We start from the raw sequence: 55657 nt of genomic DNA, 5'->3' as shown, positions 1-55657 counted from the left end.
GGTGGAAAGTACTGCCAGGCGATGGTGTGAAAGACGAGGTGCAGGCAGTCAGGCTGACCTGAGGCCAGGCGTGCTTCCAGCCAGTCCACGGCGTCGCCTCGGTCGATCGTTGCCTCCTGCAGCGCCATGGCAGTTCGGGTGCGGACCAGGCGTTCCGGCTGGTCGGGCCAGAGATAGGCGATGAGGCGCAGGTCATCCTCAGATTGTCCGACCCGAAGGGGCGTCAGATCCACGCCACGGCGGTCCGTAATCCGTGGCCGGGCCTTGGGCGGCAAGGGACCTTGCCAGTCTGGCGTGAGTTGCACGCCGGCATCCTGCGGGCCCCAGCGTTGTCCGGCGATATCCAAGGTGAAACGGTCGAACATCAGGTTCAACCCTGCAGACGCCCCGAGCTCCGAAAGCTGCAGGGGCAGGCCGAAACGCGCGTCGAGCCAGTGGGCGGCGGCGATCAACACGGCGCTGCGCCGGACTTCGTTCGTCTGTGGCGGTCGTTCCGTCCATTCGCAGAGGAAATCATCGTGCTTTCGTAGGGCGTCCAGGACGGCTGCGCAGAGTTGAGCATCGTCGACCTGGTTGGGCGGATAGGCGGCTGCCAGTCGCGCATCCTTGCCCATCAGAACCAGGGCCTGAAGCCCGCCTGCCACGCGCAGGGGCAGTGTGAGGCACCAGCGGGGCCCAGATCGCCGTCCCAGCGTGCAAAGCGTCCAGCCAGCGCCGTGTCGTTCGGCCAGTTTTCGGCAAGCAGCATCATCAGCCGCCCCATGAAGGGCGATCCGAACTTCCGGCAGGCTTCGGCCTGCTTCAGGAAGGCCGTGGGCAGGTCGGACGTGATCTTCGTACAAGAAGGCTTTTGCACCACGAGTCCATGGAAGTGGTTTCGGCGGAACAAGGCAAGGGTGTCTCCGGCTCCTACCGGGCGAAGTCCCTATGCGAAAGACAGTTCTGTTTCGCCGTACCTGGATTGTGCTTCTTCAAGTGCCGAACGTCACGTGACCCTGGTCGTCGATCGGCCAGATTGGGTTCCAGGCAATCTCCCAGGCGTGCTCGTCCGGATCGGTGACATAGCCTCGAAACCCGCCATGAGGTGGCGCGTCAGCCGGGCGAATCATCCGGCCGCCAGCCTCGACCAGCCACTCCACGAGCGGTGTGACTTCCTCCTTGGCGGTAACGTTGTGGGCCAGTGAGAATGCGCCCGGTTACCTCAGACCAGTCCGGTTCATATCAGCCTCCAGTGCGTCTTTCCGAAAGGTGCCGAGGATGAACCCGTTCATCTGATAGAAGATGATTTCGGGCTTCTCAAAAACCGGCGTCCAGCAGAACCCCTCGGTATAGAAGAGGCAAGAGATTTGGGTATCGGCGACACCCAGGGTGATGACGGAAATCTGCTGTTGCATACCAAGACCTTATTGTTTGCCGGTGCACCATTGCTCCGGCTTAGAAGGTCATGGGACTCACAGCAAAACGCGAAAGTCAGGACCCGCTGTTGCAGGGATCGGGCAACCCTAGTGCACCAATCTCTCCTTTTTAGACGCCCGTTTCCTGGCAATGCGGACACATCGCTTCAAGATTCCACGTGAGTCTAGATAGCGCGATTGACTCCCACTAAAGGTGCTGTTTTTCCCTTTCGTTTCCTTCCAAATGTCGACAGCGACGTCACGAGGAATGCGCCGCACACTAGCTAAGGTTTCAGGGGGGAATCGGATGGACGTCAAAAAGACAGCCCAGCCTGTCCGGGTTGGTATTGCGCAGTGATGTCCTTGACGCCTGCGTTATGTGGAAACTAGGCTCAAAAACAGAAAGAAAGCATTATTTTTCTAGGTTAATGGAAGACGCACTTAGCCACCACTCCGAAGCTATTATGGTGAATATTGAGGCCGTATCTCGAAGCTTCAAGCTTCCGCGCGCCGGCGAGATCCGGGCGCTGGACGAGGTGTCGGCGACAGTCATGCAAGGGGAAGTCGTCGTTATTATCGGGGCCTCGGGGTCCGGCAAGAGCACACTGCTGCGCACGGTCAATGCCCTTGAACGCGTCGATGAAGGTCGGATTACGGTCAATGGCATCGAGGTGACCAATCCGCAAAGCAATCTGAATCGATTGCGCGCCAACGTCGGAATGGTCTTCCAGCATTTCAATCTGTTTGCGCACAAGACGGCCCTCGAGAATATCGTGCTGCCGCAAACGGTCGTGCTGAAGCGCTCGCGGGACGAGGCGATCTCCAGGGCAAGGGAGTTGTTGTCCCGGGTCGGAATCCCGGAAAAAGCGGATGCCCCTTCAGGAGATCTGTCCGGAGGACAGCAGCAACGCGTCGCAATCGCCCGCGCGCTCGCGATGAATCCGAAGGTCATGCTGTTCGATGAGGCCACCTCGGCGCTCGATCCCGAGACTGTCGGGGGAATTCTGGCGCTCATGCGAGAACTTGCCGATGAAGGAATGACAATGATGGTGGTGACCCACGAAATGAAGTTCGCGGAGGACGTGGGCAGCCGGATCATATTCATGGACCAGGGCAAGATTGTCGAGGAAGGAGCCCCGACAATGTTCTTCAAGGCTCCGAACAACGAAAGAACAAGGGAGTTCTTGAACCAAATCCTCTAACGCAAAGGAGAAGGGGAGAAATGACTACCTTGATGAGACTGTTACGAGCATTGCCGGCCATGGCATTCCTTGTCGTGTTCGGCACCGCCGCTACAGCCAGTGCGACCACGATGGAAGACATCATGGAACGCGGCACCTTGCGTGTCGCGGTCCAGACGCAAGGTCCACCCATCAGCTTCGTCGATGCCAATGGGGAGCGTGCGGGCCTTGCCGTCGAGATCGTTCGCAACATGGCCGAGGACATGGGTGTCGAGCTCGAGCTGCAGGATTACAGCTGGCAGGGCCTGATTCCCGCGCTGTTGTCAGGAAAGGCGGACCTGATTGCGGCTGACATGACGCCGACACCCAAGCGCGCCACGCAGCTGCTGTTCACCGAGCCGATCTTCTTCACGGAGATTATTGCGTTCGCGAATGAGGACAAGGGCTACTCGCACTGGGAAGATCTCAAGCAGGAAGGCGCCACGATCGGCGCCCCGGAGGCGAGCACCTATGCAGCGGCCGCGGACATCAAGCTGCCGGACCTGACCATGAAGGAGTATCAGGGTGGCACCGCGGCCACCGCCCAGGCCGTGTCCTCGGGGCGTGTCGATGCGGGCATCAGCGACAGCGGCACCATCAAGGCATTCCTGGAGGACTACCCAGAATTCGAGGTGCTCGAGGGGACCCTGCGCAAGGAGCCGCTGAGCTTTGCGACGCGGCCGGATTCGGTCCACTTGCTGATGTTCATGGACAACTACATCCGCTTCACCGAGCATTCCGGCCAACTGGGTGAGCTTCTCGATTACTGGTGGAACTCCCAGGATTGGGAGGAGGATCACTGATCCGGGCTTGCCATCCCTCAGGATCGAGGTCACGCAAGTCATGATGCGGGATGGCCTGCGATAACCAGCAGGCCATCCGTGACATTGGCGGGAGTGCGTTCGCGCGAGCGCGCTCCCGCTTCTGTAAGGCCGACCATCGATGGAATATATCGCCCAATTCTATAACCTGCGCGTGGTGCTGAACTATGCCGATACCTTCCTGCAGGGTATCTGGGCGACGCTTTGGCTCAGCGCGGTCTGTCTTGTCCTTTCGATTGCCCTCGGGGTCCTGCTTGCCGGTTTGCGCATGTCGAAGACGGGCCTGCTGTGGCGGCCAGCGGCTGCGTATATACAGTTCATACGCGCCACCCCCCTGCTGGTGCAGATCTACCTGGTCTACTACGGCCTGCCGGAGCTGTTCGGCAATGTCGGGATCCTGACGGAGACCGTCTCGGGCATCATTGCGCTTACGCTTCACACGACGCCCTACATGGCCGAGATCATCAGGTCGGGCATCCAGTCCGTTGACCCAGGCCAGCACGAGGCCGCCACTGCCCTGGGTCTGAAACGCCATCAGCGCATGGTGCTGATCATCCTGCCGCAGGCCTTCGCCAACGTGATTCCCACACTGCTCGGACAAACCGCAGTATTGATCAAGGACACCTCACTACTGAGCCTGATCGCGGTCTTCGAGCTCATGCGAGCCGGCCTTACCGTGATGCACGAGAACGTCATGCCGAACGAGGGCCTGCTGACCGTCGCTGTCTGCTATCTGCTCATATACGCAGGCATGCTCGTTCTATCCAATGTCGTGCAGCGGCGCTTGCACGGCGGCCGGTATCAGCCGGCGTAAGGGGAGAGCAGGATGTTTCAGGACCAGATACAGATGATTCAGAGCATCACGCCCTTCCTGCTCGAGGGGCTGTGGCTGACCTTCCGGATCACCATCATCGGTATTGTCGTCGGTTCGCTAATCGGCCTGGTGCTGGGGACCTTCCGCAGTCTGCGCATCCCGGGGTTGACGGCGTTGATCGGGCTGTACATTCACCTGTTCCGCGGCTCTCCCTTCCTGGTGCAGCTCTATATCTTCTATTATTTGTTGCCCGAGCTCGGTGTGGCCTGGCTACAGTTCGATTCCATGCAGGCGGCGGTGATCACCCTGTGCCTTTATACCGGCAGCTACGTTACCGAGATCGTCAACAGTGCGATCGCCGCGCTGCCGAAAGGCCAGGACGAGGCGGCACGGGCGGTCGGCATGACCAAGGCACAGTCCCTCTGGTACGTCGTGCTGCCCCAGGCGCTGCGCATGATCATTCCCCCCATGAGTGGGGTCTTCGTGATCATCATCAAGAGCACGGCCATCCTGTCCGTCGTGGGACTATCGGAACTGACTCGGCAGGGCCAAATTGCCTCCTTGCGCTTTCCGGGCGATCTGATGCTGATCTATGTCTGTGTTGCCGCTCTGTACTTCGTCTATTGCTATCCGGTCCTGAAGTTCGCGGATTGGGCCGAGAAGCGGATCGGTGGCGTGACCCTGAAGATGCGCTAATTCCGCAAGGGGAAGATTAATGCCGGTGGAAACCGCTCTCTCGGGCCTACCGCGCTATCGGCTGGTGCCCGGGCCCACGCCGCTGGAACGGCTCGACCGGCTGGCCGCCCACGTCGGACACCACGGCCTCTATGCGAAACGTGACGACTGCATGGCGCTGGGGATGGGCGGCAACAAGCTGCGCAGTCTGGAATTCTGGCTCGGCGAAGCCCTGGTCCGGCAGGCCGATACGCTGCTGGTGGCCGGCAGGAGGACATCCAACCAATGCCGCTTAACGGCTGCGGCGGCCGCGAAATGCGGCCTGCGGTGCATCGTGCTCCACAACGACGACCCGCCGGAAAGAGCGGAAGGGAATCTGCTGCTGTCCCGCCTCTACGGCGCCGAAACCAGGTTCCTGGGACCGATGGAAGAGGACGAACGCAGCCGCCGTCTGGCCGAGCTCGCGGAGCAGATGGAGGCCTCGGGATATCGATGCTATATCGTCGGTGATCCGGTCGTCGGCGCGCTCGGCTACGTGGCCTGTGCCGCGGAGCTGATCGTGCAGGCCGGAGAGCAGGAAGCGGCGCTGGAGAACGTGATCCTGCCGGGATCCATGGGGCCGACTGAGGCCGGATTCCTGTTCGGCTGTGCCCTCGCGGGCGCGCCCTTCCGCGTGCACCTGGTGAGCGTGGAGTACGGGATCGACAGGCTGGCCTATCTGGTGGAGGACCTGTTCTCGTGTCTCTGCGCGCACACCGGCGTGACACCTTCCGTGAAGCCGGCCTCCTTCGTGCGATATCACGAGCGCTATCTCGGCGCGGGCTATGACATTCCCACGCCAGAGGCGGTAGCCGCCCTGCAAACCGTGGCCGCCCTCGAGGGCATGCTGCTGGAGGCGACGTACACGGCCAAGACCTTCGCCGGCGCCCTCGACCTGATCGAACGCGGCGAGATCGCGTCGGACTCTCCCACCTGCCTGATCCATACGGGCGGGGTGCCGAGCTTCTTTACCCAGGCCGGGGACCTTGGACTGGATAGGCTCTGAGAGGACGCCCGGCCGTGATCAGGGAAGGAGGTTTCCGGTGTCTCCGAGATGTTGGGTTGCCGTGCAATCATGGGCTCTTTCTCGGAAGGTCCGCTTCGGGAAGATCCTCGGAGTGCCAGGCACGCTCCAGGCGGGCCGTGTGCTGAACCAGCAGGTCGAGAAAGGCGCGAACGGCCGGAACGCTGCTGCGCCGGGGCGGAAGGGAGGCATAGAGTTCCACCTCCGGTCCCGTGTAGTCGGACAAGGCGCGGACCAGAGTGCCATCGCGCACGAGCGGATCGGCATATAATCGGGGCAGGAGCGCCACCCCCGTTCCGGCACTGAGCAGGCTCAGGGCAACGGAGGGATCGCTGAGCACGATCAGGGGTTCGCGCGTCATGCGAATCTCATGGCCTTTTCGGTTCCTGAGCACCCAATCCCGAGCCACGTCGTCCACATTGGTGACGATTCGTCCCAAGGCCTCCACGTCCTCCGGACACTCGAGGGCACCATCGCGAGTTTGCGCGCGAAGGGTATACAATGCCAAGGGGGAACCGATGATGCGCCGCGAGACCAGATAGGGCTCGCTCGGACGGCCGATACGGATGACGACGTCAAGCTGTTCGGCGACGGGATCCGGGCCGCGACTGGTGATCTTCAACTCGGTCCTGACTTTCGGATGGTTCCTGGCCAGGCGGGCAATCACCGGCGCCAGGAGCGTCTGTCCGGACAGGGCGCTGACGGCAATCCTCAAAGGACCTTGAGGTTCCTCCTTGCTGACCCGCAGGGCTTCATCGGCATCCAGCATCAGGGAGACGGCCGCTTCGGCCGTGGGCAGCAGGCTGGTTCCAAGCGGAGTCAGGCGCAGGCCCCTGTTCACACGGTCGAACAAGGGGGCGCCCGCCGCCTGCTCGAGCCTGTGCAACGCGCGCGAGAGACTCGCCTTGGGAATCCCGAACCTGCGTGATGCGGAACTGAGACCCTCCGTACTGGCGATGAGGCCAAAGAGGCGCAGGTCATTCAGGTCGAAGTCATTCATTGGATTGTTCCGTTTCTGGAACGATTTGTTCGCTATCGATCGGTTCACGATAGGGATACTTACCCTCATTCTCGGCCTCGGTCATGCACGAGAACGAGAGTGGGAAATGCCTGAAACGATAAAACTCTTCACGAAGCCCGCCTGCCCCTTTTGCGCGGCAGCCAAGATAACACTCGAGGAAAGGGGGCATCGCTTTGCGGAATGCGATATCACCAGCGCCCGGCGAACGGCGGCGCTCAGCGTCTACCTGACCGGTGTCGCCACGGTGCCCCAGATTCTTGTTGGCGATCTTCACATCAATGGCTCGGAGGATCTTCAGGCACTCGCGGAGGCCGGACGGCTCGACCGGCTGATTGCCTGCGCGGAGGAGCAGCCGGATACGGAAAGGCTGTCGGACGCGGAACTGGAGGCCGGGACAGAGGACCTGCCCCTGAGCAGGATCATTCCGGAAAGCGACGGCACCAGAAGCGATGATCCCGAGCAATGGCCCATTCTGCACTTCTACAAGAGTTTCTTCGGGTTCTGGCCGAACTGCTTCCGCTTCATGCATCACTGGCCCGAGGCCTACAAGCTGTTCGTCTATGCCCACAACCTCGGCGCCATCCGTTTCGGGCGGGAGGTTCTTGGGGAACGGATGATGATGGCCACAGGCTTTGCCACCTCCGATGCGCATGGCTGCAACTACTGCCGGATCCATATGACAGCGGCCGGGGGCGAGACCTCGCTTGGCCTTCCGGCACTCATGCAGCAGGTACGGAGTGGAAAGGCGGGGGACAATGCGGAAATGGGAGTCTACGAACTCGCGCTGACAGAACTGGCCGCGGAGGCAGCACGCAACGCTGTCCCAACCCTTCTCCTGGAGGAAATTCGCTCCCTGGCTTCGCAGGCGCGTGAGTCCGCTACGAATCCAGAGGACGCCGTCATGGCCACGGCGATGGTGACCTCGGCCTTCGGTTTCCTGAACGTCTTCAATGACCTGACAGGCGTGGACGTGGAGCGGGAATGGGCCGGGCAGGCGCAGTCACGGGCCGGTATCGAGCCTGGACGCCATGCCGTCAGCACGCACTCCGCCTATGGCAATCTGGATCACCCCTTGTCCGAAGGCGGTCCCAGCCTCGAGGACATGCTTGCCGCCTGTGACGGCGTTGTCGCCAAGGCCGGTGGTGTCGAGCGCTATGCCATGCAGGAACTCGGCCTTCTGCCATCATGGATGAAAGCCTGGCCGGAAGACCTGCGTGCTCGGCACGCGCTTTTCTATGCCGAGATGATGCAGCCCCGGGCGCATTCTTCCATTCCGTCCGAGCTCAAGCATCTGATGGCGCGGGTCTCGGCCATTGCCAAGGGCCACGAATATCTTGCGGCGGTGGAAGGCTGGATGGCCTGTCAGGTGGCCGGACAGACGCAGCAGGCCGTGGAGCGGGTGCGGCATTGTTTCGAGGCCGCAAAACAGCGGAAAGTCGGTGAAGACTGCTTCACCGAACAGGAGGGTGCCGCCCTGACCCTGGCCTGGCTGTCCGCACAATCGCCCCTGACAACGCCGCGCCGTTTCATTGAACCGGCGATCCAGGCCTATACCGCGCGCGAACTGGTCCAGCTGATCACGGTCTGCTCGGTTGCGGGCCTCGTTCAACGCTTCGCGGCGATCACGAAGCCGGTCATGGAGCCTGAGGTCAGCGCCTATCTTCAAGAGCACGCTCTGGAGTCGGATACGCTGTGCCTGCGCTATCCGGATCCTGCGCTAACGCGTGGCAGGGCCTCGCGGTCCGAGGTCGACGGAGCCAGATGAGCATGGCCACGATCATCACGGCCCTGGCAACGTCCTGTTTTGCGTTCGCCTGCGGGATCTTCCTGACGCTTTCCTATATCGAGAAAGCTGTCTGGTGCCTCATGAGAGATCCCCTGAGCGCGTGCGTGGACGATGGCGAAGCCCGCCTTGTTCATGCGCAGTTGAAGCGGGTGATTCGCCTGCTACCGCCGACGATGAAGACCACGATGGCGTCGGGAACACTCCTGCTGCTGCTTCAAGTCTGGCAATTGGACTTCGCCTGGCCCACTCTGTTGGTGCTGGTGTTCCTTTTGCTGGGCCTGGGATATCTGCTTAGCCAATTGTCCGGGCGCATCGCCGCCGTGGAGCGCGCAGACTCCGAAGGAGATATCGAGGTGGTGCGTCGCGGTCTGGGGCAGCTTGCAACCTTGCACCACATGGGCCTCTTCCTGGCTCTGGGGGTCGTGGTGTTGCAGGTGGTGGTACTCATCTTGAAGGGGTGATGTCCGCTCCGGCGGTGTCCGGACGAATCATTCTCCGCCGCGCGCAGTTCATAGGAGCTTATAGCCTGACTTCAAGCATCGGCGTGGGGAGTGCCGGGTAGACGCAAGTCAGTGATAGCCTGCGGCTACTCTGAGCAAATCATCCTTGCGTTGCGGTGTTGCGAGCTTATATCCATCAGCGAAGAGAGGACGACCTCCCCCAACCGGGATATGCGTTCGGGACGGCCCGAGGACATAAGAGGGGAGGACCATGCGGACCACCCGTGATCGCATCCGCCATGCGCTCAGCTTTGAAATTATCGGCCTGCTGATCGTCACGCCGCTGGGCGCCTGGACGTTCGGGATGCCCCTGCATGACATCGGCATGGTCAGCCTGGTGAGCGCCACGCTCGCCACGGCCTGGAACTACATCTACAACCTGCTGTTCGACCACGCGATGCTCCGTCTTATTGGCAGGGTGCAGAAAACCTTGCCGGTGCGAATCGTCCATGCCGTGCTCTTCGAGTTTGGCCTGCTGCTGGTCCTGATGCCCTTTATCGCGATCTATCTCGGGGTCTCGCTGGTGCAGGCATTCTACATGGATGCCGCCTTTGCCCTCTTTTACATGATCTACGCCTTCGTCTTTAACTGGGTCTATGACTGGATCTGGCCCGTGCCAACCGCTGAGGGGGCTTCAGTTCGTCATCAGTCCCGAAGAGGGCTTGGGGTTCACGAGACGCCCAGGATTAAGAACAGTGAGTTTGAATAGGCTCCAGTCCTTCCGATGTTCGCTACAGCCTTTCGGCAAGGCTGGATTTGTGCTGCGATACCTGAACGCGAACTGAGGGGGAAACCATGGCGCCGCAGTTGATCTTTTTAGGTGGTGTCGGAACCGTTACCGGATCCAAGTATCTCCTCGAAGTCGGAGGCCTGCGTGTCCTGGTGGATTGCGGCCTGTTCCAGGGGTTCAAGCAGCTGCGCCTGCGCAACTGGGCGCCTTTCCCGGTCGAGCCGGGAAGCATCGATGTGGTGGTGCTCACGCACGCGCATCTGGACCATTCGGGCTACCTGCCCCTGCTGGTGAAGAAGGGTTTTTCAGGTCCCGTGCTGACCACGGAAGCAACCCGGGACCTCTGCCGATTGTTGCTGCCCGACAGTGGCTACCTGCAGGAAAAGGATGCCGACTACGCCAATCGCCATGGCTTTTCCAAGCACCATCCGGCACTGCCGCTCTATACCGCGGAAGATGCCTTGGCGTCCCTGACCTATTTCTCCCCCGTGGCTTTCCGGCGGTGGCACAGGATTTCCGAGCGCGTGTCCATCCGTTTCCAGCCGGCGGGGCATATCCTGGGTGCGGCGATCGTCGAGGTGCGCTGCGACGGGCAGACTATAGTCTTTTCCGGGGACCTGGGCCGGCCGGGAAGCGCCACCATGGTGGATCCCACGATCATGGAGCAGGCCGAGTACCTGTTGGTGGAATCCACCTATGGCAACCGGCGTCACGACGGCGCGGACCCCGAGGATGTCCTGGAGGATATCATAAACCGAACGGCGGCGCGCGGCGGAACGCTCGTGGTTCCCGCATTTGCCGTCGGTCGCGCGCAATCCCTTCTCTATCACCTGGAACGTCTCAAGGCGGCCAAGCGGATCGTGGATCTGCCGGTGTTCCTGGACAGCCCCATGGCGATCAATGCCACCGAGATCTTCTGCAGCGAGGTGGGCGAACACAGACTGACGCTGAAGGAGCGGCGCCGAGCCTGCAATGTCGCCCAGTATGTGCGGGAGGTGGAGGACTCGAAGGCCCTGGATCAGGATTCGATGCCGAAGATCATCATTTCGGCCAGCGGCATGGCGACCGGCGGCCGTGTGCTGCATCACCTGAAGCACTATGCGCCGGACCCCAAGAACACCATTCTCTTCACCGGGTTCCAGGCAGGCGGGACGCGGGGGGCATCCATGCTGGAAGGCGCGGAAAGCGTCAAGATTCACGGCGGTTATGTTCCCGTCCGCGCCGAGGTGGTCAATCTGCAGATGCTGTCGGCCCATGCGGATGCCGACCAGATCATGGATTGGCTGGGGCATTTCCAAAAACCCCCGAAGACGACATTCATAACTCATGGCGAACCGGCGGCCGCCGATGCACTGCGTCATCGCATCGAGGAAGAGCTTGGCTGGCGTTGCCTGGTGCCGGAGTATCGCGATCAGGTCGATCTGATCTGAGACGACGAATAGGGAGTGGCAGAATATGAGCGCGCTCGGGAAACAAAAGAACAAGAGGTTTGGTAGGCGGCAGGTGCTTCAGGCCGGTGCGGGACTTGCCGGAGTCGCCTTACTGCCCTTGACCAGAACCAAGGCCATGATGGCAGCAGCCGATTCCGGTATGCGCAAACGCGCAATTCCGGGCAGCGAAGAGGAGCTACCCGTCATGGGTTTGGGGTCGTCGGGGTCCTTTGAAGGCCAGGATCCCGCCAAGCTGGATGCCCTGGCCGAGGTCATGGAAGAGTTCGTGGAGCTGGGTGGCACGCTTCTGGATACCTCGCCCAGCTATGGCAACGCCGAAGCCAATATCGGCCGTATCGCACGGGATCTAGGCGTACGCGACAGGCTGTTCATGGCCACCAAGGTGCGCAGCCAGGGCGAGCAGGACGGCATCGAGCAGATGGCGCGTTCGGCCGAGCTGCTGGGTGAGCCCATCGACCTGATGCAGATCCATAACTTCATCGGGTTGGAAACTCAGTGGAGGACCCTCAAATCCATGCGCGAGGAAGGTCGCGTCCGCTACATCGGCCTCACGCATTTCCGCACCAGCGCCTTCGAGCAGCTGGAGCAGGAAATGAGGAACAAGGACATGGACTTCGTCCAGTTCAATTACTCACTCATGACCCCGGAGGCCGAAGAGCGCCTGCTGCCGCTGGCCGCGGATCGCGGCATTGCCGTCATCGTCAACCGGGCCTTCAACGATGGCCGCTTCTTCGGTCTGGTGAAAGGCCAGCCGCTGCCGGACTATGCGGCTGAATTCGATTGCGAGTCCTGGGCCCAGTTCGCGCTGAAGTACGTCCTGAGTCACCCGGCCGTCACGGTGGTCATCCCGGCCACGAGCAAGCCCGAACACCTGATGGACAACATGCAGGCCGGTTTCGGTGCCCTGCCGGACGAGGCCATGCGCGAGCGTATGCGGGAGACCATGGCCTCGCTCTAGGAGACCAGCTGGGCGCATCGTCCCAGGCTGCTCCAACTACGGGATGCTCAGAAGAGTTCCAGTTCGTCCAGGCAGGCACTCAGTTCTTCTCGATCCGCGCCCTGAAGGGACAAGAGGGGTTCAGGCAGGCAGGGGTGGGCAACGCGTCCGCGCAGTTCCGCAGCGGTGGCCATCACCCGCAAGCTGCCATGACGCTTGTAAAGCTTCCAGATTGGCTCCAGCTGCGCGCTCAAGCGTGTGGCCTCAGCTGTCTGGCCAGCCTGTGCTGCCCGTGTAATGGCCAGGGCGGCTTCGGGAAAAAGCCCTCCAATGACCGAGTACCAGGCTTCGCAGCCTGCATTCAGTCCTGTCGCCGCCACGGCGTCGCCGCTGATGCCCAGCGAAACATCTGCGGGGATGACCCTGCGCAATTGCTCGATCCGTTGCCGCGCTGTCTCCGGATCCTCTGGCACGGGCGGGATTTTTATGGACGCGACCTTGGGCAGCTGTGCAATCCGGACATGCAGGGCCTCACTAAACGCGAAGTGCGTGGTTGCTGGATTGTCGTACAGACACAGGGGCACCGAGAGGTTGCCTGATACAGTCTCATAGAGGCGGAAGACCTCTTCGTCGGAAAGCTTTTGGTAGGACATGGGCGGCAGGAGAACACCACTTGCGCCAGCCTTCTGTGCATCTTCGGCCAGGAAAAGGACATCGCGTGTTCGCAGGGCGCCAATGCCAACCATCACCGGTATGCCGCCTGCTAGCTGAACAGAAAGCTCTGCGATTCGTGCGCGTTCTGAGCGCGTGAGATAGGCATAGTTTCCGGTCGAGCCCAGGCTGCCTATGGAATCGACGCCGGCGGACACAAGACGTTCCATGAGTCCGGCAAAGGTGGTTTCGTCCACCCTGCTTTCATTCATGGGGGTCAAGGGAAAGGCACTGAGGCCGGAAAACATGGAAATCTGCTCCTGATGAAAGAGGGGTCTGCCCAAGCTTGTTGGCAGCATCATGATCCACTGCGCAAGACGCGAGTAGGGCTCCTGCGCCTATAGGCCTCGGTTCTGACCGGAGGTTACTGGAACCCGACCGTCCTCACCCCAGCCGGATCTTCCGCACGTACTCCGGCGTTGCGACACCTTCCTTCAGTTGGCTGTCCGGTTCAGGCTGGCCGATTTCGCGGGTAATGGGCACGACACCGGCCCAGATGTCCAGTTCGTAGTCCTCGTCATCGTCGATAGGGCCGCCTTCGCGGATCTTGCAGGCGACCTCCTCCAGCTTGAGGGAGAGCAGGCTGGTGGCCTTGAGCTCCTGCCCGGTGACCGGGCGCAGGTCGGCCCAGCGGCCGGGCGTGATGCGCTCGACGAAGCTTTCCAGAACTGCGCTCTTCTCGGCCTCGTCCTCGACCGGCTCGGCGGTGCCGTAGGCCATGACCGAGCGGTAGTTGAAGGAGCTGTGGAAGCCGGAGCGGGCGAAGACAACGCCGTCCAGGAAGCTAACCGTGAAACAGACCGGCACGCCCTTCTTCAACTGCTTCAGCATGCGGCTGGCCGAGGAACCGTGCCAGTAGACCCGGTCGCCCAGGCGCACATAGGCGGTGGGCGTGACATAGGGCTGGCCGTCGACGACATAACCCACATGACATTCCAGGCCGGCGTCGAGCACACGATAAACCTGTTCGCGCTCGGTGACGGCGCGCTTGTTCGCCCGGCGCAGGCGCGTGCGGTCGGTGACTTCGAAGGACTCTGTCGGGGGTGAACCGCCTTGGTTTTCGGACATGAATGAACTCGTCTGATGCGGATTAGGAATGATGAGGCGATCATGTTGCTGGAATGGCTTTTTAAAAAGGTCCATAATCAGAAATTCCATAGAGCCATTTTCAAGGTGAACCCAAGCGATGTCGCGAAAGGCGTCTCGGGCCAGTCTGATCGCCCTGTCCCTGGAGCGTGGGCCGAACGCAGTTCCGCTTCATCTTCAGATCTATGCGCAATTACGACAGGCGGTCCTGGAGGGGCGTTTGGCGGCGGACACACGCCTGCCCTCCAGCCGCCTGCTGGCCGAGGAATCCGGCTGTTCTCGCAATACGGTCCTGAACGCCTATGAGCAGTTGGCCGCGGAGGGCTATATCGTAGGGCGCGTGGGGGCCGGCTCCTACATCAGCCGGGTGCTGCCCGAGGACCTGCAGCCCCAGGACAGTAAACAAGAACAGGACAGCAGGCAGGCAGGCGCCGCTTCATCGCAGCAGGAAGGCCTGGAACCGGAAGGGCCGTTTCTGGCGCGCCGGGCGCGCCGTATCCTGGAAGGCAGCCGACAGCAGCGCCCCACGGGCCTGCCGGCCTTTGCACCCTTTTCCGTGGGGGCGCCGGATGGACGGCATTTCCCCTTCGATGTCTGGGGGCGCCTGGCTGGGCGTTTCTGGCGTGCCCCCGATCCCCTGTTGCTGAAGCAGGGGGATCCGGCGGGCCTACCCGAACTGCGCCAGGCCATCACGGATTATCTGGGCGGAGTGCGTTCGCTGAAGGTGGATCCCGAGCAGATCTTCATCACCAGCGGCTCGCAGCAGGCCCTGACTTGGGCCTGCCGCCTGCTGCTGGATCCAGGCGACCGTGTGTGGGTCGAGGATCCGGGTTACAGCGGCTTCCGTGCGCCGCTGCTGGCTGCCGGAGCCGAAACCACTCCGGTTTCGGTGGACGGTGAGGGCGTCTGCGTGGACGAAGCCCTGGCCGGGCCCCAGGCCCGTCTGGCCGTCGTGGCGCCGGCGCGCCAGTTCCCGACAGGCGCCACCCTGTCGCTGGCGCGCCGTCTGGAACTGCTGCGCTGGGCGCGCGCGACAGATGGCTGGGTCATCGAAGACGATTACGACAGCGAGTACCGCTATGCGGGCCGCCCCCTGGCGCCGCTGCAAAGTCTGGGCGAGGGGGCGGGGCGGGTGCTCTACATCGGCAGCTTTTCGAAGGTGCTCTTCTCGGGTATACGCCTGGGTTATCTGGTGGTGCCGCCGGAGTTGGCAGAGCCCCTGCGCCGCTTGCGAAGGGCCATCGAAGACCATCCGCCCCTGGCGATGCAGCCTGTGTTGGCCGCCTTCATGCGCGAAGGGCACTTCGCGGCTCATGTGCGGCGCATGCGCCTGATCTATGCCAGGCGTCAGGACTGCCTGCGACAGCTCTGTGCGGACCATTTGCCCGGGGACTCTCGACTGGAAGGGCTGGAGGCCGGTTTGCACCTGGTGGCCCGCTTGCCTGAAAATCGGGCGCTGCGAGACCAGGCCGTGGCCGCGCGCGCCCGCGCACAGGGGCTGATGGTCCAGGCGTTGAGCAGCTACTGCCTGACGTCGGAAAGGCAGGCCGGGCAACAGGGGTTGCTGCTGGGTTTTGCTGCCACGGCGCGTTCGGAAATGCCCTGGGCCGTGCGGGCGCTGGCGAGTGCCCTGCGGGAGACCAATTCAGGCAACGGCGGTCAGGCAATCCACCAATCGGGATGATCCTGGCGCAAGCGGGCCGCCGCCCGATCCCGGGCCGGGGTGCTGCGATAGAGGGCAAAACAGCTGGCGCCGCTGCCGCTCATGCGGGCCAGGGCGCAGTCGCGCGTTTCTTTCAGGGCCGCCAAAGCCTGCGCAATCTCGGGCGCCAGGGCACAGGCCGGGCCTTCCAGGTCATTGCGGCGTTTGCGCAGTACGTCGAACAGGAACTCCGGGTCCGTGTCGATCCGTGGCATGTCCTGCCCCTGCGACCAGGGCTGGGCCAGCCGGCGGAAAATGGCGCCGGTTGACACAGGCACACCGGGATTGACCAACAGGAGGTGCAACGGAGGCAAGAAAGGAACCGGGAGCAGTTGCTCGCCGATCCCCTGCATGTGGATGGATCGGCCTTCCAGGCAGACAGGGACATCGGCCCCCAGATCCAGGGCCAGGGCCTGTCGCCTATCCGGGGGTAGGTGTTTGCCCTGGATCCTTTCCAGCAGGCGCAGGGTTGCCGCTGCATCGGCCGAACCGCCGCCCAGACCGGCGGCCAGGGGCAGGTTCTTGGTCAGTTTCAAATGGAATGCTGGCGTTTGGCCCGTTGCGGCACAGAAGGCGTCCACGGCCCGGGTCACCAGGTTGTCCTCCTCCTGCTGCTGCAAGGCGGCGGCAAAGGGGCCGGCAAGATCTAAAGAGAAGGCCTCGGCCGGACGGATCTCCAACCAATCTCCCACCTCGGCGAAAACCACAAGGCTGTCCAACAGGTGATATCCATCGTCGCGCCGTCCGGTTATCTCCAGCCAGAGATTGACCTTGGCCGGTGCGAATTCATGCAGTTCTTGCGCGGGCTGCAGAAGCGGCCCTGGGGCAGGAGTCTCCGTCATTCTGTGCGGGGCACTCAGATGGGCTGGCCTTCCTCGCGTTCCTCGTCCTCGGACAGGCCCTCTTCCAGCTTGCGTTCGATCTTCGGGATCTCGTCTTCCTCGGGCTCGAGGCTGAGCGCGCGACTCCACTGGATACGGGCTTCACGCTCGCGCCCAGTCTGCCAATAGGCGTCGCCCAGGTGGTCGTTGATGACGGAGTCCTGCGGGCGCAGTTCCACCGCCTTCTCAAGCTGCTCCACAGCCTCCTCGAAACGGCCCAGCCGGTAATAGACCCAGCCCAGGGAATCCACGATATGCCCGTCTTCGGGCTGCATTTCCACGGCCTTGAGCAGCATCTCTTCGGCCTGCTCGTAATTGCGCTTCTGCTCGACCCAGGAATAGGCGAGGTAATTCATGACATAGGGCTGCTCGGGCTGCAGCTCCAGGGCCTTCAGGAAGTCGGCCTCAGCCTGGTCCCAGCGGTCCGTGCGCTCGAAGGCGATGCCACGGAAGTAATAGAGGGTCCATTGCCGCGGCTGGGGGTTGTCCAGGCGTTCGATGGTCCTGTTGTAAGCCTCGGCGGATTCCTCGAAACGTTCCTCCATGCGATAGAAGTTGCCCATGCGATAGTGCGGCTCGAAGCGCTCCGGGCGCATGTCCGCCAGGGCCTCAAGTTCGGCCAGGGCTTCGTCCATGCGATCGAGGTTGTAGAGCTCCTCTGCGATGCGCAGCCGTGTCGACCAGGAAAAGGGCGAATCCTCAGGCATGGCGCTGTAGACGTCGATGGCTGCTCGAGAGCGTCCGGCCTGTTGAAGCATTTCGCCGATCAGCACACGCGTGAGGGTCAGGTTCGGCTCGCTGGCCAGGGCGAAGTGGGCATGGATGATGGCATACTGGACCAGGTTCTCCTGTCCCAGGATGCTGGCGATATCGAAGAGTGCCTGGGCATAGCCCTGCCGGGGCTCTTCCACCAGTGCAGCCGGGGAGCCGTCCTCGTCCAGGCGCCGCAGCATGTCGGCAATGACCAGGCTTTCCGGATCGAGCGCCCGCTGCTCCTCGTAGAGTTCCCGGGCCTGCTCGCGCGCACCATGTCGCTCCAGATAATTCCCAACGACCCGGATGATGCGCAGGGAAAGTTCATTCGATCCTTGCAATAGGGTGTCGATGGAATCCTCTGCGGCGTCCGTGTCACCGAACCAATCGTTCAGCAGCAGCCTGTGCAACTCGACCAGCGGCAGGAGGGCGCCGTCCTGCTCCAGCGTCTCCAGTTGCTCCAGGGCTCCCTGCTTGTCGTCCTGGGCGGCCTTTACCCAAGCCAGCAGGAAGGGATTGGAGACGCTGTTGATTCCCTGGGCTGGTTGTTTGGCGATATGGGTTTCCGCGCGTTCGGCATCACCATCGATCATGGCCTTCGTGGCCTGGGCCAGCTGGCCAATCGGCTGGATGATCCCACGCTCTTCCATGCGTTGCGCCAATTCGACAGCTCTGTCGAAACGGCCTTCGGTGGCCTGCAGGATGAAGGTGTGGACCAGAAGGTTCTCGTTATCGGGCTCCTGGGACAGGACGTTCTGCATGAAGTCGGCGGCACTGGTCAGATCCTGTTCACCTTCTGCAACCAGGGCGGCCAGGTACTGGCCGTATTTCGACCCGCCCCGCAGCAGACTGAGCCCGCTTCCGGTCGCCCCTTGGCTGGAGGCCGAGGCGATAAGGCGGCTGCCATCAGGCGGTGGTTCGGCAGCGCCGGCCTTGCCGACGCTTTCTTCAAAGCCCGAGGCCAGGAATGCAAGGGGCAGGACGGCGAGCAGGATGGTGCGGAAGCGTGCAATCATGAAGACAACCTAATGCATGACGGAGCCCGAGGGAATCGGGTTTGAGGCACTGGCAGCCCCTCAGGGAATCTATGTCAGAACTGCAATGGTCTCAATGTCCCCGAAAGTGCATGACGGTCGGAAGCTGTCGGGGTGTGGGTGACACCAGTGCAAGGCGCACCGGAATGCTGGCCCCGGCAGGGTCATCTGCCCTAAAAGAGAAGAATGGGCAGGGGCGACATGAACAAGCGCGCAGATCAGGACAGCAAGCCGGCCGGAAAGGGCCGCGGCCACTGGCTGGAGGTCTTCCTGGCTTTCCTGCGACTCGGCCTCACCTCCTTCGGCGGGCCGGTGGCGCACCTGGGCTATTTCCGCGAGGAGTTCGTCACACGGCGCGGCTGGTTCACCGAGAAGAGCTATGCCGACCTGGTGGCGCTGTGCCAGTTCCTGCCGGGACCGGCCAGCAGCCAGGTTGGCCTCAGCATCGGCCTGGCACGCGCGGGCTTGCCGGGGGCGCTGGCGGCCTGGACGGCTTTCACCCTGCCTTCGGCCCTGCTGCTGACCGTCTTTGGCTACGGTGTTCTGGCGCTCGGCAGCGACATGAACGGGGACTACCTGCGCGGCCTGAAGGCCGCCGCCGTGGCGGTGGTGGCCCATGCCGTCTGGGGCATGGGGCGCAGCCTCTGCCCGGATCGGGAGCGCCTGAGCCTGGCCGTTGCGGGGGCCGTCCTGCTGGTGGTCTGGCCGCATCCCCTGGGCCAGGTCGGCGTAATTCTGGCCGGAGGGGTGATTGGCTGGCTGTTCCTGAAGAGCGAAGAAGAGCGCGACCACACGCCGCTCGATATCACCGTGCCGCGCAGCCTGGCGATAACGGCCCTGGCGGTCTTCTTCCTGCTGTTGGCGAGCCTGCCGCTGCTGGCCGGGTTCTTCCCTGTGCAGGCCCTGGCGCTGTTCGACAGCTTCTATCGCTCCGGCGCACTGGTGTTCGGCGGCGGCCACGTCGTCCTGCCGCTGCTGCAGGCCGAGGTGGTGCCCCCGGGCTGGGTCGGCGAGGACAGCTTCCTCGCCGGTTACGGTGCCGCCCAGGCCGTGCCGGGACCCCTGTTCACCTTCGCCGCCTACCTGGGCACGGTAATGGGACCGGTGCCGAACGGAGTGATCGGGGCGGCCATCTGCCTGGTGGCGATCTTCCTGCCCTCGTTCCTTCTGGTGATCGGGGCCCTGCCGTTCTGGGAGCGACTGCGGCATTTCCAGCCCATGCGCCGCGCCCTGCTGGGGGTCAATGCGGCGGTGGTCGGCCTGTTGCTGGCCGCACTCTACCATCCGGTCTGGACCAGCGGCGTGCGGGCGCCGGGCGACTTTGCCCTGGTGCTGCTGGCCTTCACACTGTTGGCCATCTGGCGCTTGCCGGCCTGGCTGGTCGTGGTGATAACGGCTGCGGCCGGCGTCGGAGTCAGCTTGCTGACCTAGAGCTGTTCACATGTTCGGATAGTTGGGCCCGCCGCCACCTTCGGGTGTGGTCCAGACGATGTTCTGCTTCGGGTCCTTGATATCGCAGGTCTTGCAGTGCACGCAGTTCTGCGCGTTGATCACGAAGCGCGGGTTCGAGCCGTCGTCATCGCGCACCACCTCATAGACGCCGGCCGGGCAGTAGCGCTGCGCCGGTTCGTCATAAAGCGGCAGGTTGTGCTCGATGGGAATCGACTCGTCCTTCAGCTTTAGATGGACCGGCTGGTCCTCCTCATGGTTGGTGTTGGAGATGAAGACGCTGGACAGGCGGTCGAAGGTGATCTCGTTGTCCGGCTTTGGGTAATCGATCTTCGGCATCTGGTCGGCCGCTTTCAGCGTCTCGTGATCCTGGTGCTTGTGATGCAGTGTCCAGGGGAGGCGACCGCCGAAGAGCTTCAGGTCGAGGCCGCCGTAGAGCATGCCCAGCGTCATGCCCCAGCGTGCCGTGGCCGGCCGCAGGTTGCGGGCCTTGTGAAGCTCGTCATGGACCCAGGAGTTACGATAGGCTTCTTCGTAGTTGTCCAGCGTGCCGTAGCCTTCGTCGCCACCGGCCATGCGCTCATGAATCGATTCGGCCGCCATCATGCCGGTTTTCATGGCGGTGTGGCTGCCCTTGATCTTGGGCACATTGAGGAAACCGGCCGTGCAGCCGATGAGCGCGCCGCCCGGAAAGGCCAGCTTGGGCACCGACTGGAAACCGCCCTCGTTGAGTGCGCGGGCACCATAGGAGATGCGCTTGCCGCCCTTCAGCATGGGTTTGATGGCCGGGTGCAGCTTGAAACGCTGGAACTCGTGGAAGGGCGAGAGGTGCGGATTCTGGTAGTCCAGCCCCACCACGTAGCCGACATAGGCCTGGTTGTTCTCGAGATGGTAGATGAAGGAGCCGCCCCAGGTCTTGTCGTCCATGGGCCAGCCCGAGGAATGTAGAACGAAACCTTCCTTGTGCTGGGCTGGGTCCAGCTCCCAGAGCTCCTTGAGGCCGATGCCGTAGGTCTGGGGATCGCTGCCTTCGCGCAGCTTGAAACGCGCCTCGAGGTCCTTGGTCAGCGAACCGCGACAGCCTTCGGCGAACAGCGTGTACTTGGCGCGCAGTTCCATGCCCGGCATGTAGCCGTCCTTCTGGCTGCCGTCGCGGGCCACGCCCATGTCGTTGGTGGCTACGCCGGCAACGGCGCCCTCGTCGTTGTAGAGCACTTCGGCCGCAGCGAAGCCGGGATAGATCTCGGCGCCCAGGGCCTCGGCCTGCTCGGCCATCCAGCGGCAGACGTTGCCGAGCGAGACGATGTAGTTCCCGTGATTCTGGGTCTGGGGTGGCAGCAGAGAGATCGGGACGGAATGGCTCTTGCTCTCGGTCAGGAAGAGGAACTTCTCTTCACTGACCGGCGTGTTGAGCGGGGCGTCCTTGTCCTTCCAGTCGGGGATCAGTTCGTTGAGTGCGCGCGGTTCCAGCACGGCGCCGGAAAGGATGTGCGCGCCAACCTCGGAGCCCTTCTCAAGAACGCAGACCGAGATGTCGTTGCCGCTTTCGGCAGCCATCTGGCGCAGGCGAATGGCCGCGGCCAGCCCGGAAGGTCCGGCGCCGACAATGACGACATCGTAGTCCATGTATTCGCGTTCCATCGATCTCTTTCTCCCTTGTTGGATCCTCGGCCCCGTCAGCCCGGTTGGGTCCGTTCATTCGCCCAGGAAACCTACTAGCGCTCCAAGGCGAAGCTGTCACGACGACCGGTTCTTATCCCGGTCCGCCTTCCGGTTGGTCTTTTCATCATCGTCCAGTGGCGGTGATTGCCGTTCCTTCCCGAGGGAAGGGCTGCTAATTTCAGACCATGACGTCTGCAATGTCCAACAGAGAAGCGCGGGCCGCCCTGGAGTGGCTGATCGAGATGGGGGCCGATGAGGCCCTGGAAGAAACGTCTCGCGACCGTTTTCGTGCGCCGGAAGCCCGCGCGGAACAGGCGTCCGTGCCCGCAGCTTCGTCTCAGGCGCAGAACTCCATGACACCGGCACCGCCCACTGCCCGTGACGGGCACAGGGCACAGGGCATGAGCGCGCCCGGGATGTCTGACGCTCAGCCACCGGTCTGGCATCCTGGCGAGCAGGGGCCGCTGCAGCCGGCCGAGGCCGTGTTGCAGAACGCACGCGATGCCGCTGCAGCGGCGAATGACCTGGAAAGTCTGCACGAAGCAATTCGGACTTTCGAAGGCTGTGAGTTGAAGAGGTCGGCCAGCAACACCGTGATCTATCGCGGCAGCAAGTCCGCGAAGGTCATGCTGATCGGCGAGGCACCGGGACGGGACGAGGACATTCAGGGGCAACCCTTCGTGGGCGCAGCAGGCCGCATGCTCGATACCATGCTGGAAAGCGCCGGAATCGCCATCGAGGAAGTCTATATCACCAACATTCTCTTCTGGCGCCCGCCGGGCAACCGGACCCCGGATACGCGCGAGATCGGCCTGTGCCTGCCCTTCGTGGAGCGCCAGATCGAGTTGATCCGGCCAGAACTGCTGCTGATGATCGGCAATGTCTCGGTCAAGACCCTGCTGGGCACGACCCAGGGGATCACCCGCCTGCGTGGCAAGTGGTTCGCCTACCAGCATGAAGGTTTGTCGGCACCCATCCCGGCCATTGCCAGCCTGCATCCAGCCTACCTTCTGCGCCAGCCCGCGCAGAAACGCCATGCCTGGCGCGACATGTTGGCATTTCGTGCCGTCCTGCGGGGCGAGACGAAGCCCGAAATCGGCTGAAACCGGCTGTTTTCAAGACCTGGGGCATGCTGTTCACGGCCTGTGGATAACTAAGAGTCTTCTATGGCTGGAAGATTCCGGAAAAGTCAATAAAATGCGCTTGGGGCATTGAAAAGGATAACGGGCGGAAGGAAGATTCGTGCTGACAGAAATCACATGGCGCAGGTCCTGCGCCATAGTGGTGGTGGTTCTGTTTGCTGTCCTGTCCGGACAAACCGTCTTTGACAACGGGGCTGCGGCACAGACCACGCCGGCCATCATCCATGACACGAAAACGGCTGCCTTGCCACAGATCGGCCCGCCGCAACGCGGCGGCTTGCCGAAGGTTCTGTCGGCCCCTGATGAGCGCCGTTATCGAGAAATCTTCACGCTTCAGGAAGCCGGGCGCTGGTCCGCGGCCGATGCCGTGATTGCCCGTCTGGGGGATGACCGTCTGATGGGGCATGTACTGTACCAGCGCTACATGCACCCCACCGACTATCGCTCGAGTTACAGCGAACTGTCCGACTGGTTGGCGGACTATGCCGATCATCCCGGTGCAAAGCGTGTTCACAAACTGGCCATGCAACGCCGCCCTTCCAGCCAGGTCGCGCCACCAGAACCGAAAACTGCGGGTCGCTTGAGCCTGGAAATGGACAGTGAGCCAGAGCCGGAGCTACAGGTAAGTGATGACCGCAGCGCGGCTGTTCGCGAGCAGGCCCGCAGCCTGTTGGCCCAGATTCGCAGCAATGTCCTGAATACACGCCTGACGGTCAGCGAGGAAAGGCTGGCCAAGGCGGATACACAGAGGATTCTGAGCCGTGCCGAGATGGCACAGGCGTTGGGCACTGTGGCGCACGGATGGTATTTCCAGGGGGATCTGGGCAAGGCCCTGGAATTGGCGGAGAAGGCCACGGAGAAAGCCTGGAAGCATGCGCCGCGCGCCCACTGGATCGCAGGTCTCTCCGCCTGGCGGCAGGGGCGTCCGGATCGGGCGCGCGGCCATTTCGTCGCCCTGGCCTCTTCGGCCTCCGCTGCGGACAACCAACGGGCGGCCGGTGCCTATTGGGCGGCCCGCGCTGCGCTGAAACAGGAACGCCCGCAGGAGATGAGCCGGTGGTTGCGCGCAGCGTTGAAGTATCCGCGCACCTTCTATGGGTTGATGGCCCATTATGCCCTGGGCTTACGGCCCAGCTTCGATTTTGCGCGCTATGCGCCAGCTTCGGATGTCCTTGAATCCCTGATGGCGCAGCCGCGCATCGCCCGTGCCGTGGCGCTGTCCCAGGCCGGACAGGCGGAGCTGGCCCGCAAGGAATTTGCCCTGCTGGAAGGCAACCTGAGCGGTGAGGAGATAGAGGGTGTGCTCTATCTGGCCGACCGCACGGGCGTTCCTTCGTTGGCTTACCGCTTGGCGGGGGTCATGGTCGGCGAACTGGATTCGGATGACAGGATGGGCTCGCTGGACGTCGGGCTCTATCCCATTCCGCCCTGGGAGCCGCACGGCGGTTTCCAGCTCGATCGCGCCCTGCTCTATGCCTTCATGCGTCAGGAATCGAATTTCCAGACACATGTCAGAAGCGGCTTGGGCGCGCGCGGCCTGATGCAGATAATGCCCGCGACGGCGCGCTATCTGGCCCAGAAGCGGGAGAGTCTGAAACCGATCAGCGGACAGCCGCTGGACAAGCCCGACATCAACCTGGCCTATGCCCAGCAGTACCTGCTCTATCTGATGGAATATCCGCAGGTCGGTGAGGACCTGATCCGCCTGATGGTTTCCTATAATGCCGGGCCTGGTAACCTGCAGAAGTGGGAGGAGCAACTGGCCGATGCCAAGGGAACAATCCTGGAGGATCCGCTGCTGTTCCTGGAAAGCCTGCCGTCCTTCGAGACGCGGCAATTTGTCCGGTCTGTGCTGACCAATCTGTGGATTTACAGGAAGCGCCTGGGTCAAATACCGTCTTCCCTGGAGGATATGGCCAGTGGCGACTGGCCGCGCTACGCCTCCCATGACTGAAAGGCCCCTCGCAGGGGGCGTGGTGGCGAAGGATCAGGCCGCATGGCACCCATTGACGAAAGCCTGCCGTTTCTCTCGGTGAACATAGCCATCCTGACGGTCTCCGACAGTCGTTCGCGGGCTGAGGACAAGTCCGGAGACCGCCTGGAGGAGATGATCCGACGTGATGGCCATCATGTCGTACGGCGCGAGATCTGCCGGGATGAGGTGGACGCGATCACGGCGTTTCTGAACGGCTGTATCGCGACGCCCGAAGTGGATGTGGTGATCTCCACCGGCGGTACGGGCGTCACCGGCCGGGATGTCACGCCCGAGGCCTTTCGGGGCGTTCTTGAAAAGGAGATCGAGGGATTCGGCGAATTGTTCCGCTGGATCAGCTACCAGAAGATCGGAACCTCGACTCTGCAGTCACGGGCGCTGGGCGGTGTGGCCAATGGCACCTATCTCTTCGCCCTGCCAGGCTCTCCGGGCGCTTGTCGCGATGGCTGGGAAGAGGTGCTCCGTCCCCAGCTGGACAGCCGGCATCGCCCCTGCAACCTTGTGGAATTGATGCCTCGCCTGCGCGAACAGTTGGCCTGAAGCCCAGCGCGTCTCAGCCCTCATGTCGCCAGCGCTCCAGGTCGCTGGCCTCGTCGACGTCGTACAGCCTGTCGACCAGGGCGCAGCTTCCCGGCAGGCGTTGCCGCACGATCTCGAAAGCCTGTGCCGTTCCCCAGGGTACTCCTGTGAAGTCTGGTGCCTTGCGTCTGTTCACTCTTGTGCCGATCAGCCAGAAGCCGCCATCTTCGGCCGGTCCCAAGACCCAGTCGCAGCGGTGCACTGCCCTGAGGGCACGCAGGATGTGACGGGGGCGAACGGCGGCAATATCGGCGCCGATGACCAGGCAGGGTCCGGGAATCGTTTTCCGATGAGGGGGAAAGAGTTCCCCCAGGATCCGCTGGCCCAGGTCTCCCGCCTGTTGGCGGTGGCGGGGAAAATGCCGGGCCGGAGGGATCGGCGCATGGGCTGAATGTGGGGTGAGCGCCAGCTCCAGCCGCCAGCGTGGGTCGTTCCCGAGCTTTCGGACCAGCCGATCCAGGTTCCGTCTTTGAAACTGCCAGGCGGCCAATTCCCCGCATTGAGCGGCCAGACGCCGCTTTCCCGTTCCGAAAAGGGGCTGTCGCGCCATGATGACCAGGCGAGCGGGCGATCTCATCGGTATCCTCGCGCCAGGCGTTCCGGAGACGCCCCCAGCAGGAAGAGGGCAAGCCGGCAGAGATTGAGGCTGGGGCGTTTCCACCAGCCCTGCTGCTCGTACTTCTCGGCGGAAGTCGTCACCTCCAGGTCCAGAGGCTTCAGGTGCTTGCGTCCAAGCCGCCGGACAAGGTCCACATCCTCCATGAGAGGGATGTCGCGATAGCCGCCCAGCCTGTTATAGGCAGAGCTGTGTATGAGCAGGCCCTGGTCGCCATAGGGCAGTCCCAGCGTTTCGGTGCGCCAGTTGGCCAGGCGCTCCACGCGCCGGGCCGCGGATTTTGAACTGGCGAAATGCAGTCGTCCGTAACCCGCCCTCTCCCGATTTTTCTCATCTGCCAGGAAGGTCTGGAGGGGCGTTGGCCAGTCGGCTGGCAATTGGCAATCCGCGTGCAGGAAGAACAGCCACTCGCCGACGGCTGCCTGTGCGCCCCTGTGCAGCTGTCCGCCCCGCCCGGGTGGTCCCTCCATAAGGCGGCAGTTCCAAGTGTGCGCCAATTGAAGCGTTTCATCGCTCGAGCCGCCATCGGAGACAATGATTTCCACTTCCTGCTCACGCGCAGTCACGCGCTGCGCCAGCAGGCTGTCCAGACAGGCCGCCAGCTGTTTGCCTGCATTGTATGTGGGAATTATGACCGAAAGGCTGGGCACGTTGCAGTTGGGACTCAGGGGAAGCTGCAGCGTTCGTGCGTGACCTCGACATAGCCGCGCTGCTGCGCCTGAACCGTAAAGCGGTGTTCGCGGTTAGATTCCACCACAGAGAAATGCAGCGGCAGTTCGCCCTCGAACTGGGACTCCTCTCCTCCGATAACCGTTGCCGTTACGCTCAGGGGCTGTTCCGGATCGAACCAGGCCTCGGGGTTGCCATCTTCGTTCACGGCCGAGTCCCCCATGGCCGTGAGGGTGACGGCGCCGTCGCCAAAGCTGGCGCTGTTGTTTCCCTCGTTGGCAAATATCGGTGTGCTGACCAGGAAGCGCCGGCTTCCGGTGGGGCCGCTGCAATCGCGGTCACGGCTGACGGATTCGAGGACGAAAGCCAGCCGCTCGATATCCACGCCCTCCTCGATCCTTGTCCGAGCGAGGTCCAGGAGTTGCGCCATTTCACCTTGCGGAACGTCCTCCTCGTAGCGCTGCTCCAATTGCCTGGCACGTTCCTGGGCGGCCTGCTGCTGGTTCTCCAGGCGTCCGTTCTCGCTCTGTAGCGTACGCACCTGCGCTCGACTGGCGTCCAGTTGCTGGCGCAGCGCATCGCTTTCGCCCTGGCCGATCTGCAAGCCCATGCCATAGGCCATCCATCCGACAGCGCCGAGGAATCCCAGGAAGATGAACAGCTTGATCACTGTCCAGCGCCGCTGTTTGCGGCGGCGTTCATAGGGATCGCGAAAACCCAGGGACATGCTTCAGGTGGCTCCAGTGCAGTGCTGCGGCGGACTTCTCAAGGTTGAGGGGTATATAATCGGGCCCAAACGTCGCCCTGTCCATCGCGTGCAGGTATCGACGGCCGAGCCTGGAATGCTGTTCACCCCTACCGCCGGCATGATACGAAGACAGAACTGTTTGCCAAGCGTGCAGCATCAAGTCAGTCAACAAAACCTGCTATCAGGACGGGCTTCCTTGTTCTGCCTGGCAGGCGCGCTACACTTGCGGCTCAAGGTGAGAGAAATTGAAGTTGCCGGGCTGCAGGCTTCCTGCTGGCCTGCGCAGCCAGCAGGTCATGCGAGGTGATGTCTTGTCTCTGATTCCGGTTTCCATCCTGACGGGCTTCCTGGGCAGCGGGAAGACCACCCTGTTGCGTCATCTGCTGTCCTGTCCGGAACTGTCGGATACGGCCGTGATCGTCAACGAGTTCGGTGAGGTCGGCCTGGACCATGTTCTGGTGGCTGACAGCGAAGAGAAGATCGTCGAGCTCAACAGCGGCTGTCTCTGCTGTACCGTGCGTTGGGATCTGGTCACGACGCTGGATGACCTGTTCACCAAGCGCGAGAACGGCGAGGTGGCAGCTTTCTCGCGCGTGGTCATCGAAACCACGGGGCTGGCAGATCCGGCACCGGTCCTGCACACCCTCATGAACGATCCGAAATTGGCCGCGCGCTTCCGACTGGACGGTGTGATCACCGTGATTGACGGCGTAAACGGTCTTGCGACCCTTGACCGGCATGAGGAGGCCGTAAAGCAGGCCGCCGTCGCCGACCGCCTGGTCATTACAAAGTGCGACCTTCCGGAGGCGGCGTGTGCCGCACTGGAAGCAAGGTTGACCAGCCTCAATCCCGGGGCGCAACGGCAACGCGCCATCATGGGAGAAATCGCGCCTGATGATCTGTTCGGTGCCGGTTTCTATGCCCTGGAGGCGCGCGGCGAGGATGTGCGCCGCTGGCTGCAGGAAGAGGCCTATCGCACGGCTCATGACCATGGGCATGGCGATCATGAGCATGGCGGTCATGGGCCTGGTGGTCATGGGCACGATGTAAATCGCCACGATGATCGCATTCGGGCTTTCTCCATAGTGCGTGAAGAACCGGTATCGGGGGCGGGCTTTTCGCTCTTCCTGGAACTTCTGATGGCCAATCGAGGCCCTGATGTCCTGCGCGTGAAGGGGATCGTGAACATCGAGGAGAAGCCCGAGAAGCCGGCCGTGATTCACGGGGTGCAGCATCTCTTTCACCCGGTGGTCTGGATGGAGGCCTGGCCGGATGAGGACCGCTCGACGCGATTGGTCTTCATCACGCGCGACGTATCGCAGCAATGGATCGAGAAACTTCTGGATTCCCTGACTGGTCCACGCGAAGCCTCCGAGCAGGCGGGGGCCAGCCAAACAGCAGACAAGGCAGGACAATGACGGATGAATGCACGGCTCGTGTCGGCGAGGACGTTATCGAAAAGGTCATTGCTGTCCTGAAGTTCGACGAGTCAGGCCTGATCCCAGCCATTGCGCAACAGCATGACAGTGGCGAAGTCCTGATGCTTGCCTGGATGAATGCACAGGCGGTTGCCGAGACACTACGCCGGGGGCGGGCCTGCTACTGGTCGCGTTCAAGGCAGGCGCTTTGGCGCAAGGGGGAAAGTTCCGGACATGCCCAGCGTCTTGTCGAGTTTCGCTATGACTGTGACCAAGATGCCGTTCTGCTTCTGGTCGAGCAGACGGGGCCAGCTTGTCACACGAATCGTCCGAACTGCTTTTTCCATGCTGTACGCGACGGCGCCGTTCAGATGATTTCGGAGCCCGTGGGTACGGAAACTTGACCCTGGGGAGACTTGACTGGTGGCTGTGGATACAGCCCTGTTTTTAATTGGCGCCGGCTTAGCCTTCTGACACCCGGGCCACGGCCCGGCAGAGGCGTGCCAGGGCTTCACGACAATTCGCATCGGAAATCGACGAGAAGTTTCTTGCCATGTCCAGTCCCAGCCGCTGCTGGGTCAGGGGGCGCGGTGCCTGCTCGGCGGAGATGTCCGCAATAAAGTAGGCAACCTCGATCTCCAGCGCTTCGGCAAGGTCGACCAAGCGTGCAACCGATATGCGGTTGGTGCCGCGCTCATACTTGTGGATCTGCTGATAGGTCAGCCCGACGCGCTGCGCGAGCTGCTGCTGTGTATAGCCCAGTTCCGTCCGGCGTTGACGAATGCGTGTTCCGACGGACTGTTCGATATTGCGGTTACGGATATTCATGATTCTCAGACAGTTAACGCAGAAGTTGCTTTTCAGGTTGTATACCACGTGTGGACAATGCCGTTTTTGTATTCGTGAAAGCAACCAAAAGTTAAAACAAAAAATGCATAGCTGATACGTGATTATGACTGAGCGCTTTTGTCACAGCTGATCTTAGCTTTTTGGAAAAGCTTGCATTTGAGTGAAAATGAAAGAGAAAACAAGGTTTATACGCGTAATGCGGGCAAAAATCACAGGTAGAACCAAGGCGCCTCCTGCCCTGTTATCAAGATGGAAAGATGCGGCCGTGACTTTTTTCGGGCGCAAAAGGGACGATATGGTCACAGGAACCTTAGTGCCCTGATAAGAATGTATAATTTATGTTCTCTCCTTGAGGGTACCTGCCTTTTGGTCATGCAAATGGCTCGACGGCTTGCCTCCATCTACAGAGAATGCAGTTAAACTATGTATCAAGTTGTCCTGATGTTCCCTGTGTTTGTCAGGAGACTTGGCGATCAAAGAGTCCGGCGAAACTTCATGATTTATTAAGACGTGGAATCGATGCTGACCTTTCTCCTTACGCACAGTGGCTCGCAAGAAGGCGAGGATTGGCGGTCAACAAAAGCTTGTACCAGGTAGGGGTAGAAAGCGGTGACGCCGGAAGAACAAAGCGCTTCGCAATGGCAGGACTGGCACCGTGCGGTCGAGACCGCGGGTGACCTGGTCTATCGATTCGACCTTTCCAGCGGCACGCTGGAATGGTTGGGCAACCCTGAATCCTGCCTGGGTCTTGCCCAAGAAGAGGTTCCCGCCACCCTGTCCGCCTTTCTCGAGAGATTACCGCAGGAAGACCGTCTGCGGCGGCAGATGATTCTGGACGATCACCTTCTGGGCCAGGGAGACTATGATTGCGAATACCGTTTCCGGGATGGCCAGGGGGGCTATCATTGGCTGCATGACCGAGGGGCCATGTGGAAGGATGGGGGTGAAGGACACGGTATCCTGACCGGCGTGATGCGCCGTGTGACCGAACGCAAACGCCAGGAGGCACGCCTGGAACGCCTGGCCTGCCAGGATGATCTGACTGCCCTGCCCAATCGCCTGTCCTTGAGTGAGATGCTTCAGGAAGACCTCTCGAACCAAACCGAGGGTGCTTTCCTGGTTCTGGGCCTTGATTCCATGGCGCGTATCAATTCCGTCTATGGCTATCAGGCCGGTGATGCCGTCCTGGTCGAGGCCGCGCGGCGTATCCAGAAAACCTTGCACGCCGATGATTGCCTTGGGCGCATTGGCGGAGATCGTTTCGGCCTGATCCTGAGGGCAACGCCCGAAGATCAGGTGCGCCGTGTTGCACTGGCCCTGCGGGACTGTGTGCGCGAGGCGCCCGTGTCGATCCCCAACGGCGAACTGCACCTCTCGGCGTCCATAGGCGGCGTGCTGTTCGCCGATCGCGAGGGGCATGCCCTGGACCTGATGGCCAAGGCGGAAAGCGCGTTGTTCGATGCCAAGAGGTCAGGGCGCGATTGCATCTCCTTCTATTCCATCTCCGAGGAGCATCGCCAACAGGTGCGTGCCTGCATGGAAGTCGGCAATGCCGTCAAGAATGCGCTGACGGATGGTCGTCTTTGCCTGGCCTATCAGCCCGTGGTCGATGCCAATACCCATGCCGTGCGTTTCCATGAATGCCTGGCACGGCTGCAGGATACCGAGGGCAACCTGATTCCCGCGGCTCAGTTCATTCCCGCCGTGGAGCAGTTGGGCCTCATGCGCCTGTTGGACCTGCACGTGCTGAACCTGGTCCTCTCCGACCTGGAGCGCCATCCCACCATCACGCTGGCGCTCAACATCTCGGGACTGACTGCAGGCGATCACGATTGGCTGCGCACCCTGGTCCAGCGCCTGAGTGGCCGGCCGCAGGTGGCGCGGCGCCTGATCGTCGAGATCACTGAGACAGCAGCCCTGCTGGATGTGGAGGAGACGGCCCATTTCGTGGCCCAAGTGCGCGACCTGGGCTGCCGTGTGGCCCTGGACGACTTCGGGGCCGGATTCAGTACCTTCAATCACCTGAAGGCTCTGACCGTCGATCTGGTGAAGATCGACCGCTCCTTCATCCGAAATATCTCCCGTTCGCCGGAAAATCAGCTGTTCCTGCGCAACCTGCTGAGCCTGGCGCGCGCCTTCAAGCTGGAAACCCTGGCTGAAGGGGCCGAGCAGGCCGAGGAAGCGGCTTACCTGGCGCGGGAAGGCCTGGACATGATCCAGGGTTATTACTTCGGCATGCCGGAAGTCGCGCCAAACTGGCGCCAGCAGTCACCTGTTCCGGATTTGGGTGTCGGCCGGCGCCCATCAACCTTCCTGCTGGGAGGGCAGAAGGACCTGCAGCTGACCTGAAGGGCCGGTGCGCCAGCCCTTGGATTCCTATTTCTTGTTTTTCGAAAGCTTGCCCAGCTCGCTGCGCAGTTCTTCGACCTGCTTTTGCAGTTGCTCCAGCTGTTCTTCGCGATTCTGCGCACTGGAGGCGGCCGCCTTGTCCGATGAACCGGCGCTGCTTGTGGTATCCTGTTCCGGACTGTTCTGAGACTTCTGCTCACCTTCCTCGGCAAAGGGCGTGAACATGCTCATGGTTCGCTGCAGCATGGCCATGTTCTGTTTGCCCAGTTCCTCCATGTTGCCGAAGGGGAAAACCCCGCCCATGGTTTCCTGCATGTTCTTGGCCATGGCCTCCTGGTTGGCGGCAAAGGCATCCATGGTCTGTTCCAGGTAACTTGGCAGCATCCAGCGCATGCCGTGACCGTAGAATGAGATCAATTGGCGCAGGAAGGAAATGGGCAGGAGATTCTCACCCTTGGCCTCTTCCTCGACAATGATTTGAGTCAGGACGGATCGGGTGATGTCATCGCCGCTCTTGGCGTCGTAGACGACAAAATTCACGTCATCCTTAACCATCTGGCAAAGATGATCCAGGGTCACGTAACTACTGGTTGCGGTATTGTACAGTCTTCGATTGGCGTACTTCTTGATGGTTATCGGTGCCGAATCGGCGGTCCGTTCTGATTTCTCCAAGGTTCTACGCCTCACTGGGTTGTGGCATGGCCCACGCATACATGCTGTGTGAGGGGAATAGTGCTGCCCCCGGCGGGGCAGTGTCAATCACCCCGCATTGCGGGAGTGTCTGCTTTTCCTGTCTGTTGCCTGGGCCATGGCCTTGTCGCAACCGGAACGCTATAGTGCGACCATCATGGAAGATGAAGGCAAGACCCGGCAGGAAAGCCATCTGGACGATCTGGCCGAGCGCTACCTTGATCTCAGGGAGCGAGAGGTTTCGTTGCGCGCGGCGGACCCGGAACTTGGACAGGCGCTCGACAACCTGACCGCTGCCTGGATGGCGCATATGCGGAACTGGGCGGCTGCAACCGGCTGGGGTAGTCTGCCCTCTGCCGGGACGATGGCAGATCCGGCCGGCGATCGGTCCGAGCCAGGCAAGGAAGAAGACAGGACGCATGGGAGAAGCGGACGCACAAGCAGCTTCAGGGAAGCCGAGACTGGGACCACGCCCGCTTATGCTGCATCTGGGTCTGGCCCAGATGATCTGGAGCGGATCGAGCGCCGCCTGGCCGAGCTGGAGCAGCGGGTTGCAGAACTTGCCGCCGAGCCTGCGCAGCGAAGAGGAAGCCCTGCGGCTGGAACTGGCTCGCGGCGCAGACGCGCCGGCAAGCCTGGCAAGCGCCCTGGACCGTCAGATTCGCAAGAGACGGGGGGAACTGCTTGATGGCATCACCGCCTACAGAGGCCATGCCTATCGGCGCAACCTGGCCGACCCTCCGGCTCTCTGGGCGGAGGGAACGGCACGCCTTCTGGATTATGGTGGTGAAGGGCCTGCGGTTCTGCTGGTCCCCTCGCTGATCAATCGCGGCTACATCCTGGACCTTTCGGAAAGCTGTTCGCTGGCCCGCTGGCTGTCTGGGCAGGGGTTCCGCGTTTTCCTCATGGACTGGGGCGCCCCCGGGGACAGTGAGCGCGCATTCACATTGACCGACTATGTCGCCGGATACCTGGAGGCGGCCCTGGATGCCTTGCACCGGGAAACACAGACCAAGCCGTTGCTACTGGGCTACTGCATGGGCGGACTGCTGGCCCTGGCACTGGCGCAGCGCCGCCCGGGCGATCTGAGCGCCCTGGCCCTGCTCGCGACACCCTGGGATTTCCATACCGCTCCGGGCCAGGCGGCACTGGGGCGGGCAGCCCTGGCCACCTGGGGCTCCTTGATGGATATCATCGGAGAGCTGCCGGTGGATATCCTGCAGGCGCTCTTCGCGCTCGTGGATCCGATGGCAACGGTGCGCAAGTTCCGCCACTTTGCGAAGCTGGATCAGGACAGTGCGCAGGCCCATGCCTTTGTGGCCCTCGAGGACTGGCTGAACGACGGCGTGCCCCTGGCCGCACCCGTGGCCCGTGAGTGCCTGGGTGGCTGGTATGCGGTCAACTCGGCCCGTGAAGGGCGCTGGCGCCTGGCCGGCCGGCCAGTGGACCCCAGGACAGTCGAACTGCCCTGCTTATGCATTGTTCCCTCCGAGGACCGGATCGTGCCGCCGGAATCGGCCCTGTGCCTTGCGCGGGCCCTGCCGGACTGTGCCATTCACCGGCCCAGGGCGGGGCATATCGGCATGGTTGCCAGCCGTGGCGCCCGTACGCGCGTTTGGGAGCCATTGCGTGACTGGATGCGGGAAAAAGCGGTTTCTTAACTTGTCCCTTTCGGGAGGCAGGTTGTACTCTCTGGTCATATTGCGGTGCAAAAATCAGGGGCGGCTTCTTAACATTCCGCGATTTCGCCCCAAGCTGTATGGACGGAATACATAAATCCAGGAGGAAGCCAGAATGTCGGATGTTGTGATAGTCAGTGCAGCGCGCACGCCGGTGGGGGCCTTCAGTGGGACCCTGTCCAGCGTTGCCGCCTCGCATCTGGGCTCGGTGGCCATCGGGGCTGCGCTTGAGCGCGCGAAAGTCGAGGGCGGCGAAGTGGACGAAGCCATCCTGGGGCAGATCCTGACGGCCGGCGCCGGGCAGAACCCGGCACGCCAGGCCGCCATGGAGGCCGGTATCCCCCAGGAGAAGACCGCCTACCAGATCAATCAGCTCTGTGGTTCCGGCCTGCGCAGCGTGGCTCTGGGCTACCAGGCGATTCAGACCGGCGACAGCTCCATCGTCGTGGCCGGCGGCCAGGAATCCATGAGTCAGGCCCCGCACTGCGCACACCTGCGCAACGGTCACAAGATGGGGGACGTCAAGTTCGTCGACACCATGATCAAGGACGGTCTGTGGGATGCCTTCAATGGCTATCATATGGGCAACACCGCCGAGAACGTGGCCCAGAAATGGCAGCTGACCCGCGACGAGCAGGACGCCTTTGCCGCCAATTCGCAGCAGAAGGCGGAAGCCGCCCAGAAGGAAGGCCGTTTCAAGGAGGAAGTCGTCCCCGTGACCATCAAGACCCGGAAGGGCGAGTCCGTGGTCGAGGAGGACGAATATCCCAAGCATGGCACGACCGCCGAAAGTCTGGCCAAGTTACGCCCCGCCTTCGACAAGGAGGGCACGGTCACGGCCGGAAATGCCAGCGGCATCAATGACGGGGCCGCCGCCGTTGTCCTGATGAGCGCCAAGGAGGCCGAGAAGCGAGGTCTGACCCCCTTGGCCCGCATAGCCTCCTGGGCGACCTGCGGCGTGGATCCGGCCATCATGGGCACCGGCCCCATCCCCTCCAGCCGCAAGGCGCTGGAAAAGGCAGGCTGGTCGGCCGATGACCTGGACCTGATCGAGGCCAACGAGGCCTTTGCGGCCCAGGCCCTGGCTGTGAACAAGGACATGGGCTGGGATCCCGAGAAGGTGAATGTGAACGGCGGCGCCATTGCGCTGGGCCACCCCATCGGGGCTTCAGGCGGGCGCATCCTGATTACCCTGCTGCACGAGATGGGCCGTCGCGATGCCAAGAAGGGCCTGGCCACGCTCTGCATCGGGGGCGGCATGGGTATCGCCATGTGCCTAGCCCGTGACTGAGGCTTGAGAAGGCCTGGCGTTTCCTGACAGGGAAGAGGCGTCTGCACGTGGGTTGACCCATGCGCAGGCGGCTTCAGCCAGGTTCATCCGGTAACAGGTCCGAAGGTAGTGGGCCGCTAAAGAGAAGGGCAGGACGTCACACAGAAAACGACAGGGAGATAAAAATCATGTCCAGAGTGGCTTTGGTAAGCGGTGGTACGCGCGGCATCGGTGCGGCGATCTGTGTCGCCTTGAAGAACGAAGGCTATCGGGTCGTCGCCAATTACGGCGGCAATGATGAAGCGGCCGAGGCTTTCTCGAAGGAAACCGGGATAGCCGTCGCCAAGTTCGATGTGTCCGACTTCGAAGCAGTCAAGGCCGGGGTCGAGAAGATCGCGCAGGAACACGGCCCGGTGGAGGTTCTGGTGAACAACGCCGGAATCACGCGTGACAGCACCATTCACAAGATGACACCGGAGCAGTGGCAGGCTGTCATCGACACCAACCTGACCTCCTGTTTCAACCTTTGCCGCTGTGTCATCGAATCCATGCGCGAAAAGAATTTCGGGCGAATCGTCAACATCGGCTCGATCAACGGGCAGGCCGGTCAGTACGGCCAGGTGAACTATGCTGCGGCCAAGTCGGGCATCCACGGCTTCACAAAGGCCCTGGCCCAGGAAGGCGCCGGCAAGGGCGTCACGGTGAATGCCATCGCACCGGGCTATATCGAAACCGACATGGTGCGTGCCGTGCCCGAGAACGTCCTGGAAAAGATCGTCGCGCGAATCCCGGTGGGTCGACTGGGCCAGCCGGAGGAAATCGCGCGCGGTGTGGTCTTCCTGGTGTCCGACAATGCCGGGTTCATCACCGGTTCGACTCTGTCCATCAACGGCGGTCAGCACATGTACTGACGCAAGTCCTGCCCCACTCTGTCGGGGCCGGTCAATGGCCCGGCGCCCAGCCTTCGGGAGCAAGTTCGAAGCCGGAGAACTCGAAGGCCGGGGCGACGGTGCAGCCCACCAGGGTCCAGTCGCCCAGGCTTTCCGCTGATTGCCAGACATGGGGCTCCAGAATCACCTGGGGCCGCTGACCGGCTTCGAAATCGGTGCCCAAGTGATGTGTCTCGCTGGTCCGGCCGTCGCTGTTGAGATGCAGGGCCAGGGGCCCGCCGGCGTACCAGTGCCAGATCTCGGTGGCGTCCACTCTGTGCCAATGGCTGCGTTCACCGGCCCGCAAAAGGTAATAGATGGCCGTGACGCTGCTGCGCTCGCCTTCTGGGGCCTTGGCGCGATAGATTTCCCGGTAACGACCTCCCTCGGGATGCGGTTCCAGGTCGAGCAGGCGGATCAGGTCATCGGGATTGGTCATGTCGGAGCCTTTCTTCATGTCTGTATGACAAAAACCGGCCAGAGAGTCCTCTGGGCCCCGCCTGCGGTCAAGTCAGCAGGCGTTCCTGCGGGAAATCGATGCGCAGCAGGCTGCCGCGTCCCGGACGACTCAGGATCCGCAGGCGGCCATCGTGGGCGTGCGTGAAGCGATCCACGAGGGACAGGCCGATTCCGGTTCCCTCGCGTGCCTGGCTGGCGGCGACGCGCCCGCGATAGAAGATCTCGCGGGCCTGCCGGCGTTCCTCTGGCGTCATGCCGACGCCGTTGTCGGCGACCTTCAGAGTCAGGCGCCCGTCTTCCAGGTGCTTAAGCCGAAGCCTTACCTGGCCGCCGGGTGCGGTGAACTTTATGGCATTGGACAGCAGGTTGAGCACGATCTGCCGGAAGCGACGCGGATCCCCGTGAAAGCGGTGGCCCTGTGGGCCGACGTCATGTTGCAGTTCAAGGCTGGCCACCTCGGCCTTCCGGGCCATGATGTCCACGGCTTCCCTAGCCACGCTGGCGGGATCGAACAGCTTCTCATGAAGGCTGAACTCACTGTCGCCGGCACTGTCCAGAAGGTCATCGATGAGGGAGAGCAGGTGGCGGCCACTGCTATGAATATCCGCGGTATAGTCGCGGTACTTCTCGTGACCCAGTGGCCCCAGGGCCTCGCTTCCCATGACCTCGGAAAAGCCCAGGATGGCGTTGAGCGGCGTGCGGAATTCGTGGCTCATCATGGCCAGGAAGTCGTCCTTGATGCGGGCTGCACGTTCGGCCTGGCGCTTTTCCTCGTCCAGCCGCAGGGTTCTGCGGCGCAGTTCCATCTCGTCCACGGTTATTTCGGCCAGCGAAACCAGGAGTCGCCGCTGTCTTTCATCAAGCCGGCGCGGCTTGTGGTCCATCAGGCAAAGTGTGCCATGTCGGAATCCATCGGGCGTGGACAGTGGAATGCCGGCATAGAAAACAACACCCGGCGCGCCTGTCACCATGGGCAAATGCGCGAAGCGGGCATCCTGTCGTGCGTCCTCGACAAGCGTGATACCCGACTGCTGTATGGTATGCAGGCAGAATGCCTGCTCGATCGGCGTTTCCGATAGCTCCAGTCCGACCCTCGCCTTGAACCACTGCCGCTGGCCGTCAATCAGGGAGATGTAGGCAATGGGCATATCGAAGAGGTCGACGGCCATCTCCACAATGCGCTCGAAGCGCGGATCGGCGCCACTGTCCATGAGTTTGTACTCCTCAAGCGCATCCAGGCGCCTCGTGTCATGCCCGCTGGGCTGCATAGGGACATCTCTCAAAGTGGCTGGCATGGCAGGCGGTCCTTGTTTCCACTCGCAAGACAGGGTCTCCATTCGCAACACAGGTCGTCCAGGCTGCGGGGCAGCAGCCAAATACGCTTCACTCTCAAGGGCCCTGTAAGCAGAAACCGCCAAGTCCCATCGCAATGGCTTGTGCCCATTGCCGCGAGGTTGGCGGTGTCCCTATGGGATCCGGTGATTGATGCGACGGCCAATGCAGGTATTCCGAGACCATTCCGGTCACAGGAATATTGCGAGCATAATCCGCAGTGTTGCTTCAGTTCCTACGCGTATTGATAGTTTATGTTGCAGTGCAATACATGCAGACAGTTTGCATGGCTCCTGCCCTCTGAGTGCAAGCCGACGGGCGGGTCGGTCGCAGGGTGGCTCAGAATATGTCCTTGCGCCGGCGCACTTCCGCAAAGCATTCCTGGGCGGAGCGGCCCTGGAGGTTCAGGGCCTTTGCCAGGGTCGGATCATCGGCACGCAGGAAGGGGTTCGTGGCTTTCTCCTCGCCCAGGCGTGAGGGAACGGTCGGCTTGCCATTCCGGCGCAGGTTGTCGACCTGTTGCGCGCGATCTTGCAGTTGGCTGTTGTCGGGTTCGATGCTCAGGGCAAAGCGTGCATTGTTCTGCGTGTATTCATGGGCGCAGTAAACCGCAGCCGTGTCGGGGAGTTCGCGCAGCTTGCAGAGAGAGTCCCACATCTGGGCCGGGCTGCCTTCGAACAGGCGTCCACAGCCAAGTGCGAAAAGCGTGTCGCCACAGAAAAGCGCATGGCTTTCCGGGAACCAGAAGGCAATGTGGCCACGGGTATGGCCCGGCACGAAGAAAACCTCTGCCTCGGCCTGGCCCAGCTTCACGATATCCCCCTCGTTCACCGCTTCGTCGATCCCGGGAATGCGGGCTTCGTCCGGGGCGGGGCCGATGATATGACAGCCGGTCGCCTTCTTGATATCCAGGTTTCCGCCCACGTGGTCGGGATGATGGTGCGTGTTCAGGATATGCGTGATCTTCCAGCCGAGCTGGTCGGCAGTCTCCAGAACCGGCTTGGATACAGCCGGGTCCACCACGGCCACGGCACCGCTGCCGGCCTCTCGAACCAGATAGACATAGTTGTCGCTGAGAACCGGAATCTGCTTTATCTCGAGCTGTGCCATGGCTGGGTCTCTACCTTGATCATCTGTTGCCTTGGGGACGCGTGTAGCATTCATATGAGGCTGAAAACTGTGCTATTGTACCCCTATGTGGAATGATGCCGTTGATTTTCGGGAATTCTACGAAACGCCGACCGGGGAGATGGCCCGCCATCTCATCCTCCGTCGGCTGCGGGCGTTTTGGCCGGATCTGCACGGCATGGAGGTCCTGGGGATGGGTTATGCCACGCCTTACCTGAAACAGTTCCACGAGGCCGCCCGCCTGTTCGCCTTCATGCCCCTGACCCAGGGGGTCATGCGCTGGCCCGAAGAAGGGCGCAACCGTGTCGCGCTGGTGGACGAGACGGAATTGCCGCTTACGAATTTCTCACTGGACCGCGTGCTGCTGATCCACTGCCTGGAGAATTCTGACTACTTGAGCGATATGCTGAAGGAGGTCTGGCGCGTGCTCAAGGGAGAGGGGCGCCTGATCATCGTGACGCCCAACCGGCGTGGCCTCTGGGCTCGACTGGAGCGCACCCCCTTCGGTTTCGGCCATCCCTATAGCCAGATGCAGTTGTCGCGCCTGCTGCGCGAACACAGCTTCACGCCGCTGCGCAGCACCCAGGCCCTCTTCATACCGCCAACGCGTTCGCGCACGCTCCTGCGCATGGCGCCAGCCTGGGAGCGGATCGGCCGTCAGATTTCGCCGCATTTCGCAGGGGTCAACATTGTCGAGGTCAGCAAGCAGGTTTACGCCGTGCGCCCCTTGCGTGCGGCCGAGCGGCGGCGTCTGGCCTGGCCTCTGCCGCAGGTAGTGCGACCCACACCTGCTTCACGCAGATATTGACCCTGACACTACGAGACAATAAGAGGGCCTCAAGGACGGTTGCATTTTAGTGCTGTACGCCAGTGCAAATGAGTGCGACCGTCCATTTTTCGTGTCCGGGCCTTCACAACCCGGTGGCGTCCAGAAAAAACAAGACAGAGGGGATTCGCATGAGCAGTGATGATCAGACGGAACAGGGGGCGGTCGAGAAGCCTTCGTTAGGGCTGGCCCTTATACCCGTTGTCCTGACACTCCTGATCCTGGGATTGCAGCTTTTCGTTTTCGACAATTTCACCCCACACATTCCCCTGGCCATCGGCCTGGCAATCACGGCCATGGTGGGCAAGAAGCTGGGCCACAAGTGGCCCAACATTCAGGATGGTGTCTTTCACGTCATCAACGTGTCCCTGCCCTCGGTTTCCGTCCTGATCGTGGTCGGCATGATCATCGGCGTGTGGATCGCCAGTGGCACGGTGCCGACGCTGATCTATTACGGCTTGGTGATCCTCAGCCCGGAAGTCTTCCTTGCCGCGGCGATGATCCTATGTTCCCTGGTCTCCGTTTCCCTGGGCACCTCCTGGGGTACGGTGGGTACGGTCGGCCTGGCGTTGATGGGCATTGGCGAGGGCTTTGGCATTCCCATGTACTGGACCGCCGGGGCCGTGGTGTCCGGTGCTTTCTTCGGCGACAAGATCTCGCCGCTGTCCGATACCACCAACCTGGCCCCCGCCGTGACCGGCGTGAACATCTTCGATCATATTCGCAACATGCTGCCGACCACGATTCCCGCCATGCTGATCGCGTTGGTGATCTATGGCGTGGCGGGTTACACGCTGCTCGAAGCGGGTGAAAGTTCCTTCGGGCGGATCGAGAGCATTACGACAGCACTTCAGGAGAACTTCCTGATTTCGCCCTGGCTGTTGCTGCCGGCCCTGTTGGTGATCGTACTTGCGGTCATGAAACAGCCGCCGATTCCCTCGCTGTTTGCCGGCGTAGTCGTGGGCGGTTTGATGGCGATGCTGTTCCAGGGTGTCGGCATGCACGACGTCTTCAGCTACGCCAACAGCGGCTATTCCATCGATACCGGGGTCTCGGAGATCGACAGCCTGCTGAACTCTGGCGGTATCCAGTCCATGATGTGGACCATTTCCCTGATCCTCATTGCACTGGGTTTTGGCGGTGCGCTCGAACGCACCGGCTGCCTGGAGGCCATCATCAATGCGATCCTGGTCAAGGTGCACAGCTTTGCAGGCGTCCAGTCGTCTGCCATCGGCACCTCCTTCGCGACGAACCTGGTGGCGGGCGACCCCTACCTGTCGATCGCGTTGCCGGGGCGCATGTACGCACCGGTCTATCGCGGCATGGGCTATTCGACCCTGAACCTGTCGCGGGCGACGGAAGAAGGCGGGACGCTGATGTCGCCGCTGATTCCCTGGAATGCCGGTGGTGCTTTTGTGATCACGGCCCTGGGTCTCGGTATCGCGGATGGGAACTTCGAGAACCTCCTCTACATACCGCTGGCCTTTGCTTGTTGGACCGCACCTGTGATCGGCGTCCTCTATGCCGTGACCGGCCTCTTCTCGCCCAAGGCGACGGAAGCGGAAGTCCAGCAGTGGCACAAGCAGAACGAGGCCATCAAGGACATGACCGACCAGGGTTACGAAGACCCGACGAAGGGCATGAAGACCCAACCGAAACCGGCCGAATAGGCCCACGAGACGGTTGGCATAAACGAGACGGTTTGCATGAAAAGAGGGCCGGCGTTTCGCCGGCCCTCTTTTCATGCGGTTTCCGTGTGGTGCGCCCGGGCTACCAGATGGACCGGCCGCTGCCGGGCAGGCCGAGCTGGCTCCAGATATCGTCGACGCGCTTCACCACGTCCGGGTCCATGCGGATTTCCTGGCCCCATTCGCGATGAGTCTCCGGCGGCCACTTGTCGGTGGCATCGAAGCCGACCTTCGAGCCCAGGCCCGATTCCGGGCTGGCGAAGTCCAGGTAGTCGATGGGCGTGTTCTCGATCACCGTCATGTCGCGGGCCGGGTCCATGCGGGTGGAGATCGCCCACATGACGTCCTTCCAGTCGCGGGCGTTGATGCTGTCGTCCACGACGATAACGAACTTGGTGTACATGAACTGGCGCAGGTAAGACCAGACAGCCATCATCACGCGCTTGGCATGGCCCGGGTAGGCCTTTTTCATGGAGACGACCGCGATGCGGTAACTGCAGCCTTCCGGCGGCAGCCAGAAATCCGTGATCTCCGGGAACTGCTGGCGGATCAGGGGAATGAAGACCTCGTTCAGCGCTTCGCCCAAGACCGAGGGCTCATCGGGCGGCCGGCCGGTGAATGTGGAGAGATAGATGGGATCGCGCCGCCGGGTGATCGCGGTGATGTGGAAGACCGGGAAGGACTCCACCGAATTGTAGTAGCCGGTGTGGTCGCCGTAGGGTCCCTCGTCCTCGTAGTCCTCCAGGCTGACGTAGCCTTCCAGGACGATCTCGGCCTCGGCCGGGACCTTGAGCGGCACGGTCTTGCAGTCCACCAGTTCCACCTTTCGTCCGCGCAGCAACCCCGCGAACTGATATTCGCTGAGGGTGTCCGGGACCGGTGTGACGGCGGCCAGGATGGTGCCCGGGTCGGCGCCCAGGACGGCCGCGGCGGGCAGAGGCTCGGTCTTTTCCTGGCCCCAGCGGCGATGGTGCTGGGCGCCGCCGCGATGCTTCAGCCAGCGCATCAGCGTGCGTTTGCCGTCCAGTTTCTGCATGCGGTAGATGCCGAGGTTGAAATCGTCCTCGCGCGCCTTTCCGGGGCCTTTGGTCACCACCAGCGGCCAGGTGATCAGCGGCGCCGGTTCACCCGGCCAGCAGGTCTGGATCGGCAGGGCGTCCAGATCGATCTCGTCGCCTTCCTGCACTACCTCCTGACAGGGTGCCCGCGAAGTCGTGCGCGGCTTCATCGCCATGACCTGCTTCAACAAGGGCATCATCTCGAAGGCCTCGCGGAAGCCGCCGGGCGGTTCCGGCTGGCGCAGGAAGGCCAGCGTTTCGCCCACCTCGCGAAGTTCCTCAGGCGTGCGTTCCATGCCGGAGGCCACGCGCTCCACCGTGCCGAAGAGATTGACCAGCACCGGCATGTCATAGCGCTGCCCCTCATGCTGGACATTCTCGAACAGTACGGCCGGTCCGCCCTCGGCCAGCAGGCGAGTCTGGATCTCGGTCATCTCCAGCACGGGCGAAACGGGATGCTGGACGCGCTTCAGGCCCCCCGTATGCTCCAGGCGTTCCATGAAATCACGCAGGGACTTGTAGGGCATGAATTCTCCTTCGCTGCCGGGGCGGGGTGCTCCGCTGCTGTCGGCGCTCAGACTACAAGGAAATCCGCGGTTCTGGCGAGAGGACTTCCCATCCGGGCATGCTTGCATGCCATGCGCGGGGGTATTAAGTATTTAATGTTACCGCAGAGTTCAAAGGCAAGAAACGGGATAGCCTTAAAAATGCAACAATACTGGGTGGTTGGCGGTGAGTACAAGGATACCAGCTTCCGGGTCCCGCGCGAGGGCCGGGAAGAGTGGATAGGTCCCTTCGGCAGTTACAACCAGGCCAAGGCCGAATGGGCCCGTCGCGCCTGGTCGACCGTTGACGATGCGCAGACGCGTTATCGTATCGAAAGCATGGACCAGGATCTGGCACCGCCCTGCACGGACTGACCTGACGGGTCGTCCCCTTTCGCGCGGTTCATGGATCGTTGCCCTGGGCCGCGCACTCCTGAGCGATCCCTCCGCATGGAGAGGTCATGCCCCCTCGGCGGGCAGAATGCGCCAGACCGTGGTGCGGCGCACCTCACTGTCCTCCAGTTCGCGATTGGTCGGCACCCTGTAGACGGCAAGTGCCTCCAGCCCCTGCGCAGGAAGATAACTGCGCCCGGGATCCCCCATCATGACATCTCGGCCCGCAGCAGCCTGCTGGGCGAGCCAGGCGAAGGTCCGCTCTGCCATGGGCTGCTCATAGCAGACGTCACCGGCCAACAGCAGGTCCCACTCGCCATTCCCGTGGTCCAGGAAATCCTCCTCCCGGATGTTCAGGTCGACCTGGTTGAGTTCGGCATTGAGCTGGATTGCGGCCAGGGCCAGGGGATCGATTTCCGAGGCGGTCACCTCGCGCGCGCCACATTGCGCGGCTGCGATTGCCGACAGACCGCTGCCGGAGGCAAAGTCCAGTACCCGCTTGCCGCGCACCCTGTCGGGATTGTCCAGCAGGTAACGCGTGAGGGCCTGTCCTCCAGCCCAGGCAAAGGCCCAATAGGGCGGAGGTATCTCCAGTTTCTCCAGTTCCGCTTCGGTGGCTTGCCACAAGGGCATGACCTTGCTGGCCAGGTGCAATGGAATTTCCGGCACCAGGGAGGGTGTTTCGATTTCTGTGTTGTCGCGCACGAAAGCCCGCGCGGCCGATGGGTCCCTCTCGGGGTTGCTCATTCAGGCGGCCAGGCCGGCCAGGGCTAGGCCGGCCAAAAGCAGCCAGCCCACGAAGCGATTGGCACGAAAACGGGCCAGGCAGTTGCGGTGGGCGTCCATGTCCAGGGTCGTCACCTGCCAGATGAAATGGCCGGCCACGGCCGCAAGGCCCAGATAATAGGGCCAGGCAAGGCCGGCACTTTCCCCCGCAGCGCCCATCAGGAGAACAGAGGCCGTGTAGAAGCCGACCAGCCAAGGGCGGGTGCTCCGACCGAGTTTGAGGGCGCTGGACTTGAGGCCGATCAGGGCATCGTCCTCCTTGTCCTGGTGGGCATAGATCGTGTCGTAGCCCAGGGTCCAGAAGATGCCGGCCAGATAGAGCAGAACAGGTGGCCAGGTCAGGCTGTCCTGGACCGCCGCCCAGCCCATGAGCGCCCCCCAGTTGAAGGTCAGGCCCAGCCAGAGCTGGGGCCAGTAGGTGATGCGCTTCATCAGCGGGTAGGGGAAGACCAGAAGCAGGGATGCCAGGCCGAGCAGGATTGCCGTTGGCGCGAGTGAGAAGAGGATTGCAGCGCCCCCCGCCAGCAAGGCGGCCAGGAAGGCAATGGCCTGCTTCAGCGTGATCTGGCCGCTTGGCAGGGGACGGGTGGCGGTGCGGGCAACCCGTCCGTCATAGTGTCGGTCCAGGATGTCGTTGATGGTGCAGCCGGCCGCGCGCATCAGGATGGCGCCCAGTCCGAACAGCAGGTAGAGCCATAGATTCGGCGCCTGTCCGCTGGCGACCTGGGCCATGGCGATGGACCACCAGCAGGGAAAGAGCAGCAGCCAGGTCCCGATCGGCCGATCCAGCCGGGCCAGGCGCGAATAGGGACGCCAGGCACTGGGCAGCTGGCGTTCCAGCCAGTTGTTGGGAACGATATCGCTTGCGTCCGAATGCTTGCTTGCCGAAGAGATCATGGCGCGTATCTTGCGCGGGCCGAGCCTCAGGCTCAAGATCATGCTTGTTAAAAAGAAACGCGGATTCCCGGATGAAGGACGTCAAGCTGGCCACGCGTCTTTATGTGGAAGATGACCTTGGACAGGAACCTGTCCTGGGACTGAGTCCCGAACAGGCGCATTTTCTGCGCTCGGTCCTGCGCCTGAAACCCGGTGCGCAACTGGCGCTGTTCAACGGCCGGGATGGGGAGTGGCTGGCCCGGGTCGAGGCGCTTGGCAAGGGCTGGGCCTCGCTTTCCGTGGAAAGCCAGTCGCGCCCGCAAGAGGACGAACCCGAGCTGAGCGTATGCTTCGCACCGGTGAAACGCGCGCGAATCGACTGGATCGTGGAAAAGGCGACGGAACTCGGCTGTACCCGCCTGCAACCGGTGCTGACACGGCGGACTGTCGTGGACCGGGTGAACGTTCAGCGTCTGCGCACGGCCGTGCGCGAGGCGGCGGAGCAATGTGAGCGCCTTGGCCTGCCGCAGGTGGAGGAGCCAGTGAAGCTGGAGCAACTGCTTCAGGATTGGCCGGCAGACCATCCGTTCCTGTTTGCCGACGAAAGCGGGGGCGGCCAGCCGATTGCAGAGATCTTGCAGCAGCGGCCGGCGCGCGCCCTGCTGACCGGACCCGAAGGCGGGTTCGATCCGCAGGAGCACGCCATGATCGCCCGGCACCCGGCGGCCTGTCCGGTGGGCCTTGGGCCGCGAATCCTGCGCGCGGATACGGCCGTGATCGCGGCGCTTTCGGTGATGCAGGCGTTGGGTGGCGATTGGGCGGAAGCCCCGGCATTCCGCAATCTGCAGCCGCGTTGAGGTGGGCGGATGCCTGCCCTGCGGCAAAGGTGCTTGACGAAAACGGTCCAGGGTCGCTCTGATGCAGGCCAAGGACGCAGCAGACTGCTGGCCATGGCAGTTTACGTTGCATCGATCGCCTATCCGTTCACAGCTCAGTGAGTCCGAAGCTTTCCCATGTCAGCCCCTCCCCAATCCAAGGGTGATCCGATCACCGGCAAGGAGCAGCTCGTTCGTTATCTGGAAACGGGCGCCAAACCCGCCGCCGATTGGCGAATCGGCACGGAGCACGAGAAGTTCGGCTTCGAACGCACGACCCTGCAGTCGCTGCCCTATGACGGGACAGCCTCGATCCGCGCGATCCTGGAAGGCATGTCCGAGCGCTTCGGCTGGACCCTCTCCAAGGAGAACGGCAAGCCCGTGGCCCTGGTGAAAGGGGGCTGCAACATCACCCTGGAGCCGGGCGGACAGCTTGAGCTGTCGGGTGCACCGGTCGAGAACCTGCACCAGACCTGTGCCGAGGTGAACACGCACCTGGCCGAGGTGAAGGAGGTCTGCGACCCCCTCAACGTCGGCATGCTGGGGCTGGGTTTTGCCCCGACCTGGCGGCGTGAGGACATGAACTGGATGCCCAAGGGGCGCTACAAGATCATGTCCGACTACATGCCCAAGAAGGGCAACCTGGGCCTGGACATGATGCTGCGCACCTGCACGGTGCAGACCAACCTGGACTTCGCCGACGAGCGCGACATGGTCCGCAAGTTCCGCGTCTCCCTGGCCCTGCAGCCCCTGGCCACCGCGCTGTTCGCCAACTCGCCCTTCACCGAGGGAAAGCCGAACGGGTTCAAGAGCTATCGCAGCCATATCTGGACGGACACCGACCCGGATCGCTGCGGTATCCTGCCTTTCGTCTTCGAGGACGGAATGGGGTTCGAGCGCCACGTGGACTACATGCTGGATGTGCCGATGTATTTCGTCTATCGCGACGGCAAGTACATCGATTGCAGCGGCCTGTCCTTCCGGGATTTCATGGAAGGCCGCCTGGACGTCCTTCCAGGTGAGATCCCGCTTATGAGCGACTGGGAAGATCACCTGACCACGGCTTTCCCCGAGGTGCGCCTCAAGCGCTATCTGGAGATGCGTGGGGCCGACGGTGGGCCCTGGCGGCGCCTCTGTGCCCTGCCGGCCTTCTGGGTCGGCCTGCTGTACGACGAGACGGCGCTGTCGGCGGCCGAGGACCTGGTGCGCGACTGGACACTGGAGGATCATGAATACCTGCGCGCCGAGGTGCCGCGCCAGGCACTGGCCACGCCTTTCCGCCAGGGAACGGTGGGCGACCTGGCGACACGGGCGCTCGAGATCGCATCGGAGGGCCTGCAGGCCCGATCACGCCAGAATGACGAGGGCATGGACGAGCGCATCTTCCTGGACGTTCTGCGCGAAATCGTCATCACCGGCCAGACACCGGCCGACGAACTGCTGTCCCTCTACCACGGCCGTTGGCAGGGTGACGTCAGCCACATCTTCGAGGAATTCCAGTACTGAACTTCAACTCTTATGGGCGCTGAAAAGGAAAAGGGCGGTCGTGAGACCGCCCTTTTCCTTACTTGCGTCTTTTGGCCTCTGTCAGCCTTGCTGGCCGTTGTGCTTCAGCAGGCGCAGGCGCAGGGCGTTGAGCTTGATGAAGCCTTCGGCGTCGCGCTGGTCGTAGACGTCGTCTTCCTCGAAGGTGACGTGCGCCATGCTGTAGAGGCTGTCGGGTGACTTGCGGCCGACCACGGTGGCGCTGCCCTTGTAGAGCTTGAGGCGCACGGTGCCGTTCACATGCTCCTGGCTGCGATCGATCAGGGCCTGCAGCATCTCACGTTCGGGTGAGAACCAGAAGCCGTTGTAGATCAGCTCGGCATAGCGCGGCATGATCTCGTCCTTCAGGTGTGCCGCGCCCCGGTCCAGGGTGAGCTGTTCTATGCCGCGGTGGGCGGCCAGCAGGACGGTGCCGCCTGGCGTCTCGTAGACGCCGCGGCTCTTCATGCCGACGAAGCGGTTTTCCACCAGGTCCAGGCGGCCGATGCCGTTGGTGCCGCCCAGGCGGTTGAGTTCGGTCAGCAGGGCGGCCGGGCTGAGGCGCTGGCCGTCGATGGCGACGGGGTCGCCCTTCTCGAACTCGACCTCGATGTAGGTGGGCTGATCGGGCGCCTCCTCGGGGGACACGCTGCGGGAATAGACGTATTCCTGAGCCTCTTCCCAGGGGTCTTCCAGAACCTTGCCCTCGGCCGAGATGTGCAGAAGGTTGGCGTCCACCGAGAAGGGGGCCTCACCGCGCTTGTCCTTGGCGATGGGAATCTGGTGTTTCTCGGCGAAGTCAATCAGCTTTGTGCGGGAATTGAGGTCCCATTCGCGCCAGGGCGCGATCACATGGATGTCGGGATTGAGCGCGTAGTAGGCCAGCTCGAAGCGTACCTGGTCGTTGCCCTTGCCGGTGGCGCCATGAGCGGCGGCATCGGCGCCGGTCTCACGCGCGATCTCGATCTGACGTTTCGAGATCAGGGGGCGGGCAATCGAGGTGCCCAGCAGGTAGAGGCCTTCATAAAGCGCATTGGCCCGGAACATTGGGAAGACATAGTCGCGCACGAAGTCCTCGCGCAGGTCCTCGATGTAGATGTTCTCGGGCTTGATTCCCAGCATCTCGGCCTTCTTGCGGGCGGGCTCGAGCTCTTCGCCCTGGCCGAGATCGGCGGTGAAGGTCACGACCTCGCAGCCGTAGGCCTCCTGCAGCCATTTCAGAATAACGGAGGTATCGAGGCCGCCCGAATAGGCGAGCACCACCTTCTTCACATCACCCATCTTAATACACCACCTTTGGAGGCCTGCTCCTGACAGGAAAGGGGAGCCCGCTCGCCGCAAACTCTGGGGCAGGCGAGCGACGGGCTCAGTTCAGCTTGTTGCCGACGGTCTCGATGGAGGATTCGGTCAGGGCCTTCTGACCCTCCTTGTCGAGGTTGTCCGCGATCAGCTTGGCGGAGGCGGCAATGGCCACGTCGACGGCCTGGTTGCGGACTTCCGCGATGGCATCCGCCTCGGCCTGGCGGATCTTGTCCATCATCATCTGCTCACGGCGCTGCAGGCTTTCCTCGAGCTCCTTCTCGGAGTTCTGGCGAATGCGCTGGGCCTCGGTCTTGGAATGCTCGACGATCTCCTCGGCTTCCTTCAAGGCGTCGCGCTGGCGGCGCTTGTAGTCGGCGAGCATCTTCTGCGCTTCTTCACGCAGGGCCTGTGCTTCCTCGATTTCCTTGCGGATGCGCTCGCTGCGCGAGTCCAGCTTGGCGAGCATCGGGCGTAGGCCCTTCCAGGCAGCCAGCGCCAGAAACAGCAGCAGCGCGATCGTGATCCAGGTGTATTCGCTGGAAAACATCACAGACGCTCCTTCATCTCGGCCTGGACGGCCTGTTCAACCGTTTTGCTGTCGGGCTTGAAGCCCACCAGCTTGTCGGTGGTTGCTGTGGCCGTATCAGCTGCTACCGAAGCCAGGTCCTTGAGCGCCTCGGTCTTTGCGGCGCCGATCCGTTCCTCGGCTTCCCGGGTTCGTTCGGCCAATTCCTGGGAGAAGGCCTCGTGGCGTTCATCCATCTTGGCCTTCGCCTCATCGCTGGCTTTCTGCAGGATGCCCGTAGCCTCTTCGCGGGCGACGGAAAGAGCCTTTTCATACTCGGCCAGAACATCCTCGGCCTCGGAGCGGATCGTCTCCGCACGCATGAGGTCGTCGTCGATCTTGTCGCGGCGTTCCTCGATCACGTCGCCGATGCGCGGCAGGGCCACGCGGGACATGACGATGTAGAGAAGACCGAAGGTTACGAACAGCCAGAAGATCTGGCTGGCGTAGGTGTCGACCTGACTGATTTGCGGCAGACCACCTTCCTCGGCCGCCAGCGCCACTCCTGAAATGCAGGTGGTGGCGGCGGACAAAGCGGCAATCCGCAGCGCTGCGGGCAGTTTGACCATACCGATGGATCCTGTCGTCTGGTTCGAACCTGAAGCCCTGGGGCTGCCGATCAGCAGCCCCGGGCCGGGGAACGTGTTAGCCGAACAGGACCAGAAGGGCGACCACCAGCGAGAAGATCGCGATGGCTTCCGTCACGGCGAAGCCGATCCAGATGTTGGCGCCAATCTCGTCCTTGGCGGCCGGGTTGCGGGCGATGGCCGCATAGTAGTTGGACCAGACGTTACCGACACCGAGGCCGGCACCGATCATGCCCAGGGTCGCCAGACCGGCACCAATCATCTTAGCTGCTTCGAGTTCCATTTTTTACACTCCTTGGATTAACCGCGTGTGGATCTGGGGTGGTTTTCGTTCCTGTCGACTGTCCGCTGCCGCTCAGTGCATGTGGATGGCGTCGTGCAGATAGACGCAGGTCAGAATGGTGAAGATGTAGGCTTGCAGCACCGCAACCAGGAATTCCAGCGCCGTGATGCCCAGCAGGGCCGCCAGTGGGACCACGCCTGCCACGCCCATCAGAAGGACGAAGCCGGCGAAGACCTTCAGCAGGATGTGTCCGGCCATCATGTTGGCGAACAGACGCATCGACAGGCTGATCGGCCGTGAGAGATAGGAGATCAGTTCGATCGGAACCAGGATGACAGCTGTCCAGGCCGGCGCGCCGTGCGGGAAGAACATGCGGCAATAGCCGAGTCCATGGCGCGCGAAACCGATGATGGTCACGGCGATGAAGATGATGATGGCCATCGTGAAGGTCACGGCCAGGTGGCTCGTGAAGGTGAAGGACGAGGGAATCATCCCCAGGAGATTGCCGAAGAGCACGAAGAGAAACAGCGAGAAGATGAAGGGGAAGTACTGGCGCCCTTCACTGCCCACGTTGTCGCGCACCATGTTGGCAATGGTCTCGTACAGCAGCTCGGCGCAGTTCTGCAGCCGGCCGGGGACCAGTTCATGATGGCGCATAGCGGCGATCATGAAGAGGCTGATGACACCCACGGTGATCAGCATCCACAACGCCGAATTGGTAAATGACAGATCAAGACCGCCAATGTTGATCGGAATCAACGGCGTGATCTCAAACTGGTGTAGAGGATCTACGGGAAAACCGCCGTCCTGCGTATCCTGCGTCGCCACCTTGCCCCTCGCGGTCTATGGTCAGCCGTCACTTCGGCCGGGAATTGTCCCTATCTTCCTTGCTCCTGCGCTCCAGCCCCTTGGCGACGCGCACCACGTTGTAGAACGCGGCCGCCGTGCCGAGCAAGATAAACAGAAGCATCAGCCAGGGTTTCGTTCCCAGCTGTGCGTCCAAAAAAAGTCCGATCGCAACCCCGACGCCAATGGAGGCGACAATCTCGGTTGCAATCCGCATGCCGACACCCAGGCCGCTGCTTCCGCCGCTCCCGCGTGCCGTAGAACTCTTGCCCTCACGTTTGCTCCGACGGTCGCGGACCGCCTTGAGCCGCTTGTCCAGGGAATCGAAAGGCGAGGGTTTGCGCGGATCCGACATCGTGTTGTCTCCCTATCGGATATCTCCGATGAAACTGGAGCCGTGCCGGCCGCTTGCCCCCTCCTGTCGCCCCCGACGTGCCGGAAGGCGCGCGAACCATACGGAGGGACCCCATCCCCGTCAAGGCTCAATCCCCGGTTTCCAGGCGGCCGGTCGGCCTGCGCTTCGAAGCCCCGGTAGCTGCGGCTTTTCAGGCCGTTTCGCGCAGGGCTTCGGCCTCCTCCATGTCGACCGAGACAAGCTGGCTGACACCGCGCTCGGCCATGGTCACGCCGAACAGGCGATCGACCCGGGCCATGGTCAGGCGATGGTGGGTGACCAGCAGGAAGCGGGTTTCGAGGCTGTGTGCCAGCTCGTCCACCAGGTCGCAGAAGCGGTCCACGTTGGAATCGTCGAGCGGTGCGTCCACCTCGTCCAGGATACAGATCGGCGCGGGGTTGGTCAGGAAGACGGCGAATAGCACGGCCAGTGCGGTAAGCGCCTGTTCGCCGCCCGACAGAAGCGACATGACCTGGAGCCGTTTGCCCGGCGGGCTGGCCATGATTTCCAGGCCGGCGTCCAGGGGGTCCTCGGCTTCTGTCAGCCGCAGGTGCGCTTCGCCGCCTCCGAACAGCCGGGCAAACAGCTGGGTAAAGTGGCGGTTCACCTGTTCGAAGGCGGCCAGCAGGCGTTCGCGGCCTTCGCGGTTCAGGCTGGAAATGCCCTGGCGCAGGCGGGCGATGGCAGCTGTCAGGTCCTCGCGCTCCCGGGCAATCTCCTCGATCTTCTGCGTGAGTTCCTCGGCCTCGGTCTCGGCCCGAAGGTTGACCGGGCCCATGCGCTCGCGCTCGCCGCGCAGGCGTTCGACCTTGGCCGCGACCTCATCCTGTTCCGGCAGCTCCTGGTCGGGCATAAGGCCCGCCAGGTCCAGAAGGGCGTCCGGCACGCAGTCCAAGCGTTCGCGGACCCGGCGGGCATGGGCGTCGAGTGCCTGCTCGGCCTGCTCGACACCTGCCTCGGTCCTGACTCTGGTTTCGCGGGCCTCGTTCACGGCCTGCTCGGCCTGCTTCAGGGCCGCATCGGCTTCGCGCTGGCGGGTCTCCCCCTGGGCCAGTGCATCGGCGGCCGTGCGCTGTGCCGTTTCGGCTTCGGCGATCTTCTCGGCCAGGGTCGTGTGCTGCGCAGCTATTTCCTCGGGTCGGGCCGACAGGGTCTCGAGTTCCTGCTGCACCGCTTCGCGCCGCGTTTCCAGCTCGGTGCGGTGCTGTTCGGATTCGGCGGTTCGACGCTGCCAGGTTGCCTCTTCGCGTGCAATGGCCTCAAGCCGTTCATTGCGCTCACGCGTCTCCCGCGTCAGGCGTCCCAGTTCGGCATCGGCCTCGTTGTGCCGCCTGCGCAGGTCCGCCAACTCCTGCCGGGAGTCTTCGAGCTTGGCTCGCGCGGCAGAGGTGTCCGGAAGCTCTGCCTGTTCCTCACGCACCGTTTCCAGGTCGGCATTCAATTCGGCCTTCTCGGTTTCCAGGGTGGCAATGGATTCCGCCACGGATTCCAGTTTCGAGTTGATGGCCGCTGTCTCTCGCTCCAGCCGGGCCTGGGCATTGCGGGCGCTGTCCAGTGCCTCCTGGTTGCTCTTCAGGGCCCGCCTGGTTTCCGCCTCGCGCGTTTCGGCGGCTTGCAGGCGTTCGCGCAGGCTTTCGTCTTCCTGCTCGATGGCCAGGCGGTCCCTGTCGGCCTCGTCCAGTTCGCCCTCCAGTTCGCTCAACCGGTTGCGCTGGGCCAGACGCTGGGCGCTGGCCGTGGGCGCTTCGGCATAGGCCGTGTAACCGTCCCAGCGCCAGAGATCGCCATCTGCCGTGACCAGGCGCTGGCCGGGAAGCAGGTCCGGTTGAAGCCGGCGTGCCTGGTCGGCCGAATCCACCAGTCCGGTCTGGGACAGCCGCCGTAGCAGCGCGGGGCTGCCACTGACATAGCGGGTCAGGGGGGTGCTGCCCTGGGGCAGGTTCGGGGCTGTGTCGAGCTCGGGCAGTGTCGTCCAGAAAAGCGGCGGTCCGTCTTCACCCTGTGCCCCGCTGTCGTGCAGCAGGGGCGCTTCCAGGTCTTCGCCCAGGGCCGCCCCCAGGGCGGCTTCGTATCCGCGTTCAACGCTCAAGGAATCGGCAAGCGGCGGACCGCTCTCGCCGGCCCCGCTTTCCAGAAGCTGTGTCAGGGTGTTGCGCTCGGTCTCAAGGCGGGTGCAGACGGCCGCCTGTGCACGGTGACGTTCGCCCAAGCTTTCCCGCTGGCGGCGCAGCGTGCTGAGCGTCTCCGTGATTTCCTCCAGGCTCTGCTGCAGCTTTTCGTCCTCGCTCTCGGCGTTCCTCAGTTCGTGTGCCGCCGCTTCCATGGCGTCGGCTGCAGGTTGTTGTGCCTTGAGATCGCGTTCCTCGCCGGCCTGGAGGGCAATGCGTTCCTCCAGCTTGCGGGACCGCTCCTCCATGTCGGCCAGGCGCCGTTCCAGTGTGGAGCGGCGGGCTTCGTCATTGGCGATGGCTTCCGCCTGGCTATCGATCTCGTCCTGGCGCGCAGAGAGTTCGTTGGCCAGGCCATCACGCCGGGCGATGGCGTCGTCGCGGGCTGCCTGCTCGCCCTCACCGGCCTCTTGAAGGCGGGCACGCTCGTCCTGCAGGCGCTGGCGCGCTTCCGAGGCGTCCTCCAGCAGATTGGCCGTGCGCTTAAGGTCGCTGTCGATCTGGGACAGCCGGTCCTCGGCCTGGGCCCGCGCTTCCTTTGTGCGGGTCTCCTCGGCCTGAAGGCTGTCGCGCTCGGAAATCAGCCGCCGCAGGGCGGCGGAGGATGCCGCTTCTTGCTGGCGCAATTCAGGCAGGGCATTGGCGGCCTCGGTCTGTTCACGTGCGGCGACTGCGGATTGCTGCGTCAGGCCTTCCACGGTTTCCTTGGCGGCCTTCAAGGCCTCCCGGGCTCGCTCCTGTTGGGCGCGCGCCTCGAGCCATTCCAGGTGCAGAAGCAGGGCTTCCTGCCGGCGCAACTGGTCGGCGATGTTGCGATAACGGGTGGCCTGGCGTGCCTGTTTCTTCAGGGACTGAAGCTGGCTTTCCATGGTGCCGGACACGTCGTCCAGGCGCTCCAGGTTGGCTTCGGCCGCCTTCAGCCGCAATTCCGCCTCGTGGCGGCGCGAGTGCAGGCCGGAGATTCCGGCGGCCTCTTCCAGCAGCATGCGCCGATCGGCGGGTTTGGCGTTGATCAGTGCCCCCACGCGTCCCTGGCTGACGATGGCGGTAGACTGGGCCCCGCTGGCCGCATCGGCAAACAGCAGCTGGACATCGCGGGCGCGCACTTCGCGGCCATTCACGCGATAGGTCGAGCCCTTGTCGCGCTCGATTCGGCGGACGATCTCCAAGTCGTCCTGGTCGTTCAGGTTGGCGGGTGCCGTGCGATCACGATTGTCCAGGGACAGGCCAACCTCGGCCAGGTTGCGGGGCGGACGATTGGAGCTGCCACCGAAGATGACGTCGTCCATCTCGCCGCCACGCAAGCGTTTGGCGGAGGTTTCGCCCATGACCCAACGCAGGGCCTCGACCAGATTGGATTTTCCGCAGCCATTCGGCCCGACGATTCCCGTCGTGCCGGGC

Annotated in this window: 54 protein-coding genes (2 of these 54 running past the window's edge); 26 read left to right on the top strand and 28 right to left on the bottom strand. The window is 62.6% G+C overall.

Annotated features, from left to right (window positions below; all coding sequences use genetic code 11):
- The 4 genes from G502_RS18795 to G502_RS22805 form a co-directional block, all read right to left on the bottom strand.
- Positions 1 to 692, bottom strand: the 5' portion of a protein-coding gene (locus G502_RS18795) for a DUF2332 domain-containing protein (RefSeq protein WP_245560731.1). The gene continues 205 nt to the left of window position 1, outside the view; 692 of the gene's 897 nt are visible here — the first part of the coding sequence; the start codon lies at positions 690 to 692; its stop codon lies beyond the left edge, outside the window.
- Positions 614 to 856 (bottom strand): hypothetical protein, encoded by a 243-nt coding sequence (locus tag G502_RS22660; RefSeq protein ID WP_245560740.1) that lies wholly within the window; start codon positions 854 to 856, stop codon positions 614 to 616. The genes G502_RS18795 and G502_RS22660 overlap by 79 nt, the downstream gene beginning before the upstream one ends.
- Positions 857 to 971: 115 nt before the next feature.
- Entirely contained in the window at positions 972 to 1181 is a 210-nt protein-coding gene (locus G502_RS22810) for a VOC family protein (protein ID WP_367401676.1), read from the bottom strand.
- Positions 1182 to 1196: 15 nt separating this feature from the next.
- The gene (locus G502_RS22805; protein WP_322098859.1) at positions 1197 to 1394 is read right to left on the bottom strand and encodes a VOC family protein; all 198 of its coding nucleotides are present in this window, start codon (positions 1392 to 1394) and stop codon (positions 1197 to 1199) included.
- A 428-nt stretch (positions 1395 to 1822) separates the two neighbouring features.
- Between G502_RS22805 and G502_RS0105530 the strand changes: the two genes are divergently transcribed.
- The 5 genes from G502_RS0105530 to G502_RS0105510 all read left to right on the top strand — a co-directional run bounded on the left by G502_RS0105530 (position 1823) and on the right by G502_RS0105510 (position 5969).
- The gene (locus tag G502_RS0105530; RefSeq protein ID WP_281170013.1) at positions 1823 to 2596 is read left to right on the top strand and encodes an amino acid ABC transporter ATP-binding protein; all 774 of its coding nucleotides are present in this window, start codon (positions 1823 to 1825) and stop codon (positions 2594 to 2596) included.
- A 32-nt stretch (positions 2597 to 2628) separates the two neighbouring features.
- A complete protein-coding gene (locus G502_RS0105525) occupies positions 2629 to 3417 on the top strand; it encodes an ABC transporter substrate-binding protein (protein ID WP_026989107.1) in 789 nt (262 codons plus the stop codon).
- Between the two features lie 139 nt (positions 3418 to 3556).
- The gene (locus G502_RS0105520) at positions 3557 to 4249 is read left to right on the top strand and encodes an amino acid ABC transporter permease (protein WP_022727663.1); all 693 of its coding nucleotides are present in this window, start codon (positions 3557 to 3559) and stop codon (positions 4247 to 4249) included.
- A gap of 12 nt (positions 4250 to 4261) precedes the next feature.
- On the top strand, positions 4262 to 4945 hold the full coding sequence (locus G502_RS0105515; RefSeq protein WP_022727662.1) for an amino acid ABC transporter permease: 684 nt from the start codon (positions 4262 to 4264) through the stop codon (positions 4943 to 4945).
- A gap of 19 nt (positions 4946 to 4964) precedes the next feature.
- The gene (locus G502_RS0105510) at positions 4965 to 5969 is read left to right on the top strand and encodes a pyridoxal-phosphate dependent enzyme (RefSeq protein ID WP_022727661.1); all 1005 of its coding nucleotides are present in this window, start codon (positions 4965 to 4967) and stop codon (positions 5967 to 5969) included.
- 67 nt (positions 5970 to 6036) lie between these two features.
- On the opposite strand, the gene G502_RS0105505 is transcribed toward G502_RS0105510, so the two are convergent.
- Positions 6037 to 6987, bottom strand: a complete 951-nt coding sequence (locus G502_RS0105505) for a LysR family transcriptional regulator (protein ID WP_022727660.1) — start codon at positions 6985 to 6987, stop codon at positions 6037 to 6039.
- A gap of 106 nt (positions 6988 to 7093) precedes the next feature.
- Between G502_RS0105505 and G502_RS21335 the strand changes: the two genes are divergently transcribed.
- The 5 genes from G502_RS21335 to G502_RS0105475 all read left to right on the top strand — a co-directional run bounded on the left by G502_RS21335 (position 7094) and on the right by G502_RS0105475 (position 12433).
- Complete coding sequence (locus G502_RS21335; RefSeq protein WP_022727658.1) at positions 7094 to 8773, top strand: glutaredoxin domain-containing protein; 1680 nt, start codon at positions 7094 to 7096, stop codon at positions 8771 to 8773.
- 2 nt (positions 8774 to 8775) lie between these two features.
- Positions 8776 to 9255 (top strand): hypothetical protein, encoded by a 480-nt coding sequence (locus G502_RS0105490; protein ID WP_040487712.1) that lies wholly within the window; start codon positions 8776 to 8778, stop codon positions 9253 to 9255.
- Positions 9256 to 9505: 250 nt separating this feature from the next.
- Positions 9506 to 10003, top strand: coding sequence for a PACE efflux transporter (locus tag G502_RS18780; RefSeq protein WP_022727656.1), 498 nt, complete (start codon positions 9506 to 9508; stop codon positions 10001 to 10003).
- Positions 10004 to 10089: 86 nt separating this feature from the next.
- Positions 10090 to 11454, top strand: a complete 1365-nt coding sequence (locus tag G502_RS0105480; RefSeq protein WP_022727655.1) for an MBL fold metallo-hydrolase RNA specificity domain-containing protein — start codon at positions 10090 to 10092, stop codon at positions 11452 to 11454.
- 118 nt (positions 11455 to 11572) lie between these two features.
- Positions 11573 to 12433, top strand: coding sequence for an aldo/keto reductase (locus G502_RS0105475; RefSeq protein ID WP_162140948.1), 861 nt, complete (start codon positions 11573 to 11575; stop codon positions 12431 to 12433).
- Positions 12434 to 12480: 47 nt separating this feature from the next.
- Here G502_RS0105475 and G502_RS0105470 read toward each other — a convergent pair whose 3' ends face one another.
- Both G502_RS0105470 and G502_RS0105465 read right to left on the bottom strand, forming a co-directional pair.
- On the bottom strand, positions 12481 to 13371 hold the full coding sequence (locus G502_RS0105470; RefSeq protein WP_026989106.1) for a dihydrodipicolinate synthase family protein: 891 nt from the start codon (positions 13369 to 13371) through the stop codon (positions 12481 to 12483).
- Between the two features lie 136 nt (positions 13372 to 13507).
- Positions 13508 to 14191: a pyridoxamine 5'-phosphate oxidase family protein gene (locus G502_RS0105465; RefSeq protein ID WP_026989105.1), complete on the bottom strand. Its 684-nt coding sequence runs from the start codon at positions 14189 to 14191 to the stop codon at positions 13508 to 13510.
- 118 nt (positions 14192 to 14309) lie between these two features.
- Between G502_RS0105465 and pdxR the strand changes: the two genes are divergently transcribed.
- Positions 14310 to 15893 (top strand): MocR-like pyridoxine biosynthesis transcription factor PdxR, encoded by a 1584-nt coding sequence (pdxR, locus tag G502_RS18775; RefSeq protein ID WP_022727651.1) that lies wholly within the window; start codon positions 14310 to 14312, stop codon positions 15891 to 15893.
- Here the strand turns inward: pdxR and G502_RS0105455 are convergent.
- Complete coding sequence (locus G502_RS0105455) at positions 15869 to 16753, bottom strand: 4-(cytidine 5'-diphospho)-2-C-methyl-D-erythritol kinase (protein ID WP_022727650.1); 885 nt, start codon at positions 16751 to 16753, stop codon at positions 15869 to 15871. The two genes, pdxR and G502_RS0105455, sit on opposite strands and share 25 nt — an antisense overlap.
- Before the next feature lie 14 nt (positions 16754 to 16767).
- Positions 16768 to 18561: a tetratricopeptide repeat protein gene (locus tag G502_RS18770; RefSeq protein WP_022727649.1), complete on the bottom strand. Its 1794-nt coding sequence runs from the start codon at positions 18559 to 18561 to the stop codon at positions 16768 to 16770.
- A 219-nt stretch (positions 18562 to 18780) separates the two neighbouring features.
- On the opposite strand from G502_RS18770, the gene chrA reads away from it, so the two are divergent.
- Complete coding sequence (chrA, locus tag G502_RS0105445; RefSeq protein ID WP_051152077.1) at positions 18781 to 20010, top strand: chromate efflux transporter; 1230 nt, start codon at positions 18781 to 18783, stop codon at positions 20008 to 20010.
- Positions 20011 to 20016: 6 nt separating this feature from the next.
- On the opposite strand, the gene G502_RS0105440 is transcribed toward chrA, so the two are convergent.
- Complete coding sequence (locus G502_RS0105440) at positions 20017 to 21669, bottom strand: electron transfer flavoprotein-ubiquinone oxidoreductase (RefSeq protein ID WP_022727647.1); 1653 nt, start codon at positions 21667 to 21669, stop codon at positions 20017 to 20019.
- Positions 21670 to 21887: 218 nt separating this feature from the next.
- On the opposite strand from G502_RS0105440, the gene G502_RS18765 reads away from it, so the two are divergent.
- From G502_RS18765 to moaB, 3 genes are all read left to right on the top strand, one after another.
- A complete protein-coding gene (locus tag G502_RS18765; protein ID WP_051152050.1) occupies positions 21888 to 22793 on the top strand; it encodes a uracil-DNA glycosylase in 906 nt (301 codons plus the stop codon).
- 139 nt (positions 22794 to 22932) lie between these two features.
- Positions 22933 to 24786: a lytic transglycosylase domain-containing protein gene (locus tag G502_RS18760; RefSeq protein WP_022727645.1), complete on the top strand. Its 1854-nt coding sequence runs from the start codon at positions 22933 to 22935 to the stop codon at positions 24784 to 24786.
- A gap of 42 nt (positions 24787 to 24828) precedes the next feature.
- Positions 24829 to 25365: a molybdenum cofactor biosynthesis protein B gene (gene moaB, locus G502_RS0105425; RefSeq protein ID WP_022727644.1), complete on the top strand. Its 537-nt coding sequence runs from the start codon at positions 24829 to 24831 to the stop codon at positions 25363 to 25365.
- 13 nt (positions 25366 to 25378) lie between these two features.
- Here moaB and G502_RS0105420 read toward each other — a convergent pair whose 3' ends face one another.
- The 3 genes from G502_RS0105420 to G502_RS0105410 are packed head-to-tail and all read right to left on the bottom strand — an operon-like array spanning position 25379 to position 27416.
- Complete coding sequence (locus G502_RS0105420; RefSeq protein ID WP_022727643.1) at positions 25379 to 25981, bottom strand: TIGR04282 family arsenosugar biosynthesis glycosyltransferase; 603 nt, start codon at positions 25979 to 25981, stop codon at positions 25379 to 25381.
- Positions 25978 to 26670 (bottom strand): TIGR04283 family arsenosugar biosynthesis glycosyltransferase, encoded by a 693-nt coding sequence (locus G502_RS0105415; protein ID WP_022727642.1) that lies wholly within the window; start codon positions 26668 to 26670, stop codon positions 25978 to 25980. Before G502_RS0105415 ends, G502_RS0105420 begins: the two co-directional genes overlap by 4 nt.
- A gap of 14 nt (positions 26671 to 26684) precedes the next feature.
- Complete coding sequence (locus G502_RS0105410; RefSeq protein ID WP_022727641.1) at positions 26685 to 27416, bottom strand: hypothetical protein; 732 nt, start codon at positions 27414 to 27416, stop codon at positions 26685 to 26687.
- A 332-nt stretch (positions 27417 to 27748) separates the two neighbouring features.
- On the opposite strand from G502_RS0105410, the gene G502_RS0105405 reads away from it, so the two are divergent.
- The gene (locus G502_RS0105405) at positions 27749 to 28855 is read left to right on the top strand and encodes a CobW family GTP-binding protein (RefSeq protein ID WP_081649719.1); all 1107 of its coding nucleotides are present in this window, start codon (positions 27749 to 27751) and stop codon (positions 28853 to 28855) included.
- The gene (hisI, locus tag G502_RS0105400; RefSeq protein ID WP_022727639.1) at positions 28852 to 29259 is read left to right on the top strand and encodes a phosphoribosyl-AMP cyclohydrolase; all 408 of its coding nucleotides are present in this window, start codon (positions 28852 to 28854) and stop codon (positions 29257 to 29259) included. The genes G502_RS0105405 and hisI overlap by 4 nt, the downstream gene beginning before the upstream one ends.
- A gap of 58 nt (positions 29260 to 29317) precedes the next feature.
- On the opposite strand, the gene G502_RS0105395 is transcribed toward hisI, so the two are convergent.
- Positions 29318 to 29683 carry a helix-turn-helix domain-containing protein gene (locus G502_RS0105395; protein ID WP_022727638.1) on the bottom strand — a complete coding sequence of 122 codons (366 nt, stop codon included), beginning with the start codon at positions 29681 to 29683 and terminating at the stop codon, positions 29318 to 29320.
- 630 nt (positions 29684 to 30313) lie between these two features.
- On the opposite strand from G502_RS0105395, the gene G502_RS0105390 reads away from it, so the two are divergent.
- Positions 30314 to 32053: a putative bifunctional diguanylate cyclase/phosphodiesterase gene (locus G502_RS0105390; protein WP_022727637.1), complete on the top strand. Its 1740-nt coding sequence runs from the start codon at positions 30314 to 30316 to the stop codon at positions 32051 to 32053.
- Between the two features lie 27 nt (positions 32054 to 32080).
- Here G502_RS0105390 and phaR read toward each other — a convergent pair whose 3' ends face one another.
- The gene (gene phaR / locus G502_RS0105385; RefSeq protein ID WP_022727636.1) at positions 32081 to 32725 is read right to left on the bottom strand and encodes a polyhydroxyalkanoate synthesis repressor PhaR; all 645 of its coding nucleotides are present in this window, start codon (positions 32723 to 32725) and stop codon (positions 32081 to 32083) included.
- A gap of 437 nt (positions 32726 to 33162) precedes the next feature.
- Here phaR and G502_RS0105375 point away from each other — a divergent pair, with 437 nt between their 5' ends.
- From G502_RS0105375 to phbB, 3 genes are all read left to right on the top strand, one after another.
- Positions 33163 to 34404, top strand: coding sequence for an alpha/beta fold hydrolase (locus tag G502_RS0105375; RefSeq protein WP_051152045.1), 1242 nt, complete (start codon positions 33163 to 33165; stop codon positions 34402 to 34404).
- 133 nt (positions 34405 to 34537) lie between these two features.
- Positions 34538 to 35713 carry an acetyl-CoA C-acetyltransferase gene (locus G502_RS0105370; protein WP_022727633.1) on the top strand — a complete coding sequence of 392 codons (1176 nt, stop codon included), beginning with the start codon at positions 34538 to 34540 and terminating at the stop codon, positions 35711 to 35713.
- 167 nt (positions 35714 to 35880) lie between these two features.
- A complete protein-coding gene (gene phbB / locus G502_RS0105365) occupies positions 35881 to 36603 on the top strand; it encodes an acetoacetyl-CoA reductase (protein WP_022727632.1) in 723 nt (240 codons plus the stop codon).
- A 31-nt stretch (positions 36604 to 36634) separates the two neighbouring features.
- Here the strand turns inward: phbB and G502_RS0105360 are convergent, their stop codons facing one another.
- The 3 genes from G502_RS0105360 to gloB form a co-directional block, all read right to left on the bottom strand.
- Positions 36635 to 37060: a cupin domain-containing protein gene (locus G502_RS0105360; protein ID WP_026989099.1), complete on the bottom strand. Its 426-nt coding sequence runs from the start codon at positions 37058 to 37060 to the stop codon at positions 36635 to 36637.
- A 67-nt stretch (positions 37061 to 37127) separates the two neighbouring features.
- Positions 37128 to 38291 carry a GAF domain-containing sensor histidine kinase gene (locus G502_RS0105355; protein WP_211217803.1) on the bottom strand — a complete coding sequence of 388 codons (1164 nt, stop codon included), beginning with the start codon at positions 38289 to 38291 and terminating at the stop codon, positions 37128 to 37130.
- Positions 38292 to 38751: 460 nt separating this feature from the next.
- Positions 38752 to 39522, bottom strand: coding sequence for a hydroxyacylglutathione hydrolase (gloB, locus tag G502_RS0105350; protein WP_022727629.1), 771 nt, complete (start codon positions 39520 to 39522; stop codon positions 38752 to 38754).
- Between the two features lie 139 nt (positions 39523 to 39661).
- On the opposite strand from gloB, the gene G502_RS0105345 reads away from it, so the two are divergent.
- Together G502_RS0105345 and nhaC are read left to right on the top strand one after the other, a co-directional pair.
- Entirely contained in the window at positions 39662 to 40348 is a 687-nt protein-coding gene (locus tag G502_RS0105345) for a class I SAM-dependent methyltransferase (protein ID WP_245560722.1), read from the top strand.
- 149 nt (positions 40349 to 40497) lie between these two features.
- Positions 40498 to 42036 carry a Na+/H+ antiporter NhaC gene (nhaC, locus tag G502_RS18755; RefSeq protein ID WP_022727627.1) on the top strand — a complete coding sequence of 513 codons (1539 nt, stop codon included), beginning with the start codon at positions 40498 to 40500 and terminating at the stop codon, positions 42034 to 42036.
- Positions 42037 to 42136: 100 nt separating this feature from the next.
- Here the strand turns inward: nhaC and G502_RS0105335 are convergent, their stop codons facing one another.
- Positions 42137 to 43639: a UbiD family decarboxylase gene (locus G502_RS0105335; protein WP_022727626.1), complete on the bottom strand. Its 1503-nt coding sequence runs from the start codon at positions 43637 to 43639 to the stop codon at positions 42137 to 42139.
- Between the two features lie 180 nt (positions 43640 to 43819).
- Here G502_RS0105335 and G502_RS22385 point away from each other — a divergent pair, with 180 nt between their 5' ends.
- Positions 43820 to 44032, top strand: coding sequence for a DUF4170 domain-containing protein (locus G502_RS22385; protein ID WP_022727625.1), 213 nt, complete (start codon positions 43820 to 43822; stop codon positions 44030 to 44032).
- Between the two features lie 84 nt (positions 44033 to 44116).
- On the opposite strand, the gene G502_RS0105325 is transcribed toward G502_RS22385, so the two are convergent.
- Together G502_RS0105325 and ubiA are read right to left on the bottom strand one after the other, a co-directional pair.
- Positions 44117 to 44797 (bottom strand): class I SAM-dependent methyltransferase, encoded by a 681-nt coding sequence (locus tag G502_RS0105325; protein WP_022727624.1) that lies wholly within the window; start codon positions 44795 to 44797, stop codon positions 44117 to 44119.
- The gene (ubiA, locus tag G502_RS0105320; protein ID WP_022727623.1) at positions 44798 to 45733 is read right to left on the bottom strand and encodes a 4-hydroxybenzoate octaprenyltransferase; all 936 of its coding nucleotides are present in this window, start codon (positions 45731 to 45733) and stop codon (positions 44798 to 44800) included.
- Positions 45734 to 45804: 71 nt separating this feature from the next.
- Here ubiA and G502_RS0105315 point away from each other — a divergent pair, with 71 nt between their 5' ends.
- Both G502_RS0105315 and G502_RS0105310 read left to right on the top strand, forming a co-directional pair.
- Positions 45805 to 46569 (top strand): 16S rRNA (uracil(1498)-N(3))-methyltransferase, encoded by a 765-nt coding sequence (locus G502_RS0105315; protein WP_022727622.1) that lies wholly within the window; start codon positions 45805 to 45807, stop codon positions 46567 to 46569.
- A 156-nt stretch (positions 46570 to 46725) separates the two neighbouring features.
- Complete coding sequence (locus G502_RS0105310; protein WP_022727621.1) at positions 46726 to 48093, top strand: glutamate--cysteine ligase; 1368 nt, start codon at positions 46726 to 46728, stop codon at positions 48091 to 48093.
- Positions 48094 to 48174: 81 nt separating this feature from the next.
- On the opposite strand, the gene G502_RS0105305 is transcribed toward G502_RS0105310, so the two are convergent.
- From G502_RS0105305 to smc, 7 genes are all read right to left on the bottom strand, one after another.
- The gene (locus tag G502_RS0105305) at positions 48175 to 49392 is read right to left on the bottom strand and encodes an argininosuccinate synthase (protein ID WP_022727620.1); all 1218 of its coding nucleotides are present in this window, start codon (positions 49390 to 49392) and stop codon (positions 48175 to 48177) included.
- A gap of 85 nt (positions 49393 to 49477) precedes the next feature.
- Positions 49478 to 49960 carry a F0F1 ATP synthase subunit B family protein gene (locus tag G502_RS0105300; protein ID WP_022727619.1) on the bottom strand — a complete coding sequence of 161 codons (483 nt, stop codon included), beginning with the start codon at positions 49958 to 49960 and terminating at the stop codon, positions 49478 to 49480.
- Positions 49960 to 50547: a F0F1 ATP synthase subunit B family protein gene (locus G502_RS18745; protein ID WP_022727618.1), complete on the bottom strand. Its 588-nt coding sequence runs from the start codon at positions 50545 to 50547 to the stop codon at positions 49960 to 49962. Before G502_RS18745 ends, G502_RS0105300 begins: the two co-directional genes overlap by 1 nt.
- A gap of 76 nt (positions 50548 to 50623) precedes the next feature.
- The gene (locus G502_RS0105290; protein ID WP_022727617.1) at positions 50624 to 50848 is read right to left on the bottom strand and encodes a F0F1 ATP synthase subunit C; all 225 of its coding nucleotides are present in this window, start codon (positions 50846 to 50848) and stop codon (positions 50624 to 50626) included.
- A gap of 72 nt (positions 50849 to 50920) precedes the next feature.
- Entirely contained in the window at positions 50921 to 51676 is a 756-nt protein-coding gene (locus G502_RS0105285) for a F0F1 ATP synthase subunit A (RefSeq protein WP_022727616.1), read from the bottom strand.
- 28 nt (positions 51677 to 51704) lie between these two features.
- On the bottom strand, positions 51705 to 52049 hold the full coding sequence (locus tag G502_RS18740; RefSeq protein ID WP_022727615.1) for an AtpZ/AtpI family protein: 345 nt from the start codon (positions 52047 to 52049) through the stop codon (positions 51705 to 51707).
- Between the two features lie 190 nt (positions 52050 to 52239).
- Positions 52240 to 55657, bottom strand: partial view of a chromosome segregation protein SMC gene (smc, locus tag G502_RS0105275; protein ID WP_022727614.1) — the 3' portion only. Its footprint extends 71 nt past the window's final position; 3418 of the gene's 3489 nt are visible here — the last part of the coding sequence; its start codon lies off the right edge, out of view; its stop codon occupies positions 52240 to 52242.

Origin of the sequence: Fodinicurvata sediminis DSM 21159 (assembly GCF_000420625.1) — a bacterium.
Lineage (GTDB): Bacteria > Pseudomonadota > Alphaproteobacteria > Kiloniellales > DSM-21159 > Fodinicurvata > Fodinicurvata sediminis.
Note: the sequence above shows the minus strand (reverse complement) of the source record. Positions and strands in the feature narration are given on the sequence as shown.

Excerpts from the sequence above, each read along its gene's own strand:
- G502_RS22805 (WP_322098859.1), bottom strand. The coding sequence starts at position 1,394 with ATGCAACAGCAGATTTCCGTCATCACCCTGGGTGTCGCCGATACCCAA.
- G502_RS0105530 (WP_281170013.1), top strand. The coding sequence starts at position 1,823 with ATGGAAGACGCACTTAGCCACCACTCCGAAGCTATTATGGTGAATATT.
- G502_RS0105525 (WP_026989107.1), top strand. The coding sequence starts at position 2,629 with ATGAGACTGTTACGAGCATTGCCGGCCATGGCATTCCTTGTCGTGTTC.
- G502_RS0105520 (WP_022727663.1), top strand. The coding sequence starts at position 3,557 with ATGGAATATATCGCCCAATTCTATAACCTGCGCGTGGTGCTGAACTAT.
- G502_RS0105515 (WP_022727662.1), top strand. The coding sequence starts at position 4,262 with ATGTTTCAGGACCAGATACAGATGATTCAGAGCATCACGCCCTTCCTG.
- G502_RS0105510 (WP_022727661.1), top strand. The coding sequence starts at position 4,965 with ATGCCGGTGGAAACCGCTCTCTCGGGCCTACCGCGCTATCGGCTGGTG.
- G502_RS0105505 (WP_022727660.1), bottom strand. The coding sequence starts at position 6,987 with ATGAATGACTTCGACCTGAATGACCTGCGCCTCTTTGGCCTCATCGCC.
- G502_RS21335 (WP_022727658.1), top strand. The coding sequence starts at position 7,094 with ATGCCTGAAACGATAAAACTCTTCACGAAGCCCGCCTGCCCCTTTTGC.
- G502_RS0105490 (WP_040487712.1), top strand. The coding sequence starts at position 8,776 with ATGGCCACGATCATCACGGCCCTGGCAACGTCCTGTTTTGCGTTCGCC.
- G502_RS18780 (WP_022727656.1), top strand. The coding sequence starts at position 9,506 with ATGCGGACCACCCGTGATCGCATCCGCCATGCGCTCAGCTTTGAAATT.
- G502_RS0105480 (WP_022727655.1), top strand. The coding sequence starts at position 10,090 with ATGGCGCCGCAGTTGATCTTTTTAGGTGGTGTCGGAACCGTTACCGGA.
- G502_RS0105470 (WP_026989106.1), bottom strand. The coding sequence starts at position 13,371 with ATGTTTTCCGGCCTCAGTGCCTTTCCCTTGACCCCCATGAATGAAAGC.
- G502_RS0105465 (WP_026989105.1), bottom strand. The coding sequence starts at position 14,191 with ATGTCCGAAAACCAAGGCGGTTCACCCCCGACAGAGTCCTTCGAAGTC.
- pdxR (WP_022727651.1), top strand. The coding sequence starts at position 14,310 with ATGTCGCGAAAGGCGTCTCGGGCCAGTCTGATCGCCCTGTCCCTGGAG.
- G502_RS0105455 (WP_022727650.1), bottom strand. The coding sequence starts at position 16,753 with ATGACGGAGACTCCTGCCCCAGGGCCGCTTCTGCAGCCCGCGCAAGAA.
- G502_RS18770 (WP_022727649.1), bottom strand. The coding sequence starts at position 18,561 with ATGATTGCACGCTTCCGCACCATCCTGCTCGCCGTCCTGCCCCTTGCA.
- chrA (WP_051152077.1), top strand. The coding sequence starts at position 18,781 with ATGAACAAGCGCGCAGATCAGGACAGCAAGCCGGCCGGAAAGGGCCGC.
- G502_RS0105440 (WP_022727647.1), bottom strand. The coding sequence starts at position 21,669 with ATGGAACGCGAATACATGGACTACGATGTCGTCATTGTCGGCGCCGGA.
- G502_RS18765 (WP_051152050.1), top strand. The coding sequence starts at position 21,888 with ATGTCCAACAGAGAAGCGCGGGCCGCCCTGGAGTGGCTGATCGAGATG.
- moaB (WP_022727644.1), top strand. The coding sequence starts at position 24,829 with ATGGCACCCATTGACGAAAGCCTGCCGTTTCTCTCGGTGAACATAGCC.
- G502_RS0105420 (WP_022727643.1), bottom strand. The coding sequence starts at position 25,981 with ATGAGATCGCCCGCTCGCCTGGTCATCATGGCGCGACAGCCCCTTTTC.
- G502_RS0105410 (WP_022727641.1), bottom strand. The coding sequence starts at position 27,416 with ATGTCCCTGGGTTTTCGCGATCCCTATGAACGCCGCCGCAAACAGCGG.
- hisI (WP_022727639.1), top strand. The coding sequence starts at position 28,852 with ATGACGGATGAATGCACGGCTCGTGTCGGCGAGGACGTTATCGAAAAG.
- G502_RS0105395 (WP_022727638.1), bottom strand. The coding sequence starts at position 29,683 with ATGAATATCCGTAACCGCAATATCGAACAGTCCGTCGGAACACGCATT.
- G502_RS0105375 (WP_051152045.1), top strand. The coding sequence starts at position 33,163 with ATGGGAGAAGCGGACGCACAAGCAGCTTCAGGGAAGCCGAGACTGGGA.
- G502_RS0105370 (WP_022727633.1), top strand. The coding sequence starts at position 34,538 with ATGTCGGATGTTGTGATAGTCAGTGCAGCGCGCACGCCGGTGGGGGCC.
- phbB (WP_022727632.1), top strand. The coding sequence starts at position 35,881 with ATGTCCAGAGTGGCTTTGGTAAGCGGTGGTACGCGCGGCATCGGTGCG.
- G502_RS0105360 (WP_026989099.1), bottom strand. The coding sequence starts at position 37,060 with ATGACCAATCCCGATGACCTGATCCGCCTGCTCGACCTGGAACCGCAT.
- G502_RS0105355 (WP_211217803.1), bottom strand. The coding sequence starts at position 38,291 with ATGGACAGTGGCGCCGATCCGCGCTTCGAGCGCATTGTGGAGATGGCC.
- gloB (WP_022727629.1), bottom strand. The coding sequence starts at position 39,522 with ATGGCACAGCTCGAGATAAAGCAGATTCCGGTTCTCAGCGACAACTAT.
- G502_RS0105345 (WP_245560722.1), top strand. The coding sequence starts at position 39,662 with ATGGCCCGCCATCTCATCCTCCGTCGGCTGCGGGCGTTTTGGCCGGAT.
- nhaC (WP_022727627.1), top strand. The coding sequence starts at position 40,498 with ATGAGCAGTGATGATCAGACGGAACAGGGGGCGGTCGAGAAGCCTTCG.
- G502_RS0105335 (WP_022727626.1), bottom strand. The coding sequence starts at position 43,639 with ATGCCCTACAAGTCCCTGCGTGATTTCATGGAACGCCTGGAGCATACG.
- G502_RS22385 (WP_022727625.1), top strand. The coding sequence starts at position 43,820 with ATGCAACAATACTGGGTGGTTGGCGGTGAGTACAAGGATACCAGCTTC.
- G502_RS0105325 (WP_022727624.1), bottom strand. The coding sequence starts at position 44,797 with ATGAGCAACCCCGAGAGGGACCCATCGGCCGCGCGGGCTTTCGTGCGC.
- ubiA (WP_022727623.1), bottom strand. The coding sequence starts at position 45,733 with ATGATCTCTTCGGCAAGCAAGCATTCGGACGCAAGCGATATCGTTCCC.
- G502_RS0105315 (WP_022727622.1), top strand. The coding sequence starts at position 45,805 with ATGAAGGACGTCAAGCTGGCCACGCGTCTTTATGTGGAAGATGACCTT.
- G502_RS0105310 (WP_022727621.1), top strand. The coding sequence starts at position 46,726 with ATGTCAGCCCCTCCCCAATCCAAGGGTGATCCGATCACCGGCAAGGAG.
- G502_RS0105305 (WP_022727620.1), bottom strand. The coding sequence starts at position 49,392 with ATGGGTGATGTGAAGAAGGTGGTGCTCGCCTATTCGGGCGGCCTCGAT.
- G502_RS0105300 (WP_022727619.1), bottom strand. The coding sequence starts at position 49,960 with ATGTTTTCCAGCGAATACACCTGGATCACGATCGCGCTGCTGCTGTTT.
- G502_RS18745 (WP_022727618.1), bottom strand. The coding sequence starts at position 50,547 with ATGGTCAAACTGCCCGCAGCGCTGCGGATTGCCGCTTTGTCCGCCGCC.
- G502_RS0105290 (WP_022727617.1), bottom strand. The coding sequence starts at position 50,848 with ATGGAACTCGAAGCAGCTAAGATGATTGGTGCCGGTCTGGCGACCCTG.
- G502_RS18740 (WP_022727615.1), bottom strand. The coding sequence starts at position 52,049 with ATGTCGGATCCGCGCAAACCCTCGCCTTTCGATTCCCTGGACAAGCGG.